Raw genomic sequence first — 55996 nt, forward strand, 5'->3', positions numbered from 1 at the left:
ACGCGCGCGCGGTCGCGCGCGGGGCGGACGCCGTCGTCGTCGGCTCGGCGCTTGTCGATGCGGTGAAGACCTCGCTCGATGGCGATGGCCGGGCGACCGGCCGCACGGTCGGGGCCGTTTCGGATCTCGTCGCCTCGCTCGCCGCGGGCGTGCGCGGCGCGCGGCAGGCCGCCGAATAGGCGCATCGCCGAACAAAGGCCGCCTTTCAGCGGCATCTGGCATTTTCAACGCATATCGATTTCTTCCGCCTTCGGAGACCGAGCCATGAACTGGATCACCGACGTTCTTCCTCCGAAGATCCGCTCGTTCCTGAAGCGGGACACACCGGAGAACCTGTGGATCAAATGCCCGGAGACCGGGCAGATGGTGTTCCACAAGGACCTGGAGACCAACCTCTTCGTCATCCCCGGCTCGGGCGTGCACATGCGCATGGGCTCGACGGCGCGGCTGAAATCGGTCTTCGACAACGGCACCTGGATCGACGTGTCGCTGCCCGAAGCGCCCATCGACCCGCTGAAATTCCGCGACGAGAAGCGCTATGTCGACCGCCTGAAGGATGCCAAGGCGAAAACCGGCCTGCCCGACGCCATCAAGGTCGGCTACGGCAAGCTCGACGGCCTCGGTGTGACGGTCGCCGTGCAGGACATGGACTTCATGGCGGGGTCGCTCGGCACGGCCGCGGGCGAGGCCATTGTGCGCGGCATGATGACAGCGGTCGAGAAGAAGACGCCCTTCATCATCTTCACGGCCTCGGGCGGCGCGCGCATGCAGGAAGGCATCCTGTCGCTGATGCAGATGCCGCGCACGACGGCGGGCGTGCAGGCGCTGCGCGACAACAAGCTGCCCTATATCGTCGTGCTGACCAATCCGACCACTGGCGGCGTCACGGCGAGCTACGCCATGCTCGGCGACGTGCACATTGCCGAGCCCGGCGCGCTGATCGGCTTCGCCGGCCCGCGCGTCATCGAGCAGACCATTCGCGAAAAGCTGCCCGAGGGTTTCCAGCGCGCCGAATATCTCAAGGACCACGGCATGGTCGACATGGTGGTTCACCGCCACGACATGCGCGACACGCTGGCGCGGCTCTGCCGGGTGCTGACCAAGGCGCCGCCGAAGGCCGTCGAGGCACCCGCGCCGTCCACGGAGGTCGCGGTCGCCGGTTGAGACCGGCGACGCCCGGCTCGCCGTCCCTCTTTCGTCCGTTCCGGCCTGACACATGACGGTTGACGCCCCCGCCATCGCCGAAATCCTCGAGCGGCTGACCAAGCTTCACCCGAAGCTGATCGACCTGTCGCTCGATCGCATGCATGCGGCGCTGGCGCGCCTCGGCGACCCGCACCTTGCCCTGCCGCCGGTGATCCATGTCGCCGGCACCAACGGCAAGGGCTCGACCTCCGCCTTCGCGCGCGCCTTCCTCGAAGCTTCGGGACGGACGGTTCACGTCTATTCCTCGCCGCATCTCGTGCGGTTCAACGAGCGCTTCCGCCTGGGTGCTGCCGGCGGCGGACGGCTGGTCGACGACGCGACACTCGCCGACGTGCTGCTGGAGGTCGAACGGCTGAACGAAGGCCGGCCGATCACCCAGTTCGAGATCACCACCATTGCCGGGCTGGTTCTTTTCGCGCGACACCCGGCTGATGCCGTCGTGCTGGAAGTCGGGATGGGCGGACGGTTCGACGCGACCAATGTCGTGCCGCGCCCGGCCGTTTCCGTGATCACGCCCGTTTCGATGGATCACGCCGAGTATCTCGGCGATACGGTCGCCAAGATCGCCGGCGAGAAGGCGGGAATCCTGAAGCGTGGCCGCCCTGCGGTGATCGCGCGGCAGACGCCGGAAGCCATGGCGGCCATCGAAGCGGCAGCCGACGCGACCCGCTCGCGCCTGCTCGTCTCCGGCCTCGACTGGTTCGCGCGCCCCGAGAACGGCCGCTTCGTGTTCCAGGACGAGGACGGACTGGTCGACGCGCCGCCGCCACGGCTGCCCGGCGACCATCAGTACGAGAATGCCGGCACGGCGCTGATGGCGGTCAAGACTGCCGGCTTCCCGATTTCGGAGGCCGAGGTCGCGCGCGGCCTAGGTACCGTCGAATGGCCGGCGCGGCTGCAGCGTCTCACCGGCAACGTTGCAGGCGCCCTGCCGGACGGCGCCGAGGTCTGGCTCGACGGCGGCCACAATCCCGGCGGCGGCGAGGTTCTGGCCGAGGCGATCCGCGTCATGGATGCGCGCAACCCCCGGCCGCTGGTCATGGTAGCGGGCATGCTCTCGACCAAGGACCCGCGCGGTTTCCTCGAGCATTTCACGGGGTTCCGGCCGAAGCTGCATGCGATCCCCTTCGCCTACCCGGCGGCGCTGGGCGCGTCGGCGCTGGCCGAGGCCGCGCGCTCGCTCGGCCTCGATGCGCGGGCCGAGACAAGCCTCAAAACCGCACTGGCGGCGATCAAGGCGCAGGATTGGCCGACGCCGCCGCGCGTGCTGATCACGGGCAGCCTCTATCTCGCGGGCGAGGTGCTGGCGGCGGATGGCTGGGAGCCGCGCTGAGCGTTTCGGAACTGCCCGCCGACCCGCCTCGTTGTCGCCAGAACGAAGATGCCCGCCATGCCGGTCGGGCGGGATTGCGGGTTTCGCGTGGAACGGGAATGGCGTCGCGCGAACTCAATCCGTCGTGCGCATCGACCAGGTTGCGTGGCGCACGCCCGTCAGCTTCTCCAGCGCCGCCACGACCTCGTCGAGGTCGGCGCCCTCCGCCGTTGAGGCAGCAAGCGTCACCGTCAGTTCGATCCGGTCTTCGGCCCGCTCCTCCGTCTCCGCCTCACGGACCGCGTAGTTCTTGGCGTCGAGGCGCTCCATCAACTGCTCGCGCGCCATGGGGAGCGCTTCCGGAGAGGTCGTGATCTGGATCTCGTAGGTGGCCTCCGTCGCCGTCTCGTCCAGCGGCTGGCGGTTGATGGCGTTGACCAGCGGCCGCAGCGCGGTATTGGCCGCAAGGACGAACACCGCGATCAGCAGTGCCTCGGCGATCCGGTCCGCGCCGGCCGCAGCGCCGACCGCCGCCGAACCCCAAAGCGTGGCGGCGGTGTTGAGGCCGCGGATATTCATCCCCTCCTTCATGATGACGCCCGCGCCGAGGAAACCGATACCGGAGACGACATAGGCGAGGACATGGGCGGCCGAGACATTGCCGTTGAGCCGCATGCCGATATCGACGAAAGCAGCCGCGCCCACCGCCACGAGGACGGTCGTGCGCAGGCCGGCCGAGCGCTGGCGATACTGCCGCTCCGCGCCGATGGCCGTGCCCAGCACGAAGGCCGCGCCGAGGCTGATCAGCGAATTGACGAACTGGACGGCGTCGAAATTGGCGATGGCGGCAATGGTCATGAGCCGGCGTCTTCTGGCGGAGATCTCGGGGTGGTGCGCCCCCACGCATGGGAGCGCGCCGTTTCATGACGTCCGTGTGACGCGTCAGAGCAACGTGCCGCGCAGCACGACCAGCGCCACGCTGAAATAGATCACGAGGCCCGTCACATCGACCAGCGTGGCGACAAAGGGCGCCGAGGCGGTCGCGGGATCGAAGCCGACGCGCTGGAGGATGAAGGGCAGCATGGATCCGCACATCGAGCCGAATGTGACGATGGCGACGAGGGCGAGCCCGACCGTCAGGCCAATGAGCAGCCAATGGGCACCGTGGTCGTAGAGCCCGAAATACTGCCAGGCCGCGATGCGACCGAAGGCGATGACCCCGAGGATCGAGCCGAGGATCAGGCCCGACGGCAATTCGCGGCGCGCGACACGCCACCAGTCGGCGATGCGCACCTGCTGGAGGGCGAGTTCGCGGATCAGCAGCGAGGCGGCCTGCGAACCGGAATTGCCACCCGAACTCATGATCAGCGGGATGAACAGCGACAGGACGATGGCCTTTTCCAGCTCGCCCTGGAAACCCTGCATGGCGGAAGCGGTGATCATCTCGCCGACCAGCAGGATGGACAGCCAGCCGGCGCGCTTGCGGATCATGTGCCAGAAGCCGGCTTCCAGGTAGGGCTCCTCGACGGCGGCCATGCCGCCCATGCGCTGGACCTGTTCGGTGTCGCGCTCGACCATGGCGTCGATCACGTCATCGACCGTGACGATGCCGATAAGGTGGTTGCGCGCATCAACCACCGGCACGGCAAGCAGGTCGTGTCGCGCGATCAGGCGGATCGCTTCCTCGCGCGGGGCCTGCGCGGAAATGGAGATGAGCCTGCGGGCGGGCACGGCGGTCAGCACGTTCGCGTGCGGGTCGCCGGAGATGAGACGGCGCAGCGGCACGGCGTGGACGAGCGTCTGCTTCACCGGGTCGGTGACGAAGACCGCGTAGACGGTCTCGCGGGTACGCTCGACGATGCGGATGTGGTGGAGCACCTGCGCGATCGTCCAGCTGGACGGCACCGAGACGAACTCCGTGGTCATGATCGAGCCGGCCGTGTTCTCCGGGTAAGCCAGCAGCCGATCCAGCGTCGCGCGGTTCTCCCGGTCCAGCCGGCCGAGTAGGTCGACGCGAACCTCCTCCTCCATCTCCTTGAGGACGTCGGCGGCACGGTCCGCCGACATGCCCGCGAGCAGCGGCGCCGCCTGCTCGCGCGGCAGCAGCGCCAGCATGTCGCCGCCATGGTCGAGCGAGGGCTGGTCGAGCACTTCGACCGCGCGCTCCGCCGGCAGCAGGGCGAGAACGGCGGAGCCTTCCTCCGGTTCCAGCCTGTCGAGCGCGTCGGCAATGTCGGGAGCGGGCTCCTCGGCCAGGCGGCGCGCCATGGCAGCGGCGTCGAACGTCGCGTCCTGCGCGCGCGAGAGAGTGGCTTCGGTATTGTCGTTCATGGCTCGTCTCCGGGTCGACGCCTGCCGTCGGCAGCGGACCCGGCGAGCCGATCACATGCGATCAGCCCGGCGGGCAGCGTCCGACGGCGAACACGATCGACTGTGACTGTCGCTGGGCATGGATGATGGATTCCGGTGAGGCGCCGGCACGGAACGGACATGGCCCGTGGCACGTGACGACACGAACTGCCCATGCACCCGCGCGGCGGCCGGGTCAAGCGCAAATGCGCGCCGCCGGGGAGCGTCGGAAGGAGCGGGGCAACGGGAAGCGATCGCTGCCGGGATCGCCCCTGCCCGCCATCGGTCCGCTCAGGATCTGCGCCGCCATCATCGAGAATGCGATGCCGTCGCCGGTATCACCGCGCACCGCGCGGCAGCCCGCAGGACCTGGCACGGAACCGATAGGCGGGGTGCCCGTGGCGGAGGCGCCGAAACCGCGCCGGGCGCGTTCAGCGGCCAGATCGATGCCGGGCAAGAGCCTGGCGAATTGCCGGCGGCTCCGGGCGTGTTCCCTGCCGCCGGCTCAACCCACCAGTGCGCCGGCAATGGCGCGCAGGCCAGTCCAGAGCGCGTGGCGCAGCCGCCGCCACCAGGGCTCGGGCGCCGTGACCGGATCTGGCGGCATGGTGGCGCCGGGAGACGGCGGAGATTCCAGCACGCCGACGAGCACTTCGCCATCCGTGAAGTAGCGGTCGCCGCCGCCATTCCGCCCGACCAGCGTCGGTCCCGAACCCGGTAGCCGGTAGCTGCCGGTGAGGAAGCGCGCATCGGCCAGCGCCGCGATCAGCGCCTCACGCTCCGCGTCGAGATCCGGCCCGATATGGTGGGTGATCTGGCCGGTATAACGGCTGATCCCGACGCCGCGGTCGAAGCTGGCGGCGCCGAGGAACAGCGGCTGGCCCTCGCTGCCGCGCTCCAGCGCGCGCCAGAAGCGGACATGGTGGCGCCGGTCGGCCGAACCGCCCACCTGCTTCTCGAAGGCGAGATCCTGCGGCCGCCCCTCGAACAGCAGCGTCGAGACCGGCGCATCGGGATAGGGACGGTCGAGGATCACCGACAATCCGATGCCGACCGCCGACCGCCAGGTGATCGGGTCGGCCGGCCGCCATCCCGACGCGAGCATGGCGCGAACGAGCAGATCCTGCCGCCCGACGAGCCCGACATTGATGGGATCGCCGGGGATTCCGGACGTCGTGGTGGTGATCATCGGCCGGCCGTTGAGCCCCGGCTGGCGCTCGTAGCTCGCCCATATGTCGGGAACGAGCAGATAGGCGAGGCCGAGATAGAAGGCGGCCAGAACGGCCACGAGCCTTGCCCAGCGCTTCAACCGTCCCGATCCCGCCGCCATCCGGATCCTCCAGAGCGCAGCAAACCAGCCGCTTGCGGCAAAGGCCAGCGGGTCGGCGAAAGTCCCGGAATCGCCGCCCTCGCGGATTTCTGGTCTCATGGCGACATGAGAATCCCTGTCCCCTGCCTGCCGGTGCTGGCGATCGCCGTGGCGGCCGCCGTCTGCCAGCCTGCCGTCGCGCAATCGTTCGCCCCGGCCGAAGCCGCCGGTCTCGACCGGCTGTGCCGGGAGACGGCGCGAGGCCCTCTCGCGCCCACCGCAATCGCCATCGCCGCGACGGCGGAAGCCGAGCACCAGGGTTTCGGCGGCCATGTCCTCGACCGCGATGGGCGCATGCTCCGCTTCGGCGCAGTCGAGGCCGATGCCTGGCGCGACGAGGCCTTGGGCCGGCGCGTGCCGTGGCGGCAGGTTATCCGGTACTGGGAAACGCTGGGCGGGCTCGGCGAGGGGCCGCTGGCGCTTCGACGCCATCCGGGCCTCGAGCGCGACGCTGGCGCCGCCGGCGGCGGCGACCTCATCCCGCTGGCGCAGGCGCTCGAACGGCTGCGATTCACCGATCTGCCGGAGCCGCAGCGCGAGGCGCTGGCGCAGGCGGCGTTTCGCGCCGCCGTCACGGACATTCCATGGTCCGCCGCTTTCGTCTCCCATGTCGTGCTGACCGCCGGCGTGCCGCGCCCCCGCTTCGCCGCGTCCATGGCCCATCTCGACTATGTCGGCGAGGCGGCCCGGCGCAGCCGCGCCGAGCTCTCGGGCGAGGCAGCCACGGCCTTCTACCGGGCCTGCGACCCCCGCCGCACGCCCATGCGACCCGGCGACCTCCTGTGCCTGCATCGCCACCAGCCGGCGGACCTGCCGGACATCGATGCCCGAACCGGTCTGTTCGGCGCGCTCACCGCGGCCATGGCGCGCGGCGAGCGGCCGGTCTGGAACCTGCACTGCGACATCGTCGTCAGCCGCGACGAGCGCCGCCGGACGGCAAGCCTGATCGGTGGCAACGTGCTGCAATCGGTGGTCCGGCGCGACATTGCGACCGACCGCCGCGGGGCGCTGGCGGCCGCGCGACGCGGCCCGGCCTGTTTCGAGGACCGCGCACCGGGCACGCTCTGCCGGCCGGAGGGCGCCCCGTGGTTCGTGCTGTTGCAGGCCGTGACCGCCGAATAGCGCGCGGAATTGCATGGTCGGCATGCCAGATTGCACAAAATCGGGGCGCGACCACCCCATGGGCATTCTGCTAATGCTGCAACGCAACATCGCGAGCCCGTGACCATGCCCCAGACTTCGATTCGCCATCGGCCCCACGAGGACGCGATCGCGCTGGTGCTGGGTTCGCTGTTCGTGGCGCTCGGCATCGCCTTCTACGCGAAGGCCCATCTCCTCACCGGCAGCACGGTGGGAGCCGCGCTGCTGCTGAGCTATCTGACCAAGACCGGGTTCGCGCCGCTGTTCCTGCTGGTCAACCTGCCGTTCTTCGCCCTCGCCATCGTCCGGCTGGGATGGCTGTTCACCCTCAAGACCCTCGCCGCCGTGGCTCTCGTTTCGCTGTTCTCGCGCCTGACGCCCCTCTGGATCGAGTTCGGGCATCTGAACGCGGTCTATGCGGCGGTGATCGGCGGCGGCCTGTTCGGCATCGGCCTCCTGATCCTGTTCCGGCACGGCATGAGCCTCGGCGGGGTCTCGATCCTCGCCTTCTATCTGCAGGAGCGGTACGGCTGGCGCGCGGGCTATCTACAGCTGGGCGCCGATATGGTGGTGATGGCGGTTTCCTGCCTCGTGCTCAGTGCCGAACAGGTGGCGCTATCGGTCGCCGGCGTCACGGTCCTGTGCCTGATCGTCGGGATGAACCACCGCCCCGGCCGCTATGCCGGCGCGAACTGACCCGCCGGCTCAGTCGCGCCGCAGCAGGGCGAGCGACGCCAGCGCGCTCCAGGCGCCAAACAGGATCAGAGCGGTCATCGGCACTGGGCTCATCCAGTAGCCCACGCCCATGCCGGCAACCTGCACCGCCACGGCGCCGAGGCCCATCTGGCTGAAGCCGACGAGGCCGGACGCCGAGCCCGCCGCCTCCGGGCGCACGCCGACCGCGCCCGCGACGGCGCCGGGAAGCTGGAGCCCGTTGGCGAAGGCGATCGCCGCCTGCGGAATGAACAGCATGGCCGGGTGGGTCATGTAGCCGAACCAGGCAATGGCGAACTGGATGCTCGCGGCGACGACCATCATCACCGTGCCCCAGCGGATCAGCCGGTCGGAACCGACTCGCGCGGCGAAACGACCGCAGACGGCATTGCCCAGCATGTAGCCGGAAGCGTTGACCATGAACCACAGGCCATAGGTGGTCGAACTCTCGCCCATGACTGAAATGACGACATGGGGCGCGCCGCCGATCAGCGCGAAGAAGGTGATGGAGGACAGCGCGCCGACCAGGAGGTAACCGACGAAAAGGCGGTCACGGACCAGGAGGGCCGCGTCGCGCAGAAGCTGGGCAAAGCTCGGCGCGGCCGCCACTGCGCGCGTCTCGGGCAGGCGCAGGATGCCGAGCAGCGTGGTTGCCCCCGCAAGCACGAAGGTCGCGACGAAAATCCAGCGCCAGCCGAAATTCTCGTTGATCAGGCCGCCAATGGTCGGCGCCAGCATCGGCGCCAGCACCATGGCCATGGTGACCCAGCCGATCATCGAGGCGGCATTGTCGCGGTCGAAGACATCCCGGATGACCGCGCGGCTGATCACCTGACCGGCCGAGGAGCCGAAGCTCTGGAGCACGCGCGCAACGATCAGCATGGCGACGCTGGTGACGAAGGCCGCTGCGAGGCTCATCACCGCGGCCACGGCGAACGAACCGATCAGCACCGGGCGGCGGCCGTAGCGATCCGACAGCGGCCCGAGGAAAAGCTGCGCGGCGGCCATGCCCGCGAGATAGAGCGTGATGGTGAGCTGGATGATCCCGGGATCGACGGCGAACTCGCGCGCAAGGCCCGGCACGGCCGGCAGAGGCAGGTTGAGCGCCACCGGGCCGATCGCGGTGAAGACCACGAGCAGCGGCAGGAGGGCGCGCGGCGAAAGGCGGGGATCGGACATCGTGTCTCGCGGTGCAGGGCCGCGGATGACGCCCGCGCCGGTCGCAAAGGTCAAGCCGGCACGTCGGATGGCGGTCCTGCGCGACTGCTATGGGGGGCGTGCCTATTGAACCGTTATGCCGCCCTCGCGGATGATGCGGCCCCATTTCTCGACCTCGCGGGCAAGCTGAGCGCGCGTCGCCTCCGGCCCACGCCCGCCGGCGGGATAGGGCACGGTTCCGAGTTCTTCGAAACGCGCCAGTATGACCGGATCGCGCAGTGCTGCCTCCAGTGCCGCCGAGAGCTTTTCGATTACCGCCGGCGGCGTCCCCTTCGGCGCGTAGAGCGCGTGCCAGACCGTGACATCGAAGCCTGCGAGCCCCGCTTCCTGAAGAGTCGGCACATCGGCGAGCTGGGTAACGCGATCGGCCACCGTGACCGCATGGGCGCGGATGCGGCCGCCGTGAATCTGCGGGATGGAGTTGGTCGTCTGGTCGCACATCAGGTCGATCTGCCCACCGACCAGATCGTTCATCGCCGGGCCCGCGCCCCGGTAGGGGATCATGTTGACCTTCACGCCCATCACCTGCTGGAGCAGCATGATACAGAGATGCGAGCCGGCGCCGGCCCCTGAATAACCGGCGGAAACCTTCTCGCCGTTCTCGCGGATATGGGCGAGCAGTGCGCCGATCGTGCGTGGCGCAAGGTCGTTGCGCGACACCAGCACGTAGGGACCGGAATTGACCAGACCGATGGGCTCGAAGGCGGTCAGGGTATCGTAGGCGAGGTTGGTGTAGAGGCTCGCGCCGGTAGCCAATGCCAGATGATGGATGAGCAGCGTGTAGCCGTCGGCAGGCGCGCGGGCGGCCCTGGCCGCGGCAACCGTGCCGCCTGCGCCGGCTGCATTCTCCACCACGATCTGCTGGCCGAGCGCCGCCGACATGGACTGGCCAACGAGGCGGGCAAAGACATCGGTCGAGCCACCGGCAGCGAAAGGCACGATGAGGGTGATGGGACGTGTTGGGTAGCTCTGCGCTGCCACGGGCCCAGCCGCGGCGAACAGCGTCGCGGCGACGGCGGCGAGAAGGCGGATCATGGGCGTCTCCCGATGCGGCGGCCCATTCGGGGCCGCCGCATGGTGCGTCAGGCCGACGTGCCTGTCACCTCGGTCGGTGATCAGCCATGGCGATCAGCATCGTCCCAGCGCCACCGCCCAACTCTCCCAGGTGACCGGCGTAGCGCCACAGCCGTGGGACCTCGGAACGAACCAAGGTCTGCCGGTCAGGTCCATGACACGCATTCCTCCGGTTTGCCGCGGCCCGTGCCGACCTTCGCCGAGCAGTAGCGCGCCAACGTCGGAACTGTGTCTGGCGACGCCGCCCGGGGTTCCAGGCAACGCGGCGGGGCATGGCGCCCCGCCAGCGGAACCCGCTGTTCAGTTCGATGGCGCCACGCCCGCCTCGGTGATGACGCGGCGCCACTTCTCGACCTCGCGCTCAAGCTGGGCGCGCGCCTCGGCCGGGCCGCGGCGGCCGGCAGGGTAGGCCGTGGTGCCGAGATCGGCGAACCGGGCCAGCACCGTCGGGTCCTTCAGCGCGACTTCCAGCGCTGCGTTGAGCCGCTGGATGATCGCGTCCGGCGTGCCGCGCGGAGCGTAGAGCGCGTGCCAGACGGTGACCTCGAAATTGGCGAGGCCCGCCTCGTGCAGCGTCGGCAGGGTCGGCAGCTGGGCGACCCGTTCGGTGGCCGTCACCGCATAGGGGCGGATGCGGTTGCCCTGGATCTGCGGGATCGAATTGGTGGTCTGGTCGCAGAGCGCGTCGAGCTGGCCGGAGACGAGGTCGTTCATCGCCGGGCCCGTGCCGCGATAAGGGATCTCGTTGAACTTCGTGCCCAGCGCCGATTGCAGCATCATGTTGCAAAGGTGCGAGCCGGAGCCGACGCCGGCCGTGCCGAACGAGATGTTGCGGCCGGCTTTCTTCACGTGATCGAGGAATTCCGCGATGGTCTTCGCCTCGATGCCGAGCTTCGAGACGATGACGAAGGGGCCCTGGTTGACGAGGCCGATCGGCGCGAAGTCCTTGATCGTGTCATAGGTGAGGTTGCGGTACAGCGTCGCCCCGGCCGCCAGCGCCAGATGGTGGATGAGCAGCGTGTAGCCGTCGGGCGCGGCCCGCGCCGCGCGTCCGGCGCCCGTGGTTCCGCCGGCGCCGCCGACATTCTCGATCATTACCGTCTGGCCGAGAGTCTGCGACATGGACTGGGCGAGCAGGCGGCCGAGCACGTCGGACGGCCCACCGGCCGCATAGGGCACGATCAGCGTGACCGGACGGTCGGGATAGGTCTGCGCAGCGGCCGGGGCCGCCACGAGCGCCGACAGGGTGGCGGCGAGAAGCGTGCGTCGAAGCATGAATTTCCTCCACAGGTCATGACGGTGATTGTCTTTGTTGAACGTCCGTCCCGTCGAGCGGCGTTCATGTCATTTCAGGTCGCTGAGGTAGTGGAAACGATCCGTTCTGCAGAGCGAAACGCGCCATTCCACCTCCTGCCCGTCCAGATCGGTCGCGAGGCGGTCGATGAGGAGAACTGGCGTTGCAGACGCGATTCCCATCAGCGCGGCGTCCGCGCCGGGACAGGGAACGGCCTTGAGGCTCTCGGTGGCGCGGGCCACCGTCACGCCGTAGCGCCCGCCATAGAGGCCGTAGAGATTGTTCGGGACCGGCTCGGCGCAATCGAGATCGGGGAACCGCGCGGCCGGCACCGCTATATGCTCGGAAATCGCGACCGCGCCGCCAAGCGAGCGTAGCCGGTGGATGCGCACGACATGGGCGCTGCGGGCAACGGAAAGCCGCGCGGCCTCGGCGGCATTGGCGCGGGCGCGTTCGACCGACAGCACCTGGCTGTCCGGAAACTCGCGGCCGCCGTCATCGCGCGTCAGCTTGAAGAACTGGAAGAGGATGCGGTCCTCGTCATGGCTGGCGACGAAAGTGCCGACCCCCTGACGGCGCACCAGCAGGTTCTCGGCGGTCATCTCGTCGAGCGCCTTGCGCACCGTTCCCTGACTGACCGAAAGTTCGGCGGCGATCTGGAATTCGGACGGAATGATGCGTCCGGCCTGCCACTCGCCGGCGGCGATGCGGCGAACGAGGCGTTCCTTGACCTGGCGATAGAGCGGCCGGAAGCCGACGACGGCGCCGCTCCCCTCACCCGCCTTGCGCTCCACAGCCATGGGCAGTTCCCATCCCGATCCTCGTTGACACTGTAGCGCGTCTTATGTCTTATACAAGACCAATAAGCCTACGGAGGAAACGCCCATGGGGGCCCCGCATCTGCTCGCCCACGAGAAGAAGGACACGGTCGGTGTCGTGGTCGTGGAGGGACTGAAGGCCGGCACCGACATGCTGGCCGTGGTCACCCATGACAATTCGGATTTCCGCATCACCGCGAAGCAGGACATCCCGATCGGCCACAAGGTGGCGCTGAAGGACATCAAGAAGGGCGACACGGTCTGGAAGTACGGCCAGGACATCGGCGTCGCGAAAGCGGACATCAAGAAGGGCGAACACGCCCACATCCACAACATCAAGACCAAGCGCTGGTGAGGCGGGGCTGGCGGCCGATGGCCGCGCTGCCCGACACGATGCCCCAAGCCGAAATCACCTGAGGAAACTGCCATGTCGCTGATGGTCGCGAATTTCGATCTCGTCCAGCGCAAGCTGAAGAACGTCAAGGGCCGCAAGATCGAGGCCGAGGCCTTCAAGGCGCCCGCCGTGAAGCGCCCGACCGGCCGCGCATTGGACAGCATCCTGGGCTGGCGGCGCGAGAACGGTCGCGTCGGCGTCCGCAACCACGTTCTGATCCTCCCCCTCGACGATCTGTCCAATGCCGCCTGCGAAGCGGTGGCTAACAACATCAAGGGTACGCTGGCGATCCCGCACGCCTATGGCCGCCTGCAGTTCGGCGAGGATCTCGACGTTCATTTTCGCACCCTGATCGGCACGGGCTCCAATCCGAATGTCGCGGCCGTTGTGGTGATCGGCATCGAGGACCAGTGGACGAAGATCGTCGTCGACGGCATCGCCAAGACCGGCAAGCCCGTCGTCGGCTTCGGCATCGAGGGCCACGGCGACATCGCGACCATCGCCAAGGCGAGCTATGTCGCCAAGGAATTCGTGCAGTGGTCGAGCGAGCTGGCGCGCGAGAAGTGCCCGATCACCGATCTGTGGATCTCGACCAAGTGCGGCGAGAGCGACACGACGACGGGCCTCTCCTCCTGCCCGACCGTCGGCAACATGTATGACAAGCTGATCCCGAAGGGCATTTACGGCGTGTTCGGCGAGACGTCCGAGATCACCGGCGCGGAGCATCTGTGCAAGGAGCGCGCGGCGACGAAGGAGGTCGGCGAGCGCTGGTACAAGATGTGGAAGGCCTATCAGGACGACGTGATCGAGGCCCACAAGACCAACGATCTCTCGGACTCGCAGCCGACCAAGGGCAACATTGCCGGCGGCCTGACGACGATCGAGGAAAAGGCGCTCGGCAACCTCGAGAAGATCGGCCGCGAGTGCAAATATATCGACATTCTCGAACCGGCTGAGGCGCCGGCCAAGGGTCCCGGCCTCTACTACATGGACACGTCCTCCGCGGCCGCCGAATGCGTGACGCTGATGGCGGCGGGCGGCTATGTGATCCACACCTTCCCGACCGGTCAGGGCAATGTCATCGGCAACCCGATCGTGCCGGTCATCAAGATCACCGGAAATCCGAAGACCATGCGGACCATGCCGGAGCATATCGACGTGGACGTGTCGGGCGTGCTGAAGCGTACCATGACCGTTCCGCAGGCGGGCGACGCGCTGATCGAGAACATCGTGCGGACGGCGCACGGCCGCCTGACCGCCTCGGAAGCGCTCGGCCATCGCGAGTTCTCGCTGACCAAGCTCTACCGCTCGGCATAAGCCGACGTAGGAGCGAGACGGCTGGTGGGGAGTGGGGTCGATGAGCCTTCAGTTCGCCACCCCCCGCCTGTTCCTGACGCCCATCGACGAGGCGGACTTCGCCGATCTCGCCGCGCTCAACGCCGATCCCGAGGTCGGTGGCCGGCTGAAACATGGCGTGTTGACGGAGGCACAGACCCGGGCACAGTTAGACGGCTACCGCGCCATCTGGGTCGAGCGTGGCTTCGGCCTGTTCGCACTGAGGCTGCGCGAGACCCGCGCCTTCGTCGGCATTGCCGGACTGTGGGACCATGACGGCGGCCTCGGAACCGCCTTGCGCTATGCCGTCGTGCCGGAGCATCGCGGAACCGGATTGGCCCGCGAGGCGGCGATGGGCGCTCTGGACTTCGCCAAACGACAGAACATTCATCCCATCATAGCCGCCACGCGCGAAAGCAATATTGCCTCCCAGCGCATTCTCACCGATCTCGGTTTCGCGCTGCGCGATATCAGCGGCGAGCCGGGCCATCGGGTGATGGTCTTCGAACTGCCAGAGAGATCATCATGACCATGCCCATGGCGGCAACCGCCCGCCCGTTGCTTCCTGGCGTGGCGCTCGCCTCCGCGGTTGCCATCGCGGCCGTCTCGGCCGAACCGCTGGTGCGGCAGGCGAGCGGCGGCCGGCTGGCCCTGCCCGGCATGGTGATCGCGCTGATCATCGGCATCGCGCTGCATTCGCTCGCCGCGCGGCCACTTTTCGAACCGGGCCTCACCTTCGCGGTCAAGAAGATGCTGCGCTGGGCCATCGGCCTCCTCGGCCTGCGCATCGCCTTCGGCGATATTCTCGGACTGGGGGTCGGCACGCTCATGCTGGTGGTCGGCTCCATGGGGGCGACGATCGCGGCGGGCATCTGGCTCGCCCGCCGGTTCTCGGTCCACGACGGCTATGGCGCGCTGGCGGGAGCCGCCACCGCCGTCTGCGGCGCCTCGGCTGCGCTCGCGACAACCACTGTCCTGCCCAACTATCCGTCCAAGGCCGCCGACACGGCCTTCACGGTGGTCGCGGCCAATGCGCTCTCCACCATCGTCATGCTGGCTTACCCGCCGCTGGCGATCCTGTTCGGTTTCGACGCGACCAAGACCGGCATCCTGCTCGGCGCCACCATTCACGACATGGCGCAGGTGGTTGGCGCGGGCTATGCGGTGTCAGACCCGGTCGGCAATGCCGCCGTCGTGGTGAAGCTGTTCCGTGTGTTCCTGCTGCTGCCGGTGGTGCTGATCATCGGCTGGTGGTTCGTCCGGCAGGGCCAGCACGCCAATGCCGCCAAGGTGCCCGTGCCGGTCTTCGCGCTGGTGTTCCTCGCGCTGGTGGCGGTCAACTCCATCCTGCCCGCCGTGCCGGCGCTGGCCGCGCCCTATACGGTCGTCAAGGGCTGGCTGGTCAACCTCTCCAATGCCGGCCTTCTGATCGCGATCGCGGCGCTGGGGCTCGGAACGTCCATCACTGCCATCCTGTCCATCGGCTGGCGGCATGTCGCGGTGTTCCTCGGCACGACCTTCGTGATCCTCGCCATCGTCGTGGCAGGACTGTTCATCCTCTAGGAAACCCGCTCCAGGAAGCCCCCGCATGACCGAGATCGTCATTTCCGAGTTCATGGACGAGGCGGCGGTCGAGGACCTCAGACGCGACTTCGCGGTCACCTACGACAAGGGCCTGGTCGACCGCCCGGACGAACTGGCGCGCCTTGCCGCCGGCGCGCGGGCGCTGATCGTCCGCAACCGCACGCAGGTCCGCGGCAGCCTGCTGGAAGCTGGTGCGAAGCTGGAGGCCATCGGCCGGCTCGGCGTCGGGCTCGACAATATCGACCTCGACGCCTGCGGGGCGCGCGGCATCGCCGTGCTGCCGGCAACCGGCGCCAACGATATCGCGGTGGCCGAATGGGCCGTGACCACAGTGATGGTGCTGCTGCGCGGGGCCTATTTCGCCACGGCCGAGGTCGCGGCGGGGACCTGGCCGCGCGAACGCCTGATGGGCCGCGAAATCTACGGCAAGACACTGGGCCTCGTCGGTTTCGGCGCCATTGCGCGCGAGACGGCGACCCGCGCCAGGGCCCTCGGCATGACCATCATCGCCGCCGATCCCTTCGTCAGGGATGACGACCCGGTCTGGTCGCGGATCGGCGCGCGGCCGGTCGGCCTCGACGCGCTCGTGGCGGAGGCGGATGCCATCAGCCTGCACGTGCCGCTGACAGCCGAGACGCGCAATCTCATCGATGGCCGGAGGCTTGCGGCCATGAGGCGCGATGCCGTCGTCGTCAACGCCGCCCGTGGCGGCGTCATCGACGAGGCGGCGCTGGCGGAAGCGCTGAGGGCCGGCACCATCGCGGGCGCGGCGCTGGACGTGTTCGACGCCGAGCCGCTCAAGGCGGGTTCGCCGCTCGCCGGTTGCCCCAACCTGATCCTGACCCCGCACATTGCCGGCGTCACGGTCGAGAGCAATGTGCGCGTGTCCTCCGTCACTGCCGCCAATGTCCGTCGCGTCCTGATGGAAAACGCGAAAAAGGAGAAGCGCTGATGACCCGGGTCCCGCTCGATGTCGCCCGCTCATGGGTGGCGCGCATCTTCACGGAGAACGGCGCGAATGCCGAGGCCGCCGCTTCCGTCGCGGCGGCGCTGGTCAGGGCCGAAAGCGAGGGGCTGAAGGGCCACGGCCTTTCCCGCATCCCGACCTATCTGGTGATGCTGAGAAGCGGCAAGATCGACGGCCGCGCCGTACCGACCGCGAAGCGCGTTCGCGCCGCGACGCTGATGGTCGATGCGGCCAACGGCTTTGCCTATCCGGCGGTGGACCTCGCGCTGAAGGAGCTGCCGGCCATCGTCGCGGAGACCGGGATCGCGGCGGCGGCCATCGCCCGCTCCAACCATGCCGGCGCGCTTGGCGCCCATGTCGAGGCGCTGGCGGACAAGGGGCTGATCGCGCTGTTCTTCGCCAATACGCCGGAGGCCATCGCGCCGGCGGGCGGCACAAAGGCCGTCTACGGCACCAATCCCATCGCCTTCGCCTGCCCCCTGCCCGGCCGTCCCGCCGTGGTCGTGGACCTCGCGCTATCCACGGTGGCGCGCGGCAATATCGTCGCAGCGAACCAGAAGGGCGAACCGATCCCCGAGGGCTGGGCGCTCGACACGGAAGGCAACCCGACAACCGACGCCGCCAAGGCGCTGAAGGGCACCATGGTTGCTCTCGGAGGCCCCAAGGGCACGGCGCTCGCCCTGATGGTCGAGGTGCTCGCGGCCGCGCTCACCGGTGCACATCTCGCGTTCGAGGCCTCCTCGTTCCTTGACGACAAGGGCCCGCCGCCCGGCACCGGCCAGACGATCCTCGCCATCGACCCCGCCGGCTTCGGCCACGGCGCTTTCGGCGAGCGGATCGCGGCGCTGGCAGGCGCGATCGAGGCGCAGGCGGGAGCCCGGCTGCCCGGCCAACGGCGCCTCGCCCTGCGCCAGAAGGCGGCCGCGGACGGCATCGTCCTGCCTGCCGATCTCATCGAGAAGCACGGCGCGCCCTGAGCGGAGCCTGGCAGGATGACAACACCGCGAGGCGTGGCAGCAGCGCTCGCGGCCGTATTGCTCCGCGATGATCCAGCGGCTACGCGAGATTTGAGATTTCCGCCCAAGGGCTGAGGGACCATTCATGACTGTCGCCAACGGCCGCTTACTGCTCGCCATTCCCGGGCCGACCAACATTCCCGACCGCGTGCTGCAGGCGATGATCCGCCCGGCCGAGGAAATCTATTCGGGCCCGATGGTGTCTCTGACCGACAGCCTGCTGGGCGATCTCCAGCGGATTTTCCGCACGCGCGGACGCACCTACATCTACGCCGCCAACGGCCATGGCGGCTGGGAGGCCGCGATCTCGAACGTGCTGTCGCGCGGCGACAAGGTGCTGGTGCTGGCAAGCGGCCGCTTCGCCATCGGCTGGGGCCAGATGGCGGCCTTCATGGGTGCCGATGTCGAGGTGATGGACGGTTCCTGGCGCGCCAGCATCGATCCGACGGCGGTCGAGGAGCGGCTGAAGCGCGACACGGCCCATTCCATCAAGGCCATCCTGATGGTGCAGATCGACACGGCCTCGGGCGTCGTCAACGACGTGCAGGCGGTGCGCCGGGCCATCGACGCGGCCGGCCACCCCGCCCTGTTCATGGTGGACGGCGTCGCCTCGCTCGGCTGCATGCCGTTCGAGATGGATGCCTGGGGCATCGACGTGGCCATGTCGGCTTCGCAGAAGGGCATGATGACGCCGCCCGGCCTCGCCTTCGTCGCCGCCAACGACAAGGCGCACAAGGCGCACGAGACCGCCGACATGAAGACGCTCTACTGGGACTGGACCGCGCGCCAGGGCAAGGAGCACTACATGAAATATTGCGGCACGCCGCCCGAGCACCTGCTCTTCGCGCTGCGCGCCGCGCTGGACATGATCCTCGAGGAGGGTCTGGAAGCCGTCTGGAAGCGCCATGCCCTGCTCGCCGCCGCGACGCACGCCGCCATCGGCAAGTGGGCGGAAGGCCAGGTGATCTCCTGCAACGTCACCGATCCCGCGCAGCGCGCCTGCTCCGTGACGCCCGTGCTGGTCAACGGCGCCGATTCCGAGGCGATCGCGGCCTATACCCAGAAGATCTGCGGCGTGACACTCGGTTCGGCCATCGGCGAACTGTCGGGCCGCGCGTTCCGCATCGCTCATATGGGCCACGTCAACGCGCCGATGGTGCTTGGCTCGCTCTCGGCCATCGAAATGGCCCTGAAGGCGCTCGGCATCCCGCATGGCGAGGGTGGCGTGTCCGCCGCCGTCGCCACGCTGGCGGAGGGCGCTGGGCTGCCCTTCGGCCCCGCCGTGCACGAAGTGCCCGAGAACGACCTAGCGGCGCCCACCGCGCCGGTGTGAGGCGCGGGCCTGCCTCGCCGCGCGTTCAGGCCGGCGATCCCGCCCGTGGAACCAGCAGACCATCCGGCGCATTGTTGCGTGACGATCACCGGAGGTCCGCCATGAGCAAATCCACTACCCGCAAGACCGCAGCCCCGAAAGCCAAGGCCGGAGGCAGGCCGTCCGGCCATCAGGCCTTCGTCAGCGACCTGACGAGCAACACGCGCGCCGCCATGATCGACCTGCTCAACGCACGGCTGGCCGACACGATCGATCTGAAACTGGCGGTCAAGCAGGCCCACTGGAACATCAAGGGACCGAGCTTCATCGCCATCCACGAGCTGCTCGATCAGGTCTCCGCGCGGGTGGAGGAGCACTACGATACGATCGCCGAGCGTTGCGTGCAGCTCGGCGGCACCGCCTTCGGCACCGTTCAGGCGGTGGCCAAGGCGACCTCGCTGTCGCCCTACCCGACCACGGCGACCAGCCAGACCACGCATGTCCGCCAGATCGCGGACCATCTCGGAGCGGTGGCTGCCGCCTGCCGCGCGGCGGTGGATCAGTCTGACGAGGCCGGCGATGCGGTCACCGCCGACATCTTCACCGGCATCGCCCGGGCGCTCGACAAGGACCACTGGTTCATCGGCGCGCATCTGGAGTGACAGGCGAAACCGCCTGCCACATCCGACCGGCTTTGTCGGGACGATTGACGCCGCGCCCGGCTCGACCGGGGCGCGGCGAGACGGCTAGCCGACCTTCACCACCAGCTTGCCGAAGTTCCGGCCCTTCAGCAGACCGATGAAGGCCTCGGGCGCCTTGTCGAGGCCATCGACCACGTCCTCGCGGTACTTGACCTTGCCCTCGCGAATCCACTGGCTCATGTCGGTGAAAAAGGCCTTCGACTGGTCGGCGAAGTCGCGGACGATGAAGCCACGCAGGTTGAGCCGCTTGGTCAGGACATCGCGCATCAACAGCGGCAGGCGGTCCGGTCCGTCCGGCAGCGAGGTGGCGTTATACTGGGCGATGACGCCGCAGACCGGGACGCGGGCGAAGAAATTGAGCAGCGGGAGCACCGCGTCGAAGACGTGGCCGCCGACATTCTCGAAATAGACGTCGATACCGTCCGGGCAGGCCTTCTTGAGGTCGGCGGCGAACGTCGGCGAGCGGTGGTCGAGGCCGACATCGAAGCCGAACTCCTCGGTCAGCGCCTTGACCTTGTCCGCGCCGCCGGCAATGCCGACCGCGCGAGCGCCCTTGATCTTCGCGATCTGGCCGACCGCCGAGCCGACCGGTCCGGTGGCGGCCGCGACGACGACGGTCTCGCCAGGCTTCGGCTGGCCGATCGTGAGCAGGCCGGTATAGGCGGTCATGCCGGGCATGCCGAGAACACCAACGGCGGTGGAGATCGGCGCGGCGGTCGGGTCGACCTTGCGCAGGTCCTTGGCGTCGGCCACGGCATGGCTCTGCCAGCCGGAATGGGACAGCACGATGTCGCCCGGCCGGAACCGCTCGCTGTTGGAGGCGACGACCTCGGCGACCGTGCCGCCCTCCATGACGCCGCCAATCGGCACCGGCGCGGCATAGGACTTCGCATCGCTCATGCGCCCGCGCATATAGGGGTCCAGCGAAAGGTAGCGGATCTTGAGAAGCACCTGATCAGGACCGGGCGCGGGCAATTGCGTATCGACGATGGAGAAATTCGCGGCGGTGGGCTCGCCGTGGGGACGGCTGGCGAGAAGAACCTGTCGGCTGGTCGTGGTCATTGGACACCTCCCGAAGCGCCGCGAAACCATGGCCGCAGCTTCGACGCTTCAAGTAACGGCCGGCGGCGCATGTCGCAATCGGTCCGAGCGGCCGCACAACGCCGCCATGCTCACCGGTTGGCCCTTCCCCATGGAAACACAAGCGGTAGCGGGCGGCCGCACCTTGGCTAGACTTGGAAGAATTTCACCCGGTTCAGTGGTTTTTGGAGAAATTCTCGACAAGACTAGTAATTATTCGCCGGCTGCGGAGAGCTAAATTTCATGTGCGGGCTTGACGCGCCCATGGGCTTACCGCATGTATGATGCAATCATCGTCGTGACTGCGCTGCGCCGCCTCAAGTTTTGTACCGGGCGTCGACAACCGGAGATCCGGTGCGACAACTCCGTCTGATCCGCCCGGCGCGCGGTTCGTGACTTCGAGCTGGAGGACGCCAAGGGGGCGTATCCGGTAGGACCGAAAGACCAACTTTCTTGAACAATCAGACTTTTGCAGAGCTCGGGTTGGCCGAGCCGCTTCTGCGTTCTCTCTCCGACGCGAACTTCGTACGCCCGACGCCGATCCAGGCCAAGGCCATCCCCCATCTTCTCGACGACTACGATCTCATCGGCATCGCCCAGACCGGCACCGGCAAGACCGCGGCCTTCGCCCTGCCGATTCTGCACCACATGCTGGACGAGGCCGTCAGGATGCCGGCCAAGGGCGTGCGCGCCCTCGTGCTCGCCCCGACGCGCGAACTGGCGCTGCAGATCTTCGACAATGTCGAGCGGCTGTCGAAGCACACCAAGCTGCGACATGCCGTGATCTTCGGCGGTGTCGGCCAGAACCCGCAGGTTCAGGCGCTGGCGCGCGGCATCGACATGCTGGTGGCCACCCCCGGCCGGCTGCTGGACCTGATGAACCAGGGCCTCGTGCGCCTCGACACGGTCACCCACCTCGTCCTCGACGAGGCCGACCGCATGCTCGATATGGGCTTCATCCACGACGTCAAGAAGATCATCGCGAAGCTGCCCGAGCAGCGCCAGTCGATGCTGTTCTCGGCGACCATGCCCAAGGAAGTCGCCAAGCTCGCCCGCGACATGCTGTGGGAGCCGATGCGCGTCGAGGTAACGCCGGAAGTCGTCACCGTCGAGGCCATCGAGCAGCACGTCTTCCACGTGCAGCAGCCCGACAAGAAGGCGCTCCTTGAAAAGCTGCTGGACGATCCGGCGCTGGCCCGCGTGGTGGTCTTCACCCGCACCAAGCACGGCGCCAACAAACTGGCCGGCCAGCTCGCCAAGAGCGGCCATTCGGCCGATGCGATCCACGGCAACAAGAGCCAGAACGCCCGCCAGCGGGCGCTCGCGGCCTTCAAGACCGGCGATTGCCGCGTGCTGGTGGCGACGGACCTGTTCGCCCGCGGCATCGACGTGGCCGAGGTGACGCACGTCATCAACTACGAGCTGCCGAACGAGCCCGAAAGCTATGTCCACCGCATCGGCCGCACCGGCCGGGCCGGACGGACCGGCATCGCCTATGCCTTCTGCGACCCGAGCGAGCGCTCCTACCTCACCGCCATCGAGCGGCTGACGCGGGTGCCGCTCTCCGTGGTCGGCTCCCCCCTGCCCGCCGGGGCCCGCGGCGATGCACGCCCGCCCCAGCGTCAACAGCGTCCTCAGCCCCGGCGACGGGCTGCCTGACACCTCCCTCCACCGCCAAACATCGAGGAGCATTCCATGGCGACCGGGACCGTTAAGTGGTTCAACCCCCAGAAGGGCTACGGCTTCATCCAGCCGTCCGACGGCGGCAAGGACGTGTTCGTCCACATCTCCGCCGTTCAGCGCGCCGGTCTCAACGACCTGCGTGAGGGCGAGCAGGTGTCGTACGAGCTCGCGACTGACCGCCGCACCGGCAAGCAGTCGGCCGACGAGCTCAAGCTGGCCTGATCAAACCCGATCGTGGCGCCGTTCGCGGCGCCGCTTCGATCCCAAGAGCGCTTCCGCCCTTCCACGAATGGCGGAAACACTCTGATCTATTGATATGACGCACCTTCTCAACGCGAACCGATATCCATTTCGCGCGAAGGTGCTCTAGTGCACCGTTGCGGTGGCGCTCGCCAATCCGGCGCCGATCTGTTCGAGGACGACGATCTCAGGATCCTCGTCCTCGAGCGAAGGCGATACCGAGAGAAGCAGGACGCCCGGCCGCCGCGCCGCGATGAATTTTGCCACGACGCGGCCCTGTTCGACCGTATCGAGGTAGTGGACGTCCTCGGCGATCATGCGCGAGCCGCGCTGGACGAAGGACACGACCGCAAAGCGCGTGCCCCCGTGCGGACCGTCCTCGCCGGCCTCTCCCGCCGGTCGATATTGCAGCCATCCTTTGCCCCGAGGCATGGGCGCTCCCGATTCTGACGCCGCATTGTCGCATGAACCGGACAGGCTGGGATCGGTCTTTGCCCCGACGTGTTGTCGCTTAAGGGAAAGACCGGGTAGGCAGCTGATCAACGCCGCCCACCTGGACCCGAAGGCGGTCACATCACGTGACGCTGCTTCCACTCGCGCATGGCTGCCGCATCGCGCGGCGTGACGTCGGGATAGTCGGCGTCGGCAGTGGCGGGATCGAAATACTTCCAGGAACGGGCGCATTTGATGCCGGACGCCTTCACCGGAACCACCGCGACGCCTTTGGTGTCCTCCGCGCGGAAGGCTTCCGCCGGTCCCTCGCCCGCGATGACCGTCGCGCCCGATGTGATCGCCACCTCGGCGAGGTCGATACCGTCGAGCGCCGTCTTGAGGTCGGCATCCCCGACATAAACCACCGGCGCGGCCTCCAGCGACGAACCCATGCGCTTCGCCGCGCGTTCCACTTCCAGCGCGCCGGTGACGACGCGCCGGACCTTGCGGACCTTTTCCCATTTCGCGTCGAGAGCCGGGTCGAGCCAGGCGGCGTCAGCAGTGTAGAAGCCGGCGAGATGCACCGACCCGTCGCGGCCGTAGCGGTCCCACCAGGCCTCTTCCGTCGTGAACGAGAGAATCGGAGCGAGCCAGGTCGTCACCGCCCTGAAGACCTCCTCGATCACCGCCAGCGTCGCCTTGCGCTCGGTCGAGGAGACGGGATCGCAGTAGAGACGGTCCTTGCGGATGTCGAAGTAGAAGGCGGAGAGATCGACGTTCATGAACTGCGTCAGCAGCGCGAAGACCTTCTTGTAGTCATAGGTCCGATAGGCCTCCTGGACATCCGGCGACAGCTCCGCCAGCCGGTGCAGCATCAGCCGCTCCAGTTCGGGCAGATCCGCGACCGCCGGCAGGGCCGAACCGTCGTGATGGGCGAGCGCGCCCAGCATCCAGCGGATCGTGTTGCGCAGCTTGCGATAGGCGTCGGAGGTGGTCTGAAGGATTTCCTTGCCGATCCGGAGATCGTCGGAATAGTCGGAAGCCGCCACCCACAGGCGCAGGATGTCCGCACCCGACTGCTTGATCACATCCTGCGGGGCAACGGTGTTGCCGAGCGACTTCGACATCTTGCGGCCGTCGCCGTCGAGCACGAAACCATGGGTCAGCACGACGTCGTAGGGCGCGCGGCCGCGCGTGCCGCAGCTCTCCAGCAGCGAGGAATGGAACCAGCCGCGATGCTGGTCGGAGCCTTCCAGATACATGACCGTATCCGCACCGCCGTCGATCTTGCGCTTCAGGCCCGCGAAGTTCGGGAAATCCTGCGGCCTCTCCAGCGTGAAGGCATGGGTGGAGCCGGAATCGAACCAGACGTCGAGGACGTCATCGACCTTGTCCCAATCCGAGGACTGGTACTGCGGACCCAAAAACCGTTCCTTGGCTCCGGTCTTGAACCAGGCGTCGGCACCCTCCTGCCGGAAGGCCTCGTTGATGCGCAGATTGACTGCCTCGTCCTTGAGGATTTCACCGGTATCGCGATTGACGAAGACAGCAATAGGCACGCCCCAGGCGCGCTGGCGCGACACCACCCAGTCCGGGCGGTTCTCGATCATGCCGCGGATGCGGTTCTCGCCGGATTCCGGCACCCACTGCGTGTCGGAGATGGCCTTCAGCGCGCGCTGGCGCAGCGTCTTGCCGTCCTCCGCATAGGGCTTGTCCATGGCGATGAACCACTGGGGCGTATTGCGGAAGATCACCGGCTTCTTCGAGCGCCAGGAATGCGGGTACTGGTGCTTCAGGCGGCCGCGCGCGACCAGCGCGCCGGCAGCGACCAGCGCGTCGATGACGGCCTGATTGGCGTCGCCCTTGTCGCCCTTGTCGGTGATGACCTGACGGCCCTCGAAGCCCGGCGCTTCCTTGGTGAAGCGGCCGTCGCCGTCAACGGTATAGGGGATACGGGTCTCGATGCCCCGCTCGGCCAGCACGCGGCCATTCGCCATCCAGATGTCGAAGTCCTCGCGGCCGTGGCCCGGCGCGGTGTGGACGAAGCCGGTGCCGGCATCGTCGGTGACGTGGTCGCCGTCGAGAAGCGGCACGTCGAAATCGTAGCCCTGCCCACGCAGGGGATGAGCGGCGGTGAGGCCGGCCAGTTCCGAGGCAGGCACGTCGCGGACGCGCTCGAACGCCTCGACCTTGGCCGATTTGAACACGTCGGCGGCCAGCTTGTCGGCGAGGACATAGGTCGCACCGGCCTTGGCCCAGTTGTTCTCGGCGGCCTGCGTGACACGATAGAGGCCGTAGGGGATACGGCTGGAGAACGAGATCGCGCGGTTGCCGGGCATCGTCCACGGCGTGGTGGTCCAGATGACGACGGCCGCATCGAGGCCCGCCACCGGAAACGCCACCCAGACCATGTCGCTCTGGTAATCGTGATACTCGACCTCGGCTTCAGCCAGCGCCGTCTTCTCGACCACCGACCACATGACCGGCTTCGAGCCGCGATAGAGCTGGTCGCTCGCCGCGAACTTCATCAGCTCCTCGGCGATCTGCGCCTCGGCGTGGAAGGTCATGGTCTGGTAGGGGTTGGCCCAGTCGCCGACGACGCCGAGACGCTTGAACTCCTCCCGCTGCACGTTCAGCCAGCGGGTGGCGAAGGCGCGGCATTCCTGCCGGAACTCGACGACATCAACGTCGTCCTTGTTCTTGCCCTTGGCCCGGTATTCCTCCTCGATCTTCCACTCGATCGGCAGGCCGTGGCAGTCCCAGCCGGGCACGTAGTCACTGTCGAAGCCGAGCATCTGCTGCGACTTCGTCACCATGTCCTTGAGGATCTTGTTGAGCGCGTGGCCGATATGGAGGTGGCCATTGGCGTAAGGAGGGCCATCATGCAGCACGAAACGGTCGCGGCCCTTGGCCTCGCGGCGCAGGCGCCCGTAGAGGCTCATGTCCTCCCATGCCTTCAGGATTTGCGGCTCCTTCTCGGGCAGGCCGGCGCGCATCGGGAACGGCGTCTCGGGCAGGAGCAGGGTCTTGGAATAGTCGAATGCCTCGGCGGTTTCGGGCGAGGCGGTGCTGGTCTTGTCGGACATGGGATGATCGGCCGGAACTGGCGGCATTCACGGCCGCAGGCTTCAAGGGCGGGTTGTCGGGACCCCGGACCTCCGGGCGCGCGCGATCAGGCGCGGCCTTCAGGAGGCCGGGCCGGTAATTCGCGAACAGGAGCGGATGGCGCGCATGGCGTCTCTTTAGGGGGAAGATCGCCCGAAAGGCAAGGGCGCAAAGGCGTCAGCGGCTCGCAACCACGTCCGCGAAGGTCTCAAGGTCGGCTCGCGCAAGCGGCCCGGCCTTCGCCGCCGCCGCCCGGACCAATTCCAGAAGCGCGTCTCGCTCGGGGGTCGGCAGCGAGCCCGCCACCCGCGGCCCCGTCTCGCGGAGGGCGACCGTAATCCGATCGACCGCCTCGCCCGCGAGCGCGCCTGCCGCAATGGCCCGCAGCGGACCGTTGAACTGCTCGACAAGCTGGCCGCGCAGCTGTTCGGCGCCGACGCGGGACTCGGCGAAAGCGAGGCCCGGCAGCTGCCCCTGCAGGGCCTCGGCATTGGCCTGAAGCAGCGCCGCCGAGCAGCGGATCATGAAATCGATGCCTTCCAGGATTTCAGGCCAGAATCCGTCACCGGATGCTCCCGCCGCTGCGGAATCGGCTGCGAAATAGCGGGCAAGCACCGCCTGCCCGGACGAACAGGTGCGAAAGAGCGACGGCACGTCGCGCGCGCCGAAGCGCCTCGCCGGCGTGATGCCGATCCCATCCCAGATGGCGCGGAGCATCGGAGCGGTCGCGGGGTCGGCAAGCCGTGGCAGCTCACCTCTCGGCGCACCCGCCATGTAGCGATCGAACTCCAGCCGGGCCCGGCGAGCAGGATCGTCCGCGTCGTGCATATGGCCGGCATGTCCGCCGGCAACGGGTGCGGCATCGTCGGCGGCGCAAACGGCCGAGCTGCCGGCGAGCCCCGCAAGAAGCGCCAGCAACGGCAGGGGCGTGCGCCATGTCGAAAATCCGGGCATCGGCTCCGCTCCGCGATGCGCCGGCCGAACTTGCCGGTTGCGTGTTTCCGCGCTGTTGTGCCTGTCGCCAAGGACTGGCGCAAGATGCCGGCGTTTCGCTGCCGGTCTGCCCGGTTGGCGGCATGGCGACAACCCGTCCGCGGCACAGGCTCGAAACAGGCAGCGGCGACAAGATGGGCCAGTTCCCCGTCCGGTGCTCCGATGTTTCGCCTGAGCCTTCTCGCCCTTGCATTGATGACCGCTGCCGCCGGCGCAACGCCCACGGTCCCCGCTGCCGCCATGCCGGATGAGCTGCATGGCACCTGGGGCCGGGATGCCGAAGCCTGCACCGACCCGGCGAGCCGGGGGCGGCTCAGGGTGGAAAGGCGGGCGGCGCAAATGTTCCACGCGACATGCACGTTCGACCGCATCCGCATCGTCGCCGACGGCATATTCGAGGGTCGCGGCCCCTGCGTCGAAGTGCAGGGCGGGCGGCGCTATCGCGGCGGAGTGTCGCTGATGGGGCTGGGCGACCGGATGATGGTCACCTTCCCCGGCAGCCAGATCGCCCACACCTACCAGCGCTGCACGCAGCCCATCCCCGTGCGCCAAAGCATGATCCCGAAAAGCGGGAACCGGTTTTCGGGATCATGCGCAAACAGGACGATGAACCGCGAATCCGATCCGGTCTGATCGGAGCGCATGTTAGGGCGGCGGATTACTCCGCCGCCTCCGCGTAGGGCGCAGGCTTCGTCCAGCGCAGGATGGGCGTGCGGGCCGCCCGCGTCTCGTCGAGGCGGCGGCGCGGGGCGTGGTAGGGCGCGCCCTTGAACCGGTCGACCTCGCCACGCTTCGCCGACATGGCAAGGTCGCGCAGCGTCGCGATGAACAGGTCGAGGGAAGCCCGCGATTCCGACTCGGTCGGCTCGATGAGCATGGCCCCGTGGACGACCAGCGGGAAATACATGGTCATCGGGTGGTAGCCCTCGTCGATCATGGCCTTTGCGAAATCGAGGGTCGCGACGCCCGTGTTCTTGAGCCACTCGTCGTCGAACAGCGCCTCGTGCATGCAGGGCTGGTCGCCGAAGGACAGGCTCATCAGGTCCGAGAGCGAGGCGCGGATGTAGTTGGCGTTGAGCACGGCATCCTCGGACGCCTGCTTCATGCCGTCGGCGCCGTGGCTGAGCATGTAGGCAAGGGCCCGGGTGAACATGCCCATCTGGCCGTGGAAGGCCGACATGCGGCCGAAAGGCTGCTCGCCGTCCTGAAGTTTTCCACCTTCCTCGACGAGAGAATAGCCCTTGCCGACGCGCACGAAGGGATAGGGCACGAAGGCCGCCAGCCGCTCCGACAACACGACAGGCCCCGCACCCGGTCCGCCGCCGCCATGGGGCGTCGAGAAGGTCTTGTGCAGGTTGATGTGCATGGCATCGACGCCGAGATCGCCCGGCCGCGCCTTGCCGACGATGGCGTTGAAGTTGGCGCCGTCGCAGTAGAAGTAGGAGCCGTTGTCGTGGATCGCCTTGGCGATCTCGACGATCTCCTTCTCGAAGATGCCGCAGGTGTTCGGGTTGGTCAGCATGATCGCCGCGACATCCGGCGCCAGCGCCGCCTTCACGTCGGCGACATGCACGGTGCCATCGGCCTGCGCCGGCACGGCCTTCACCTCGAAACCGATGAGGGCGGCCGTCGCCGGGTTGGTGCCATGGGCGGATTCCGGCACCAGCACCACCTTGCGATGGCCCTGGCCCTTCGCCTCCAGCGCGGCCTTGATCGCCATCATGCCGGCAAGCTCGCCATGGGCGCCGGCTTTCGGGCTCATCGCGACGGCGGGCATGCCGGTCAGCTCTTTGAGATAATGCGCCAGCGTGTCGATCAGTTGCAGCGCGCCCTGCACGGTCGAGACCGGCTGGAGCGGGTGGATGTCGCCGAAGCCCGGCAGCCGCGCCATCTTCTCGTTGAGGCGGGCATTGTGCTTCATCGTGCAGGAGCCGAGCGGGAACAGCCCGGTGTCGATGCCGAAGTTCTTCGACGACAGACGCACGTAGTGGCGCATGGCCTCTGGCTCGGCGAGGCCCGGCAGCCCGATGGGCTCCTTGCGGTCGAGCTTGCCGAGGCGGGACTTCGCCTTTTTCGGTTCCGGAATATCGACGCCGGTGACCTCGGGACGGCCGAACTCGAAGATCAGCGCCTCCTCGATCTGCAGCGCCTTGTTGCCGGTAAAGGTGCGGTGCGCGGAGGCGGAACCGGCTTCGCCGGCGGCGGTGGGACGACCCTGGTTGTTCATCGACATCGGTCCGCTCCTCAGATGCTCGCGCCCAGCGCCGCCACGAAGGCCGCGCGGTCGTCGTCGGTGTTCACTTCCGTATTGGCGACGAGGATCACGCCGGCCAGCGCCTTGTCCCTCGGCCAGAGGCGCGAGGCCGGCACGCCGGCCAGCACGCCCTTCTTCGCCATCTTCTCCACGACCCTGGCGGCATCGCCCGGCACGCGGATCGCGAATTCGTTGAAGAAGGTCTTGTTGAGGACATCGACGTCGTCGAGATCCGCCAGCCGGTCGGCGAGATCGCAGGCATTGGCGTGGTTGACGGCCGCCAGCTTGCGCAAGCCCGCCTCGCCCAGCAGCGACATGTGGATGGTGAAGGCGAGGCACATCAGTCCGGAATTGGTGCAGATGTTCGAGGTCGCCTTCTCGCGGCGGATATGCTGCTCGCGGGTCGAGAGCGTCAGCACGAAGCCGCGCTTGCCCTCGGCGTCCACCGTCTCGCCGCAGAGGCGGCCGGGCATCTGACGGACATATTTCTGCTTGGTCGCGAACAGGCCGACATAGGGACCGCCGAAATTCAGGCCAACGCCGATGGACTGGCCCTCGGCCACGACGATGTCCGCGCCCATCTCGCCTGGCGAGGTGACGGCGCCAAGCGAGACGGCTTCGGTGACGACCGCGATCAGCAGCGCGCCGGCATCCTGCGCCTTTTTCGCGATTGTCGTGAGGTCGTGCAGGTTGCCGAAGACATCCGGCGTCTGGATGACCACGCATGAGGTCTCGGCGTCGATGGCGGCAGCGACCGCCTTGAGGTCGGCCCCGGCATCGTCAGGGTTCGGTGCCAGCGACACGATCACGTCGGAGGCCATGCGCGACACGGTGTCGATGGTCTCGCGGTAGTGCGGGTGCAGGTTGCCGGCGAGGATGGCCTTGCGCCGCTTCGTCACGCGGTGCGCCATCAGCACTGCCTCGGCAGCCCCGGTCGAACCGTCATACATGGAGGCATTGGCCACCTCCATGCCGGTGAGCATGGCGACCTGCGTCTGGAACTCGAACAGGTATTGCAGCGTGCCCTGAGCGATTTCCGGCTGGTAGGGCGTATAGCTGGTCAGGAATTCGGAACGCTGGATCAGGTGATCCACCGTCGCCGGCACATGGTGCTTGTAGGCACCCGCCCCGACGAAGAACGGCACCTCGGAGGCCGAGATGTTCTCCGCCGCGATGGCGCCCATGAGGCGCTCGACCTCGAGCTCGCCCTTCGCCTTCGGCAGATCGACGAGCCCCTTCAGCAGCTTGCCCTTCGGGACATTGGCGAAAAGATCGTCGACGGCGGCGACGCCGATCTTCGCGAGCATGTCGGTGCGGTCGTCGGAGGTCAGCGGCAGGTAGCGCATGGCGTCTCGGTTCCAAACCCTCTCCCCTTGCGGGAGAGGGGGCCCGCGTCAGCGGGCGGGTGAGGGGTTTGGTGCGGCGGGGGACACTCCCCTCACCCGGCGCCTCACGGCGCCACCTCTCCCGCAAGGGGAGAGGGTTGTGTGTGGCTCACAGCGTGTCGAGGAAGGCCTTGTAGGCGGCCTCGTCCATCAGCCCGTCGAGTTCGGACGGATTGGCGAGCTTGATCTTGAAGAACCAGCCCTTGCCGGCGGGGTCGTCGTTGACCGTGGCGGGCGCTCCCTCGAGGTCGGGATTGGCGGCTGTCACCTCGCCGGAGACCGGCGAATAGATGTCGGAAGCGGCCTTGACGCTCTCGACCACTGCGGCGCTGTCGCCCTTCTTGAAGCTCTTGCCCGCGGCCGGAAGCTCGACGAACACGACGTCGCCAAGCTGCTCCTGCGCATAGTGGGAAATGCCCACGGTGCCGACATCGCCGTCGATGCGGATATATTCGTGGTCCTTGGTGTATTTGACGGTGGCCATGGCGCTGGTCCTCTGGAGTTGTTCTGGCGTCAGCCGCGGAAATAGCGGTGCGGTGCGAAGGGCATGGTGACGATCTTCGCCGGCAGGTCCTTGCCGCGCACTTCAAGCAGAACAGGCGTGCCGGGCTCGGCGAAGCGGCGGTTCACATAGCCCATAGCGAGCGGGCCGTTGATGGTCGGCCCGAAGCCGCCCGACGTGACATCGCCGATGGGCGAGCCGTCGGCTGCCTTGATCACGGTGCCCTCGCGCGCCGGGGCCCGGCCGTCGGGCAGGATACCGACGCGGGCGCGCGGGGCACCCTCAGCCAATTCCTTCTGAACGCGGGCCGCGCCGGGAAAGCCGCCTTCCGTGCGACGGCGCTTCTGGATCGACCAGGTGAGGCCCGCCTCAATGGGTGATGTAAAGGTATTGATGTCGTGGCCGTAGAGGCAGAGGCCGGCTTCGAGGCGCAGGCTGTCGCGCGCGCCAAGGCCGATCGGCTTCACGCGCTCGTCGGCGAGCAGCTTCCGGGTCAATGCGACCACGTCGCCGGCTTTCACCGAGATCTCGACACCGTCCTCGCCCGTGTAGCCAGTGCGCGAGACATGCGCCCAGATGCCGGCAATCGGCAGATCCATCGAGGTCATGAACTTGAGGCCGGCAAGCTCCGGCGCGAGCGTCGCGACAGCCACTGCCGCTTCCGGCCCCTGAACGGCAATCAAGGCAAGCTCATACGCGATCTTCAGCGTCACGCCGGCCGGCATATTCGCCTTCAGATGCGCGTAGTCGGCGTCCTTGCAGCCGGCGTTGACCACCAGATAGAGCCAGTGCTCGTGGCCGGGATGGCCGAGCCGGGTGATCATCAGGTCGTCGAGGATGCCGCCCTGCGGGGTGGTGAACTGCGAATAGCGCTGCTGGCCGGGTTTGAGGGCCAGGATATCGGCCGGCACCAGCTTTTCGAGCGCCGCCGCCGCCGTCTCGAACTGGCCGTCCTCGGGGATCAGGAAGCACTGGCCCATATGGCTGACGTCGAACAGGCCGGCGTGCTCGCGCGTCCAGTTATGCTCGGTCAGCACGCCAGTCGGGTATTGAACCGGCATGTCGTAGCCGGCGAAGGGCACCATCTTGGCGCCCAGCTCCACATGCAGCGCATGAAGCGGCGTTTTCAGCAAAGGTCCGTCGTGGGTCTCGCCCATTGGTCCTGCACTCCGGCGCGCGGTCGCGTCCGGGCCAGCCGAACACGTCCGAAACGCGGGCTTGTCGCCCGCTCGCGCCCCTCTGTCGCAGGACCTGAGAGATTCACGGGGTTCGGCTAGCAGCCGGCCCGCTTACTCCGTCGGTGGGCCGCGTTTGGACGCGCGGCCGCTTTCCAGAATGCCATTCCCCCGGCGGTCCTTTTTGCCTGAGAGGTTCCGGGGCCGTTGCTCCTTCGGCGCCGGGAGATCTCGACTTTGAAGACCACCCGGACTCTCCCGCCGGGCTTGCATGACACGCCAATCGCAATGACGGGATCATCAGGCGAAGTCAAGGCGGGCTTGCAGGCAGGCGTGGCGCGCTTGTGAGCAGCGGTGCCGGGCTCAGCGCCGTTCCTGCAAGGCGAGTTGCAGGCCGAGGCCGATATAGATGCCGCCGACCACCTTGTTCTGCCAGCGCGCGATGGCCGCGTTGCGCTTGAGAAAACCCGCGAAGGAGCCGGCCGCCCAGGCGAGCATGGACGTATAGGCCATGCTCATGACCACGAAGATCGCGCCGAGGACGAGAAGCTGGAGCGACACCGCGCCGCGCGCGGGATCGACGAATTGCGGCAGGAAGGACAGGAAGAACAACGCGGTCTTCGGGTTGAGGATCTCGGTGAGAAAGGCCTGTCGGAAGACCACCACGCCGGACAGCGGCTTGACGTTCGGCAGATCGAACCCGCCGCCGGAGCGCTCCAGCACGGCGCGGATGCCGAGATAGATCAGATAGGCCGCGCCGAGATATTTGACGATGTCGAAGGCGAGCGCCGAGGTCATCAGCACCGCCGAGAGGCCGATCACTGCCATCAGCGTGTGGGCGGCATCACCGGCGGCGATGCCGAAGCCCGTCGCGATACCGGCACGCGGGCCGCCGGAAATGGCCCGAGCGAGGGTGAGAAGCACTGCCGGCCCCGGAATCAGGAACAGCAGCGCGACGACGGCGACATAGGTCGCAAGATCGGTCCAGGCGAACATGGCGGGCTCCGGGGCAGAACGGCCGGCGAGCCAGCCATGGCTCGCAGAGGCCTGTCAACGGGCCCCGGACAGGGAGCGCCGCTCCTACCGCTGCGCCGTGCGCGCCCGCCCGCGGCGGCCCCGCTCGGGCTGCTGGGCCTGATTGTCGAAACCGACGAAGACGATGTACTGCGCCAGGGCGTTCGCCTCGGGCAGCGGGAACTGCACCTGGTCCTCGACCTGCGTGAACGTCACGCTCGGGGAGCCGGCCGGCACGTCGATCGGCACCTGATAGAGTTTCGTCCAGACGGGGGTCGACAGACCCTGCGTCACCGCGATGCGGATCGGCAGCGTCACGCGGCCGCCCTCGCCCTTCGGCCCGGTCAGCACGCGCCCCTCGACACCGACACGGATGGTCATGGTCTGCCCGTCGACCCGGCACTCGCGGGCAAGCTCCAGGATCGTCGCCTGATAGCGCAGTTCCGTCGGGCCTTCGCCGCCCTGCCGCCAGACGTTCGAGCCGTCGCGCACCTCGATCCGGGGGCAATGGGCGAGATCGGACAGCTGCCCGCCCGCCTGCGGCGCGCCGAACAGCGCAGTGTGGGCCCGCGAGCCGACGCCCTGCTGCTGGGCGGCGGCCGTCTGCGGATCGCTCTGGCCGCCGAACAGGCTGCCGGACGTATTGCAGCCGCCGAGCGCCAGCGCCGCAGCCATGACCGGTACAATCGCGATGAAACGCCGCACGCCGCCACCCTCAAGGTCTTTTTCGTCGCGCGCTTATAGCAAGAGGTTCCGGGCCAAACCAAGGCTGTCCTTTTCCGTAGGCGGGCCAACCCTGCCCCTGTGGGCAATCGGCTTCGCTGATGGGAAAAGCCTGCGATATTCATGAGAACCCGCCGCGCGGCGCGGCTATGGTGTCGCCGACACCATTCCCAGACGGGGCTTCATGACCACTTCCCTCATCGAGACGCTGCGCCCGGAAGCCTCGGGCGCGCCCGCGAGCGGCATCGTCGAACTGTCGAAATATGCACGGAATGCCGGCGAGGTGATTCAGCTCTGGGTCGGCGAGGGCGATGCCCCGACCCCGTCCTTCATCTACGAGGCGGCGACGCGCTCGCTCGCGGCCGGCGAGACGACCTATACGTGGCAGCGCGGCATTCCCGAGCTCCGTCAGGCGCTGTCGGCCTATGCCTCCGATCTCTACGACCGGCCGCTGTCGCCCGAGCGATTCTTCGTCTGCGGCTCGGGCATGCAGGCGATCCAGATCGCCATGACCATGGTGGCCGGCCCCGGCGACGAGGTGATCATCCCCTCCCCGACCTGGCCGAACGCGCCGGCCGCCGCGGGCCTGCGCGGCGCCACGCCGGTCTTCGTCGAGCTCGACCACGGCAATCGCGGCTGGACGCTCGACCTCGACAAGCTCGAGGCGACCATCACGCCGAAGACGAAAGCCTTCTTCATCAACACGCCGTCCAACCCGACCGGCTGGACCGCCACGAAGGAAGAACTCGCGGCGATCCTCGCCATCGCCCGCCGACGCGGCATCTGGATCATCGCCGACGAGATCTACACCCGCTTCGTCTGGACGGGCGCGGAGAAACGCGCGCCCTCGTTCCACGACGTACGGGAGGACGGCGACCGCATCCTGTGGGTCAACACCTTCTCCAAGAACTGGGCGATGACCGGCTGGCGCACCGGCTGGGTGGAAGCCGATCCCTCGCTCGGCGATGTGGTCGAGAACCTGATCCAGTATTCGACCTCCGGCTCGCCGGTGTTCATCCAGCGCGCCTGCATCGTGGCGCTGGAGCGCGGCGGCGGCTTTCTCGATCATCAGATCGCCAAGGCCCGCAAGGCGCGCGACATCATCTCGGCCGCCGTCGAGGAGACCGGCCGCTGCCGGTTCTCGCGGCCTGACGGGGCCTTCTATCTGTTCTTCGGCATCGACGGCGTCACCGATTCGAACGCCGCCGCGAAGAAGATCGTCGATCTCGCCAAGGTCGGCCTCGCGCCCGGCAGCGCCTTCGGACCCGGCGGCGAGGGCCATCTACGGCTCTGCTACCTGCGCTCGCAGGACCAGATCGAAATCGCCGCCGAACGGCTGAAACAGGCCATTCCGCAGCTCTGAGGTTCGTCCGCCCCGGTTCACAAATCCGTGCTGCGCTGCGGCGGCCCCCTGTCGCGCGCCGGGCTTTGCGCCTAGCTTGTCGTCATTCCAGACAAGCGCGAGGCGACGATGCTGACGCTCGACATCAACGGCCGGTCCCATCAGATCGACGCCGATCCCGACATGCCGCTGCTGTGGGCGATCCGCGACCACGCCAACCTGACGGGCACCAAGTTCGGCTGCGGCAAGGCGCTGTGCGGCGCCTGCACCGTGCATGTCGATGGGCAGGCGGTGCGCTCCTGCTCGCTGCCGGCGGGCGACGCGCAGGGCCGCAAGATCGTCACCATCGAGGGCCTCGACGGACGGGTCGCGGAGGCGGTGCAGGCCTCGTGGCGCAAGCTCGACGTCGTCCAGTGCGGCTACTGCCAGTCCGGCCAGATCATGAGCGCCATCGCGCTGCTCAGCGAAAACCGGACGCCAAGCGAGGACGACATCAACAACGCCATGGACGGCAATATCTGCCGCTGCGGGACCTACGTGCGGATCAAGGCGGCGATCCAGGACGCCGCCCGGTCGCTGGCCTGAGGGAGGACGCATCGATGACCATCGCCCCCGAAGGCAAAACCATCACCGCTGCCGTCGCCGGCATGCAGCCGCAGCATCTGACGGTCGCAGCCGATGCGATCCGGTCCTACGAGGCGACCCGTCGCGCCTTCCTGAAGGGCGGCGCGGCCCTCGGCGGCGCGCTGGTCGTCGCCGGCATTGTCGGCCCGAACGGCGAGGCTCTCGCGCAGGCGCCGGGCGCCAACCTGCCGGCCAACCCGGGCGCCTTCGTGCGGATCGCGCCGGACAACACCGTGACCGTCATCATCAAGGCCCTCGACAAGGGGCAGGGCGTGACCACCGGCCTCACCACCATCGTCGCCGACGAACTCGATGCCGACTGGAGCCAGATGCGCGCGGTTTTCGCGCCCGCCGACCACCGGCTTTACAACAACCTGCTGTTCGGCCCGGTCCAGGGCGTCGGCGGCTCGACCACCATCGCGGGATCGTGGCTGCAGATGCGCAAGGCGGGCGCGGCGGCGAAGCAGATGCTGATCGCCGCCGCGGCCGCCGAATGGGGCGTGCCGGCCGCCGACATTCGCGTCGCCCGCGGCGTCGTCAGCCATGGCGGGCGGCAGGCGACCTTCGGCCAGCTCTCCGCCAAGGCGGCAACCATGCCGGTTGTCGCCGATCCGGTCCTGAAAGGCCCCGGCGACTGGACGCTGATCGGCAAGGATGGCGCGACGCCGCGCGTCGATTCGGTCGCCAAGACATCGGGACAGGCAACCTTCTCCATCGACGTTCGCCGCCCCGGCATGCTGACCGCGCTGGTAGCCCATTCGCCGAAATTCGGCGGCAGGGTCAGGAGCTTCGACGCGGCCGAGACACGCAAGGTGAAGGGTGTCGTCGATGTGGTCGAGATTCCGAGCGGCGTCGCGGTCGTCGCGCGCGACACCTGGTCCGCGATGAAGGGTCGCGATGCGCTGAAAGTGACCTGGAACTTCACCGCCGCGGAAACGCGGTCGAGCGACGCCATCATGGCCGAGTACAAGCGTCAGGCCGCCTCGCGTGGCCTCTCCGCCGGCCGGCGCGGCGATGCGGCGCAGGGCCTGACACGCGCCGCCAAGGTCATCGAGGCCGAGTTCGAGTTCCCCTATCTCGCCCATGCGCCGATGGAGCCGCTGAACGGCGTCATCGAGCGGCGGGCGGATGGCGGCATCGAGGCCTGGGCTGGGTTCCAGTTCCAGACGGTGGAACAGGCCACTGTCGCGGCCATCTGCGGCGTCCCCGCCAATCAGGTGCAGCTCAACACGCTGTTTGCCGGTGGCTCGTTCGGCCGGCGCGCCACGCCGACCTGCGACTACGTGTCGGAGATGGCGCATATCCTGAAGGCCACCGGCTATCGCGCGCCGATCCACCTTGTCTGGACGCGCGAGGACGACATGCAGGCCGGCTATTACCGGCCGATGGTCTATCACAAGGTGCGCGCAGGGGTGGACGCGCAGGGCCGCATCGCCGGCTGGGAGCATCGCATCGTCGGCAAGTCGATCCTGATCGGCTCGCCCTTCGAGGCGACGATGGTGGCCAACGGCGTCGATGCGACGACGGTCGAGGGCGCCAACGACACGCGCTACGACATCGCCAACCTCAATGTGGAGGTCCATAACGGCCGCGAAGGCGTGCCGGTCCTGTGGTGGCGGTCGGTCGGCCATACCCATACGGGCCAGGTCACCGAGGTCGTCATGGACGAACTGGCGCAGGCCGCCGGCAAGGACCCCCTCGCCTTCCGCCTCGACTATCTCGGCAAGGCGCCACGCGATGCGGCGGTGCTGAAGCTCGCGGCCGAGAAGGCCGGCTGGGGCCAGCCGCTGCCGCCCGGCAAGGGGCGCGGCATCGCGGTCCACGAGAGCTTCCGCACCCATGTCGCCATGGCGGCCGAGGTGACGGTGGACGGCGGCAAGGTCAAGGTCGACCGCATCGTCGCGGCGGTCGATTGCGGCATCGTGGTCAATCCCGACATCGTCCGTGCCCAGATCGAGGGTGCGGTCGGCTTCGCGCTGTCCTCCGTGCTGCGCAACCGCCTGACCCTGAAGGAAGGCGAGGTGCAGGAGACCAATTTCGACACGTTCGAGCCGACCCGCATGTCGGAAATGCCGAAGGTGGAGGTCCATCTCGTCGCCTCGACCGAACCGCCGACCGGCATTGGCGAGCCGGGCGTACCGCTGGTCGGGCCGGCCATCTCCAATGCGGTTTTCGCGGCGACCGGCAAGCGACCGCGCTCGCTGCCGATCGATCTCAACCAGCTCGGCGGCGCCTGACGGGCGTCGCTCAGGCTGATTCCTGCCGTTGCTCGCACGTTCACCACGTTGCCGGGATGTCGTGGACGGGATCGGGGCGGCGGAGCGATAGTTGACGCCCCGTCAACAGCGTGATCCACGAACGGACGCCATGTCGGACATCGCTTCGGACCGGGCCCAGCGCCCGGCCGCGACCCATGCGGCCGAGCCCGCCCAGCGCCTCGCCAACGTCGATGTCGCCAAGGGCATCGGCATCCTGCTGGTCGTCGTCGGCCATGTCGTCTCCCAGCAGGTGCCGGCGGGCCACGAATGGTACCGGACGCTGAAAGACGCGATCTACTTCTTCCACATGCCGTTCTTCCTGGCGCTGAGCGGCTATGTTCTCGGCCTTTCCGCGCGCGCATGGACCGCCGACCGGCGCGCCTTCATCCTGGAGCGGCTGGATCGCCTGATCGTGCCGTTCTTCACGTTCGGGCTGCTGATCATCGCGGGCAAGTCGCTGTTCTCGCTGTTCCTGCATGTCGACAACACGCAGAACAGCCTCCTCGCCTATCTCGACGGCCTGTTCGTCCATACGAGCCGCAGCCCGGCCACCTCGGTCTGGTATCTCTATGCGGCATTCATCTACGCGGTGATCTTCCGGCTGGTGATCGCCCCGCGGCCGGTCATCCTGCCCGTTCTGCTCGTGGCAAGCCTCGTCCTGCCGTTCCTCGACATCCCGAACCTCTTCTACGCCGACCGCGTGCTGAAATTCCTGCCCTTCTTCCTCATCGGCCTGTGGGCCGGGCGGCATCGCGACGCGGTCGAGGAACAGGTTCGGCGGGGCGGCTGGCTCGCCATGATCGCGCTCGGCCTGTCCATCGTGCTGGCGCTGCGGGCCGAATCCACACTGTCGGTGTTCGTCACGGCGCTGTTGTCGCTGCCCGCGCTCTACTGGCTGGCGCAGATTCTGTCGGAGCGTGGCGACCGCCTGTTCATGACGCTCGGCGCCTTCTCGATGGCGATCTACCTGCTCAACACCATCACCATCGGACTGACCAAGGGGGTCGGCTTCCTGTTCCTCAAATGGGACGGCAACGCCTTCTATCTCTACTTCGTCGCGCTGACGCTGGCGGGCATCGTCCTGCCGATCATCGCCAAGCTCATCCTCGACAGGATCGCGCCGCGCCTCGCCCGCTATATGCGTTGAGGCCTCAGCCCTTCCGGCTGACGGAAGCCTGCTCGAAGGTCGCCATGCCGTTGTGGACGGCGAGCGCGTTCCGGACGATGCCGCAGGCGAGCGCCGCGCCGGAGGCCTCGCCGAGGCGCATCCCGAGGTCGAGAAGCGGCCGCTTGCCGATCCGGTCGAGGACGCGGCCATGGGCCGGCTCAGCCGACCGATGGGCAGCGAGGCAATGGTCGAGGGCCGAGGGGTCCAACGCATGAAGGACGGCAGCGGCGGCCGTCACCACATAGCCATCGAGCAGAACGGGGACGCGCTGGAGACGGGCGGCAAGGATCGCGCCGGTAATGGCGGCGATCTCGCGCCCGCCGACCCTGCGCAGGATTTCCAGCGGGTCGCCGCCGGGGCCGCCGGCGCGCGCGACGGCGCGCTCCACGACCTCCGCCTTGCGTCGGACGCCATCGGCATCGACGCCGGTGCCGGGACCGACCCAGTCGGTCGCCGCGCCGCCGTAGAGCCCGTAATGGACGGCGGCGGCTATGGTGGTGTTGCCGATACCCATCTCGCCGAGGCACAGCAGGTCGGCGCCGACGATGGCCTCCATGCCGAAGGCGATGGTGGCGGCGCAGCCCGGCTCGTCCATCGCATCCTCGACCGTGATGTCGGGCGTCGGCACGTCGATGGCGAGGTCGAAGACCTTCAGGCCGATATCGTTGGCGACGCAGAGCTGATTGACCGCCGCTCCGCCGGCCGCGAAATTCTCCAGCATCTGCCGGTTGACGCTGTCCGGGAAGGCCGAGACGCCCTGTTTGGTCACGCCGTGAGCGGTCGCGAAGATGGCGACCAGCGGCCGGTCAACGCGCGGCTTCGGGCTGGCCGACCAGGCCGCGACCCACTCGGCGATCTGCTCCAGACGGCCGAGCGCGCCTGCCGGCTTGGTGAGTTCGGCATCGCGCCTCCTGACGGCGGCGACCGCAGCCTCATCCGGGCCGGGCATGCGCGACAGCAGGTCCCGAATGTCGTCAAAGGGAAGTCCCGAAGGGCTCGGAGGCGGATGGGCCATGGCGGACTTTCGGAATCGCGAGGCAAAGCAGGGGCGCGACCGGTAGCAGGCCCGTCCCCGCTTCGACAAGCTGGCGCAACGTCGCCGCCGCCGCTATGCGTCAGATCATGGACAATCCGGCCCTCTGGCGAGACACGATCCGGGCGCTGCGCTTCTTTTCGCGCCTGCCGCTGCCGGCCCTGCCCGGCGAAAGTGATCCGCATGCCGCGCCTGACCTCGCGCGTCTGATGCCGGCCGTGCCGCTCGCCGGCCTCGTCCTCGGCGGACTTGCGGGAATCGTGCTGATCGTCGCTGCCGGCCTCTGGCCGCCGACCGTCGCCGCCATCCTGTGCGTGGCCGCCGCCGTGGCGATGACCGGCGCCTTCCATGAGGACGGACTTGCCGACACCGCCGACAGTTTCGGCGGCTGGAGCGTCGAGCAGCGCCTGACCATCATGAAGGACAGCCGCATCGGCACATTCGGCGCCTCGGCGTTGATCCTCGGTCTCAGCCTCCGGGTCGCGGCCATAGCCGGCCTGCTGGCCGCAGCGGGCGCCGGCCGCGCCGCGCTGGCGCTGGCGGCAGCGGGCGCGGTCTCGCGAACCGCAGCACTGATCCTCGCGGCCCACCTGCCGCCGGCCCGCCCGGACGGCGCGGCCCACGCGGCGGGCGTGCCGACGCCCGAGGGTTTCGGCCGCGCCTGCCTGACGGCGGCCGGCATCGCCTTGCTCGCCTGGCCGGCCGCCGGGTTCGGCGGGGTGATCATCGCCCTGCTCGCGGCGGCGGGCCTCGCCGTCGCTGCTGAGCGCTTCGCGGTCCGGCATGTTGGCGGCCAGACCGGCGATATCGCCGGCGCGACGCAGCAGGCCGTCGAGATTGCCGTTCTACTGACATTGCTTATGTTCGCCTGAAGCAACCGGAGCGGGCATGCGCGGCGAAGCGATCGAGACCCCCTGCATCAGAATCTGCCAGGTCAACGCGGAACGGCGCATCTGCGAGGGCTGCGGGCGCACGCTCGCCGAGATCGGCGGCTGGCTGTCGATGAGCGCGGCGGAACGCCGCCGGGTCATGGTCGAACTGCCGGCACGCCTCGCAAATCTCTCGGGCGCGGCAAGCCTCTCGGGCGCGGCATGAATCTCCGCCCCGCCGTCTGGATTCTCATCGTTCTCCTGGTCCTGCTGGTGGTCGTGCTGGCGATCCGCTCCGGCGACATGGCCACCGGCACGCTCGATGCCGGCGACTGGGCCCGGCTCGTCGGGCTGTCGGCGCTCGCCACGCTCTATGGCGCGACCGTCATGGGCATGTTCCGAGGCCGAGGCGGCGAGGCGCTGCAAGCGGCCCTTGCCTGGCTCGCCATCGTGGCGGTTCTGGCGGTCGGCTATACCTATCGCTACGAGTTCGAGGCGGTCGGCCGCCGCGTCTTCGGCAATATCGTCCCGGGCCTCGGGCAGGAGGGCGTCACCGGTTCGCGCGAGGTGACGATCTCGCGCGGCCCCGGTGGCACATACGCGGCACGCGTCGCGGTCAACGGCGCGCGCGCCGTGCCGATGCTGGTCGATACCGGCGCCTCGGCGCTGGTGCTGACCGACACCGATGCACGGCGCGCCGGCATCAAGGTGGACGAACTCGACTTCAGCGTGCCGGTGCAGACCGCCAACGGTCAGGCCATGACTGCCGCGACCACCGTCGAGAGCGTCTCCGTCGGCCCCATCAGCGAACGCAACATCCGCGCGCTCGTCGCCCGTCCCGGCGCCCTGTCGTCGAGCCTGCTCGGTCACACCTTCCTCGATCGGCTGGAAAGCTACGAGGTGCGTGGCGGGCGGATGGTTCTGCGCGGACGCAACTGAACGACCCTTGCCACTGCTTGCCGGCCGGGAGCATTCTCCGCCGCCGGAGAAAGAACGTCATGACTTCCATCAGCCGCCGCGAAACGCTGACCGCCGGTCTCGGCGCTGGCCTCGCGACACTCGCGGGCGGGTCGGCGCAGGCCCAGCCGGCAATGCCGGGCAACGGGCTCCTCACGCTGCTGCTGGTCAACGACATCTACAAGATGGGCGACGAGAACGGCCGCGGCGGCTTTGCCCGGCTGAACGCCATCGTGAAGGCCGAACGCGCCCGCGGCGTGCCCATGCTCTATGTCCATGCCGGCGACATGTTCTCGCCCTCGCTGATGTCCGGCTTCGACCAGGGCGTCCATACCGTCGAACTGTGCAATCTCGCGCCGCCCGACATCTTCATCCCCGGCAACCACGAATTCGATTTCGGCCCGGAGGCCTATCTGAAGCGCCGCCAGGAATCGCGATTCCCGTGGTTCGCCGCCAATATGCGCGCCGCCGACGGCTCGCTGCTGCCCGGCCACGAGGACGGCCGCATGTACGAATTCGCGGTCGGCGGCAGCGTCGGCACGCTGAAGCTCGGCATGTTCGGCGTGGCGCTGCCGAACACGCCGCAGGTTTCCTCGTCCGGCGATATCCGTTTCACGCCGACCATGGAGACCGTGCGCCGCGAGAGCGCGCGCCTGCGCCGCGAGGGGGCGGATCTCGTCCTGTGCTGCGCCCATACCGACCGCGCCGACGACAATGAGATCGTCCGCTCGCGCCTCGTCGACGTGCTGCTGACCGGCCATGACCACGACCTCGCCATCGCCTATGACGGCCGCACGGTGATGGTCGAGAGTTCCGAGGAAGGTTACTACGTCACCGCCATCGACCTGACGCTGCGCCGCGTGTCGGTGGACGGCGTCAGCCGGGTAACCTTCACGCCCTCCTTCCGGGTCAACGACAGTCGCGCCGTCGAGCCGGATCCGGCCACGGCGGCGCGGGTGAAGGATTACGAGAAGATCCTCTCCGACGAACTCGACGTGGAGATCGCCTCGATCACCGGCGAACTCGACACGCGCACGACATCGGTGCGCTCGGGCGAGCAGCCGATCGGCAACCTGATCGCCGACGCCATGCGGCAATCCGCCGACGCCGAGGTTGCGATCATCAATGCCGGCGGCATACGCGGCAACAAGGTCTATGCCTCCGGCCACCGCTTCACCCGTCGCGACGCGCTGACCGAACTGCCCTTCGGCAACCGCACGGTGACCGCTCCGGTCTCGGGCGCGGATATCCGGCGGGCGCTGGAAAACGGTGTCAGCCAGGTGGAGCAGCGCGCCGGCCGCTTCCCGCATGTTTCCGGCATCGTCGCGGAAGTCGACCGCGACCGTCCGGCGGGCAGCCGCGTCGTCTCCGTGCAGGTCAACGGCCAGCCGCTCGACGACGACCGCGTCTACAGGCTGGCGACCAACGACTTCATGCTGCGCGGCGGCGACGGCTACGACATGCTCGGCCTGCGGGTGAAGGAGAAGGACGTGCAGGGCAAGCTGGTCGCCTCCGACCTGATGGCCCATCTGCGCCGGCTCGGCACGGTGACGCCGCGCATCGAGGGTCGCATCCTGTTCCGATAGACGCCACGAAGCCTGCCCGATCGCGCCAAGGGCATGCCTCAATCGGCCGCGAAGGTCCGGCCGCGCATCGCCAGCGCGCAATCCCGGAGCTTCCATGTCGCCTCGATCTCCCGCCCTCTCCCGCCGCAGCGCCCTTGCCATGGGCGCAGCGCTCCTGGCACCCGGCAAGGCCTCGGCCGACACGGTCGAGCGGCCCGAATTCGCCGCGGCGCTGAAGGAGGCCGGGCTGGCGGGCACATTCGCGCTGATCGGTGGGCGCACGGGGTCCGTTCAGGCCGCGGACGCGGCGCGTGCCGGCCGCCGCTATGTGCCGGCCTCCACGTTCAAGATCCCCAACAGCCTGATCGCGCTGGAGGCCGGCGCCGTGCGCGACGAGAACGAGGTTGTGCCCTATGGCGGCAGGCCGCAATTCATCAAGGCCTGGGAGCGCGACATGCCGCTGAAGGAGGCCCTGCCCGCCTCCAGCGTACCGGTCTATCAGGAGATCGCGCGCCGCGTCGGGCTCGAGCGCTACCGCGAATGGCTGGCGAAGTTCGACTACGGCAACCGCGAGACCGGCGCGGTCGTGGACCGCTTCTGGCTCGATGGGCCGCTGACGATCAGCGCGATCGAGGAAGCCCGGTTCAACCTGCGCCTCGTGCGCGGCGAACTGCCGGTTGCCCCGCGCACCCGCTCGATCGTGCGCGACCTCCTGAAGCTCGAAAGCGCCGGCGAGGCGACGCTCTACGGCAAGACCGGCTGGTTCGCGAAGCCCGGCGAGCCGTCCATCGGATGGTGGAGCGGCTGGGTCGAACGCGCCGGGGAGATCCACGCCTTCGCGCTCAACATCGACATGCCGCAGGTCGAGATGGCGCCGAAGCGGGTCGCCGCCGGCAAGGCGATCCTCAAGCTCGCCGGCGTCTACGGCTAGTTCATGGTTCCGAAAAGCGGGAACCGGCTTCCGGGAAAGATCATGCTCCGCCAACGAAGTGGAGCACGAGCCGGCTTCAGCTTCCCGCCCGCGCGACGAGGTCCCACAGGAAGCGGGCCGAGACGATCAGCAGGAAGATGCCGAAGGACAGTTCCAGCTTGCGCTTCGGCATGGCGTGGGCGAGGCGCGCGCCGAGCGGGGCGGTCCACATCGATGTCGGGATGAACAGCAGGAAGCCGATCAGCGAGACATAGCCCAGCGCGAAGGGGAACTGCATGGCGGCGACCGCCGGATATTCGGCCGCCTTCGGCCAGCCGGCATAGATATAGCCCAGCGCGCCGGGAATGGAGATCAGCACGCCGAGGCCCGACGAGGTCGCGACCGCATTATGGATCGTTCGGCCATAGGCCATCATCACGAGATTGCCGAGCTGGCCGCCGCCGATGCCCATCAGGCTCGACAGCACGCCGATGACGCCGCCGGAGGCGGCCATGCCGGCAGGACCGGGCATGCCGGTGCCGAAATTCAGCTCCTTGCCGGTCAGCAGCCGCCAGGCCGAGAGCCCCGCGACAAAGACGAACACAGCCTTGAACACGGAAGGCGGCGCATAGCGCGCGATGAACGAGCCGACGATGACGCCAAGCACCACCGGCACGGCCCAGGCCCGCAATATCTCCATGTCCACCGCGCCCTTGGCCCGATGCGCCTGGAACGAGCGGATCGAGGTCGGGATGATGATGGCGAGCGAGGTGCCGACCGCGAGCGGCATCCTCAATTCCACAGGCACGCCGACGACGCCGAACAGTTCGTAGAGAACCGGCACGATGACCGCGCCGCCGCCGACGCCGAAGACACCGGCGAGGATGCCGGTGACGGCTCCCGCGGCGAGAAGGCCGACGCCGAGAATGGCAAGCTGATCGTAGGGAACGCCAAAGAGCATGATCGGGGGTCCGGAACGAAGATGGCGCGACTTAATCGCTGCCCGCACCTCGCGGCAAGGTGCCCCGACGCGCGGCCCCCGTGCGCAGGACACTGAAACACCGCTGATACAGGCGAAACGGCGGCGGCATTGAGCATCGTCAGACGGCAAGGCTGCCGGGCGATGGTCCGCCTCGAAGCAGACGGGCCACCACAAGCGCACCGCCCCTCTGCCGCCACACAATTCCTCAGGAGCTTCCCATGACCCGCATCGCCTCGCTCAAGCTCGCCGCCGCCTTCGTGGCCGTCCTGTCCGTCCCCTCGCTCGCCATGGCGCAGTCCGCCGGCGGCGGTGGCAGCGCCGGCGGTGACGGCGGCCTGATGTCGGCCCCCGAGATCTCGCACATCAATCTTCCGCCGACCGTTTCGCCGTCCCGCGGCGAGACGGCGGCCGTCGCCCAGCGCTGCTCGTTCGAGCTCATTCGCGGCCATTTCTGCGAGCCGGCGCGCACCCGCTGATCCGACACCTCATCCGGCATCGCGCTCGGGGCGGCACCACCAGATCAGGTGGCTGCCGCCTCAGCCATGTCCGGGGCCCGGCCGTGTTGCCGATCGGCACGGGCGCGGTCGATCAGTTCCGCCGCCTCGCGCAGCACAGCCATGCCGGCCCCCGGCTTCACGGCCTCGACCGAGAGGTGCCGGCGGAACAGCCGCGCACCCGGCACGCCGTGATAGAGGCCGAGAATGTGGCGGGTCATCGACGACAGGCGCACGCCGGCCGCGAGCTGGCGCTCCACATAGGGCAGGAAGGCCTCGATAGCCTCGGCAAGGTCCGAGACCGGCGCGGTCTCGCCGAAAAACACCGGATCGACATCCCGAAGGATGTACGGGTCCTGGTAGGCGGCGCGGCCCAGCATCACGCCGTCGAGCGCCACGCCGTCCAGCGGCTCCAGCAGCGCCCTGGCTTCGGTGATCGAACCGATCCCGCCATTGATGGCGACGGGGAGCGCCGGCAGGCGGGCCTTCAGCCGGAACACGCGGCCATAGTCGAGCGGCGGAATCTCGCGGTTCTCGCGGGGTGAAAGGCCCTTGAGCCAGGCCTTGCGGGCATGGACGATCAGCGCATCGACATTCGCCGCGACCACGGCATCGGCCAGCGCATCGAGCGCGACTTCCGGGTCCTGGTCGTCGATACCGATCCGGCATTTGACCGTCACCGGGACGCGGACGGCCGCCTTCATCGCCGCCACGCAGTCGCCGACGAGGACCGGTTCGGCCATCAGGCAGGCGCCGAAACTGCCGCCCTGCACCCGGTCCGACGGGCAGCCGCAATTGAGATTGATCTCGTCATAGCCGAGGTCCTCGGCGATGCGCGCCGCTTCCGCCAGCATCCTGGGCTCGGAGCCGCCCAGCTGCAGCGCGACCGGATGCTCCTCGGGTGAGAACCCGATCAGGCGCGCGCGATCGCCGTGGATCACGGCATTGGCGGTGACCATCTCGGTATAGAGCAGGGCGCGGTGCGTGAGGATGCGATGGAAGAACCGGCAATGGCGGTCCGTCCAGTCCATCATGGGGGCGACGGAGAACCGCCAGAAGCCGGGTTTCACCGCAGCCTGACCGCCAGATCCGCCGACTGCCGCCGTCGCGCTCAATGCACCATCCTCGCCTGTTCCGCCCAAGCGGCTCCGCCATCGCCGCCGCGAAACCGGTTCGCAGCGAGGCCGGACCATATCCTTCGGGCCGCCACCCGTCACGCCCGGGGAAAACACGCCTTCCCCCCGCGGCGCCGGCTCAACCCTGGCACTCGGCAGGCAGGTCGACCTCCGACTGGAGTGCCTCCAGGTGCATCTCGGCAGCCTGCGCGGCCGCTCGCTCCACCGCCCGGAAACGGGCCACCAGCGCAAGCCCCAGCGGCGTCAGCGTCGCGCCGCCGCCATGCCGGCCGCCTGTCTGGCGCGCCACGACCGCCTTGCCGAAGACCCCGTTCAATTCCTCCACCAGCTCCCATGCCCGGCGATAGGACATGCCCATGGAGCGGCCCGCGGCCGCGATGGAGCCTCGCGCGGCGATCTGCTCCAGAAGCTCGACCTTGCCGGGGCCGATCCGGCCTCCGGGGTCGAGATTGATGCGCAGGCTCAAGGAGGGCATGGGGGAAACGGCCGGCAGGTGACGGGCAGCGACCTTAGACGATCGCCGCGATTCAGAGAATTGCGCGAGCGACAAGCCGTTGCCGGGCGGCGGTGCTCCATTGCGCACAGCAGGAGTTGCGGCGCGCCGCCCTTCGTTATATCCAAATGAAAATAACGAACGAAGACCCCGCATTCAAGGCATCAGGCAGGATGGCCTCTTCCTCGACCGCCGGACGACCGAACCGATCCCCGTGCCACGCCGACGATGCGGCTCCCGCCGCCGAGCTCTCGGACGTGCTGAAGGCCCTCGCCCACCCGGTCCGGCTCGCCGCAGTGCGCGCACTTTCGTCGGGCGAGCGCTGCGTGAGCGAGCTCGGCGCCGAACTCGGCGTGCGCCAGCCTCTGCTCTCCCAGCAGCTGACGGTGCTCAGGGGCGCTCACGTCGTGACCACGCGGCGCGCGGCCAAGCAGGTCTTCTACCGCCTGACGCCCGGCAAGCTCGACCCGCTACGCGGCCTGTTCAGCGCGATTCACGAGGGCGGCCGCCGGGGGGCTTGATCCGCGACCAACCAGGAGAGACCGAAAGTCCGCAACCCTGAACGGTCGTTCGGCGGGGAAGGCCGCGCCGCCGCCGGCTGCCCGGGCCCGCCAGGTCAGCCTACCCCTGCGCCATGCGCGGGCTCCCGCCTCACGCATCAGGCGAGGCGGTGAATAATTCCCGTCGCCCCGGCCGGCGTCCATCGGTTCCCGAAACCATCGCAACGCGGCGCGCAGGCCGCGCCGATCCCGCATGCGCGGTGATTCGGTGAATACTTGCGGTGCGAAACCGCCATCGACCGCCATGCTTGTCCGCGACAACGGCGCGCAACATTTCGAATTCCCCACGAATGGTAGCAATTTTGCGGCACCGATTACCAATGCAACCCGTTCAAATGCAGTCATACACGCGCAAATTGCTCAAATATGGAGTCAATTAACATTTATTAACCACATTCTCGCCACCATGGACCGCGAGACCATTGGCGGGCTGAATTAACACTGCGGGAGCATATTATGACACTTCATTATGTCGCCGGCGGCGGTATCGAAAATAACGGAAAATATACTGCGGGTACGGCGGGCTTCAATTTGGCTGACGTACAGTCATTGGAGCAACTTAATGCTCTACCTGATGGCGTGAAGGGCCTTGTATGGCTCGACAAAGCTGAAGGTGTCACGAGCGAATTTATCGCCAAAGTCTCCCAATACATCGGGAACGACAAACTCTGGGGCTTCTACCTGGCTGATGAGCCGGACCCGACTGGCCAATGGGGGACCAAGGTCTCGGCCGCCGACCTGAAGGCCGAATCCGACTGGATTCACGCGAATGTTCCGGGGGCCAAGACGTTCATCGTGATGATGAACATGGGCATGACCTCCGACCCCACTTACATGAATACGTATAACCCGGCGAATACCGGTATCGACTACTACGGCCTCGATCCCTATCCGATCCGGACGGGCGGCAATATCGATCTGTCGTCGATCAACAAGAACGTCGAGGCCGCGATCAAGGCCGGCATTCCCCTCGAGGCCATCGTGCCGGTCTATCAGGCGTTCGGAGGTGGCGGCTGGTCGACCGATACCGGCGGCAAGTATGTCATGCCGACCAGCGCCCAGATGAAGGCGATGATCGACCATTGGGCGACCGTCGTGCCCGATCCGATCTTCGACTATGCCTATCACTGGGAGTCGCAGAACGGCGATCAGGCGCTGTCGACCAATTCCGCCTTGCTCGATGTCTTCCGGCAGCACAACACCACGAGCGATCCAGCACCGGTGATCGAGACGCTTCCCCCGGTGACCGAGCCTGTCCACCCGCCGACGGACGGCTCCGGCTCGACTGCCGGTTCGGGGACGGGCACTACGCCCCCGGTCACGGAACCGACCGACCCTGGCACTGGTTCGGGCTCGACTGCCGGTTCGGGGACGGGAACCACGCCCCCGGTCACGGAACCGACCATGCCCAGCACCGGGACCGGCTCGGGTTCGACTGCGGGTTCGGGCACCGGCACCACGCCTCCCGTATCCGAACCGACGCCTCCCGTTGTCGATACGGGCAGCACCGGCGGCGGGCGCGGCCACGGCAAGGGTGGCCACGGCGACAACCACCGCGGCGACTGGGCGGATGCCGGCCACAAGTTCGGACAGAAGTTCGCGTCCAGCGATTCCTTCCGATTCTCCGAGGCCACATCCAAGTTCGCGGACGGAGCCGCAAGCGCCGGCACCGCGGACTTCATTACCAAGTTCGGTGCCAATGCCCGCTCCCAGTTCGTCGATAAGCTGGCTGCCCTCGGCCTGACCGCCGATGGCGTGGGCTCCAACGCCGACGCTTCGGCGCAGAGCACCGCAAGCGTCGACGCCAGCCCGCCGGCCAACAAGATGGCCCACCACCAGCATTTCGCCTGGGACCATCTGTGGGGCTGAAGCCCTAGGCTCGTCCCGATGACAGGGCGCGCAAGAATCGCGTGACTGTGCTAGGAGCGGATGCTCAGACGCCGCCGGGGCCTGCTCCGGCGGCGTTCCGCAAGCGTGGAACGACATCGGCCACGCGGCGTCAGAACAGGTTTGCGGGCGCCCATCCAGGGCCCCGGACAATGGCATTCATCGCGGCCTCAGGCCGCTTTGCATCCGGGGCTGGCGGGCCCCGCAGCATCGGTTTTCGTTGCAGGACACCCTCGCATGCGGGGCGATGCTCCATGCCGATGCGACAGCCAGTGCATTCCGGCGGCTGTCCGGGGGCTTGCGCGCCCCGAGGGCGTCCCGGCCGGATCGACACCCGCCCGACCGACACCTGAAAGGCTGAAAGTGAACGGCAATTCTAACGGCGCCCAGCCGCAGGCAGCACATGCCGTGGCAGGGAAGGAAGACCCGATCGCGGCGGCGCTGAAGGCGTGTCGCGGCCCGCTCCGGGCGGCAGCCATCTTTTCCGGCGTCCTCAACGTCCTGATGCTGTCCGGCGCCATCTACATGCTGCAGGTCTATGATCGCGTCCTGGTCAGCCGCTCCGTCCAGACCCTCATCGGCCTGACGGCGCTTCTCGCCGCCGTATTCGTGGTCCAGGCGCTGCTCGACATCATCCGCCAGCGGCTGCTGACCCGCATCGGGCTGTCCGTGGACCGCCGCCTCGCCGGCCGCATCTACCGCCTCGTGCTCAACATCCCGCTGAAGGCCGGGCGCACGGTCGACCCGCTCCAGCCGAGCCGCGATCTCGACACTGTTCGAGCCTTCGTCTCCGGCCTCGGGCCGACCGCCTTCTTCGACCTGCCCTGGACGCCGCTCTTCGTCCTTCTCTGCTTCTTCCTGCATCCGCTGATCGGCTGGTCCGTGCTCATCGGCGGCGTCATGCTCTTCACCATCACGTGGTTCACCGAACATGCCGTGAAGGACCCCAGCAAGGCGGTTGCACGGGAGTTCGGCACGCGCATCGCCATGACTGAAACGTCGCGCCGCAATACCGAGGCGATCGCCGCCATGGGCATGCAGCAAGCGCTGGTCGACCGGTATCTGGCCGTCAACGAGCGCTACCTGGCCGCCCACGAGGCGACGACGGACGCCTCCACCACGTTCGGCACGATCTCGCGCGTCTTCCGCATGGCGATGCAGTCGGCGATCCTCGGCCTCGGCGCCTATCTCGTACTGATCGACCAGGCATCGCCCGGCGTGATGATCGCTGCCTCGATCCTCATGGGCCGCGCGCTCGCGCCCATCGAGATGGCCGTCGCGCACTGGAAGGGCTTCATGGCCGCTCGCCAGGCATGGAACCGGCTGCGCCTCATCACGCAGGCGATCCCCGAGCCGGCGCCGCGCCCGCCCCTGCCCGTGCCGAAACGCATGCTGACCCTCGAACAGGCCGTGGTCGCCGCGCCCGGCAGTCAGGTGCCGATCCTCCACGGCGTGTCGCTGTCGCTGCTCGCCGGTCAGGCGCTCGGCGTCATCGGGCCGTCGGCGTCGGGCAAATCGACGCTCGCGCGCACGCTCGCGGGCGTGTGGGCTCCGGCGCGCGGCTCCGTCCGCCTCGACGGCTCCGAACTGTCGCAGTGGGCGCCCGAGGCCCGGGGCGAGTTCATCGGCTACCTGCCACAGGATATCGGCCTGTTCGACGGCACGATCGCCGAGAACATCGCGCGGTTCCGTCCCGATGCCCGGCTCGACCAGGTCGTCGCGGCAGCGCGCATCGCCGGCTGCGACGTGATGATCCGCTCGCTGCCCGAGGGCTACGAAACACGCATCGGCGAGGGCGGGCTTGCCCTCTCGGGCGGCCAGCGCCAGCGCGTCGCGCTCGCGCGCGCCGTGTTCGGCGATCCCTTCCTGGTCCTGCTCGACGAGCCCAACGCCAATCTCGACGCCGACGGCGAGGCGGCCGTCACGCAGGCCATCCGCCACATCCGCGACCGCAACGGCATCGCCATCGTCATCGCGCACCGCCCGAGCGCGCTCGCTGCCGTCGACATGGTGGCGGTCATGCGCGACGGCCGGCTCGCGGCCTTCGGCCCGCGCGATGCGACCCTTGAACGCGTGCTGGCGCCCGATGCCGGAGGAACCCGATGATGATCGACGCGCGCGACAAGCTCGCGCTTCTTGCGGCAGCGATCCCGGCTGCGCGCAGCCTCGCCGGCGCATCGGAGAAGCTTGCCCGAAAGGCCCGGTCAAAACTCCCCCCGACGGGCGATCTTCTGCGCCTGTCCGGCACTGTTGCGAAGCGAGCGGGCTCCGTGCTGTTCGCCTCCGGGCCGTCCGATCCGAACATGGGCCGGCTGATCCGGTCGGGCATGACGATCGTCGCCGTCTTCGTCTGCGGCTTCGGCCTCTGGGCGGCGACCGTGCCGCTGTCCGGCGCTGTGGTCGCAAGCGGGACGGTCGTCGCCGACACCTATGTCAAGACGGTGCAGCACCCGACCGGCGGCGTCATCGGCGAGATCCGCGTCCGCGAGGCGGCGCATGTGAGGGAGGGCGACGTCCTCATCCGCCTCGACGACACGGTCATCCGCGCCAATCTCCAGGTGGTGGTCAAGCAGATCAACGAGGCGCAGGCGCGCATGGCGCGGCTGGAGGCCGAGCGTGACGGATTGCGGGAGATCGCCATTCCTTCCGATCTCGAACCATGGATGAGCTTCCCCGACGTGGTCCGGGCCGTCGACAGCGAGAAAAGCCTGTTCCAGGCAAGGCTGGAGGCCCGCGAGGGCCAGACCAAACAGTTCCGCGAGCGGATCGGCCAGATTCGTGAGGAAATCACCGGCATCGCCGCGCAGGAGCAGGCGCGACGCCGCCAGGCCGAGCTGATCGACCGCGAGGTCGCCGATATCGGCGACCTGTTCCGCCGCAACCTCGTGCCGCGCACGCGCATCGTCGAGCTTGAACGCGAACAGGCCCGCCTCAAGGGCGATGTCGGCCAGTTCGTGGCCGAGCGCGCCCGCGCGCAGGCGCGCATCACCGAGAACGAACTGCTCATCCTGCAGGTCGGGCAGGACCTGCGCCGCGAGGTCGCCAGCGAATTGCGCGACGTGCAGGCCAAGCTCGGCGAACTGGTCGAGCGGCGGGTGCAGGCCGAAGACGCGCTGAAGCGCATCGAGATCCGCGCGCCGCAGGGCGGCATCGTTCACCAGCTCGCCTATCACACCGTCGGCGGCGTCATTCCGGCGGGGCAGCAGATCATGCAGATCGTGCCGGGCGACGACGATCTCGTCCTCGAAATCCGGGTTCAGCCGCAGGATATCGAGAAGGTCGTGGTCGGGCAGGCCGCGCATGTGCGCCTGACCGCCTTTCCCCATGGCACGACGCCGGAAGTCGAGGCGAAGGTGCTGAGGGTCTCGGCCGACGTCGTCCGCGACCAGAACCTCGGCACCACCTACTACACGGCCCGCGTGGCGCTGAGGGACGGGGAACTCGCCCGGCTCGGCAATCACAAGCTCGTGCAGGGCATGCCGGCCGAGGTCTATGTCCGCACCGGCGACCGCACCGCCCTCGCCTATCTGATGAAGCCGATCATGGACCAGCTCAAGCGGGCCTTCCGCGAGAAATAGGCTCGCCTGTCCCCGGCCGGTCGGCGGCAGAGCCCGGGACAGCCTCACGTCAGGACGCCATCGCGGCGCGCGCGCCAGAATAGTCGAGATACCAGTCGACGAAGGCGCGCACGCCCTCGGCGAGCGGCGTCGAGGGCCGATAACCCGTCAGCGCCGCCAGCAGCCGATGGTCGGCATGGGTCTCGCGCATGTCGCCGGGCTGCATGGGCAGCAGGACGCGCTCGGCCCGCCGGCCGGTCGCGGCCTCGATGCAGGCAACGAATTCCTGCAGGTCCACCGGCGCGCCGCCGGCAATGTTCACGACCCGCCACGGAGCGACGGCCGACAGGCTGTCGCCGCCGCCCTCGACGGCGACCGGACTGTCCGCCTGTGGAGCCCGCTCCACCAGCCGCGCGATCGCCTCGACCAGATCGTCGATATAGGTGAAGTCGCGCCGCATCGCGCCGTGGCCGTAGAGCTCGATCGGCCGCCCGGCCAGCATGGCATCGACGAATTTGAAGAGAGCCATGTCGGGGCGGCCCCACGGACCGTAGACCGTGAAGAAGCGGAAACAGGTGGTCGGTATCCGCCACAGATGGGCATGGCTGTGCGCCATGGCCTCCATCGCCTTCTTGGTGGCGGCATAGAGCGTGATCGGCCAGTCCGTCCGATCGGTCTCGCAGAATGGCGTCGGGCTGCCGCCATAGACGGAACTGGTCGAGGCCAGCAGGAGATGGCGCGGCCGCACCCGCTTGGCGACCTCCAGAAGATTGAACGAGCCGACGACGTTGTGGCCGACATAGGCATGCGGCGCCTCGATGGAGTAGCGCACGCCCGCCTGCGCGGCGAGGTGGATGATAATCTCCGGCGCGGCGAGATCGGCGGCCCGTTGCAGGGCCTCTTCGTCCTCCAGCCAGGCTATGACCGGCCTGAATCCGGAAAACTGCTCCAGAAGCGCGTGGCGCGCCCGTTTCAGACGCGGGTCGTAATAGTCGGTGATGGCGTCGAAACCGACGACGGAATGGCCCTCGCCCAGCAACCGCCGGGCGAGGTGGAAGCCGATGAATCCGGCCGTGCCCGTGATCAGGAAGCGGGTCATGCCCGCCTCCGGTCGAGGCCGTGATCCCGCCCGGCTCCATCCAGCGCAACCGGCGCGGGCATTTCCGGGCGCCGGACGCGGCGGAGCCTTGCCGCCGGCAGATCGTCGTCGTCGCCCCGGCCCACTCCGACATAGCGGAAGCCGTGCCGGATCACGTCGCGCGCGGAATAGATGTTCCTGAGATCGACCAGCACGGGCTGGGCCATCAGCCCCTTCAGCCGCGGCAGGCCGAGAGCGCGGAACTGGTCCCATTCAGTGACGATGGCGAGGGCGGACGCCCCGCGCGCCGCCTCATAGGGGCTCTTGCAGAACACGACCTCAGGCAGCAGGGCGCGGGCCTGATCCATGCCTTCGGGATCATGGACCCGGACCTCCGCGCCCGCGTCGAGAAGACCCCGGATGATGGCGAGCGAAGGCGCCTCGCGGACATCGTCGGTATTCGGCTTGAAGGTCAGGCCGAGCACCGCGACGGCCTTGCCGCGCACCGAACCGCCCGCCGCCGCGATGATCCGGCGCGCCATCGCCCGCTTGCGCTGGTCGTTGACCGCCACCGTCGCCTCGATCAGCCGCAGCGGCGCGTCATGGTCCTGGGCTGTCTTGACGAGGGCCAGCGTATCCTTGGGAAAGCACGAGCCGCCGAAGCCGGGACCGGCATGGAGGAATTTCGACCCGA

Annotated in this window: 54 protein-coding genes and 1 riboswitch (2 of these 55 running past the window's edge); of the genes, 31 read left to right on the forward strand and 23 right to left on the reverse strand. The window is 68.2% G+C overall.

Translation table 11 applies throughout. The features are described from left to right. The 3 genes from trpA to JNK84_RS05955 form a co-directional block, all read left to right on the forward strand. A protein-coding gene (gene trpA, locus JNK84_RS05945) for a tryptophan synthase subunit alpha (RefSeq protein WP_293421535.1) crosses the window boundary here: on the forward strand, nucleotides 1–179 show its end. 658 nt of this gene lie to the left of the window's left edge; only the last 179 of its 837 coding nucleotides appear in the window; its start codon lies off the left edge, out of view; its stop codon occupies nucleotides 177–179. An 85-nt stretch (nucleotides 180–264) separates the two neighbouring features. Continuing rightward, nucleotides 265–1164: an acetyl-CoA carboxylase, carboxyltransferase subunit beta gene (gene accD / locus JNK84_RS05950; RefSeq protein ID WP_293421537.1), complete on the forward strand. Its 900-nt coding sequence runs from the start codon at nucleotides 265–267 to the stop codon at nucleotides 1162–1164. Between the two features lie 52 nt (nucleotides 1165–1216). Continuing rightward, nucleotides 1217–2539, forward strand: coding sequence for a bifunctional folylpolyglutamate synthase/dihydrofolate synthase (locus JNK84_RS05955; protein ID WP_293421539.1), 1323 nt, complete (start codon nucleotides 1217–1219; stop codon nucleotides 2537–2539). A 114-nt stretch (nucleotides 2540–2653) separates the two neighbouring features. On the opposite strand, the gene JNK84_RS05960 is transcribed toward JNK84_RS05955, so the two are convergent. From JNK84_RS05960 to JNK84_RS05970, 3 genes are all read right to left on the reverse strand, one after another. Then, nucleotides 2654–3370 (reverse strand): MgtC/SapB family protein, encoded by a 717-nt coding sequence (locus tag JNK84_RS05960; protein ID WP_441343219.1) that lies wholly within the window; start codon nucleotides 3368–3370, stop codon nucleotides 2654–2656. Between the two features lie 90 nt (nucleotides 3371–3460). Next, nucleotides 3461–4849, reverse strand: a complete 1389-nt coding sequence (gene mgtE / locus JNK84_RS05965) for a magnesium transporter (RefSeq protein WP_293421543.1) — start codon at nucleotides 4847–4849, stop codon at nucleotides 3461–3463. 523 nt (nucleotides 4850–5372) lie between these two features. Beyond that, nucleotides 5373–6296 (reverse strand): LssY C-terminal domain-containing protein, encoded by a 924-nt coding sequence (locus JNK84_RS05970; RefSeq protein ID WP_293421545.1) that lies wholly within the window; start codon nucleotides 6294–6296, stop codon nucleotides 5373–5375. Nucleotides 6297–6302: 6 nt separating this feature from the next. On the opposite strand from JNK84_RS05970, the gene JNK84_RS05975 reads away from it, so the two are divergent. Beyond that, on the forward strand, nucleotides 6303–7358 hold the full coding sequence (locus JNK84_RS05975) for a DUF2272 domain-containing protein (protein ID WP_293421547.1): 1056 nt from the start codon (nucleotides 6303–6305) through the stop codon (nucleotides 7356–7358). Nucleotides 7359–7463: 105 nt separating this feature from the next. Beyond that, nucleotides 7464–8072, forward strand: a complete 609-nt coding sequence (locus tag JNK84_RS05980) for a YitT family protein (protein ID WP_293421549.1) — start codon at nucleotides 7464–7466, stop codon at nucleotides 8070–8072. Nucleotides 8073–8081: 9 nt separating this feature from the next. Here the strand turns inward: JNK84_RS05980 and JNK84_RS05985 are convergent, their stop codons facing one another. The 4 genes from JNK84_RS05985 to JNK84_RS06000 all read right to left on the reverse strand — a co-directional run bounded on the left by JNK84_RS05985 (nucleotide 8082) and on the right by JNK84_RS06000 (nucleotide 12476). Next, on the reverse strand, nucleotides 8082–9269 hold the full coding sequence (locus tag JNK84_RS05985; protein WP_293421551.1) for a multidrug effflux MFS transporter: 1188 nt from the start codon (nucleotides 9267–9269) through the stop codon (nucleotides 8082–8084). Between the two features lie 102 nt (nucleotides 9270–9371). Continuing rightward, the gene (locus tag JNK84_RS05990) at nucleotides 9372–10343 is read right to left on the reverse strand and encodes a tripartite tricarboxylate transporter substrate-binding protein (protein WP_293421553.1); all 972 of its coding nucleotides are present in this window, start codon (nucleotides 10341–10343) and stop codon (nucleotides 9372–9374) included. Nucleotides 10344–10682: 339 nt separating this feature from the next. Then, nucleotides 10683–11657, reverse strand: a complete 975-nt coding sequence (locus JNK84_RS05995) for a tripartite tricarboxylate transporter substrate-binding protein (protein ID WP_293421555.1) — start codon at nucleotides 11655–11657, stop codon at nucleotides 10683–10685. Nucleotides 11658–11726: 69 nt separating this feature from the next. Then, the gene (locus JNK84_RS06000; protein WP_293421557.1) at nucleotides 11727–12476 is read right to left on the reverse strand and encodes a GntR family transcriptional regulator; all 750 of its coding nucleotides are present in this window, start codon (nucleotides 12474–12476) and stop codon (nucleotides 11727–11729) included. 85 nt (nucleotides 12477–12561) lie between these two features. Here JNK84_RS06000 and JNK84_RS06005 point away from each other — a divergent pair, with 85 nt between their 5' ends. The 8 genes from JNK84_RS06005 (at nucleotide 12562) to dps (ending at nucleotide 19764) form a co-directional block, all read left to right on the forward strand. After that, the gene (locus JNK84_RS06005; protein ID WP_293421559.1) at nucleotides 12562–12849 is read left to right on the forward strand and encodes a UxaA family hydrolase; all 288 of its coding nucleotides are present in this window, start codon (nucleotides 12562–12564) and stop codon (nucleotides 12847–12849) included. Between the two features lie 72 nt (nucleotides 12850–12921). Next, nucleotides 12922–14205, forward strand: coding sequence for a UxaA family hydrolase (locus JNK84_RS06010; protein ID WP_293421561.1), 1284 nt, complete (start codon nucleotides 12922–12924; stop codon nucleotides 14203–14205). Between the two features lie 40 nt (nucleotides 14206–14245). Then, the gene (locus JNK84_RS06015; RefSeq protein WP_293421563.1) at nucleotides 14246–14752 is read left to right on the forward strand and encodes a GNAT family N-acetyltransferase; all 507 of its coding nucleotides are present in this window, start codon (nucleotides 14246–14248) and stop codon (nucleotides 14750–14752) included. Next, nucleotides 14749–15786 (forward strand): YeiH family protein, encoded by a 1038-nt coding sequence (locus JNK84_RS06020; RefSeq protein ID WP_293421565.1) that lies wholly within the window; start codon nucleotides 14749–14751, stop codon nucleotides 15784–15786. The genes JNK84_RS06015 and JNK84_RS06020 overlap by 4 nt, the downstream gene beginning before the upstream one ends. Nucleotides 15787–15811: 25 nt before the next feature. Further along, the gene (locus JNK84_RS06025) at nucleotides 15812–16759 is read left to right on the forward strand and encodes a hydroxyacid dehydrogenase (protein WP_293421567.1); all 948 of its coding nucleotides are present in this window, start codon (nucleotides 15812–15814) and stop codon (nucleotides 16757–16759) included. Next, nucleotides 16759–17751 (forward strand): Ldh family oxidoreductase, encoded by a 993-nt coding sequence (locus JNK84_RS06030; protein WP_293421569.1) that lies wholly within the window; start codon nucleotides 16759–16761, stop codon nucleotides 17749–17751. Before JNK84_RS06025 ends, JNK84_RS06030 begins: the two co-directional genes overlap by 1 nt. Nucleotides 17752–17875: 124 nt before the next feature. Then, on the forward strand, nucleotides 17876–19123 hold the full coding sequence (locus JNK84_RS06035) for a pyridoxal-phosphate-dependent aminotransferase family protein (protein WP_293421571.1): 1248 nt from the start codon (nucleotides 17876–17878) through the stop codon (nucleotides 19121–19123). A gap of 212 nt (nucleotides 19124–19335) precedes the next feature. After that, on the forward strand, nucleotides 19336–19764 hold the full coding sequence (gene dps / locus JNK84_RS06040) for a DNA starvation/stationary phase protection protein Dps (protein ID WP_441343220.1): 429 nt from the start codon (nucleotides 19336–19338) through the stop codon (nucleotides 19762–19764). Between the two features lie 84 nt (nucleotides 19765–19848). On the opposite strand, the gene JNK84_RS06045 is transcribed toward dps, so the two are convergent. Further along, a complete protein-coding gene (locus JNK84_RS06045; RefSeq protein WP_293421575.1) occupies nucleotides 19849–20865 on the reverse strand; it encodes an NADP-dependent oxidoreductase in 1017 nt (338 codons plus the stop codon). A gap of 501 nt (nucleotides 20866–21366) precedes the next feature. Here JNK84_RS06045 and JNK84_RS06050 point away from each other — a divergent pair. Together JNK84_RS06050 and JNK84_RS06055 are read left to right on the forward strand one after the other, a co-directional pair. Further along, the gene (locus JNK84_RS06050) at nucleotides 21367–22542 is read left to right on the forward strand and encodes a DEAD/DEAH box helicase (RefSeq protein ID WP_293421577.1); all 1176 of its coding nucleotides are present in this window, start codon (nucleotides 21367–21369) and stop codon (nucleotides 22540–22542) included. A 36-nt stretch (nucleotides 22543–22578) separates the two neighbouring features. Beyond that, nucleotides 22579–22788 carry a cold-shock protein gene (locus JNK84_RS06055; RefSeq protein ID WP_293421579.1) on the forward strand — a complete coding sequence of 70 codons (210 nt, stop codon included), beginning with the start codon at nucleotides 22579–22581 and terminating at the stop codon, nucleotides 22786–22788. Nucleotides 22789–22932: 144 nt separating this feature from the next. Here the strand turns inward: JNK84_RS06055 and JNK84_RS06060 are convergent, their stop codons facing one another. From JNK84_RS06060 to JNK84_RS06070, 3 genes are all read right to left on the reverse strand, one after another. Beyond that, nucleotides 22933–23238 (reverse strand): hypothetical protein, encoded by a 306-nt coding sequence (locus tag JNK84_RS06060; RefSeq protein WP_293421581.1) that lies wholly within the window; start codon nucleotides 23236–23238, stop codon nucleotides 22933–22935. A gap of 137 nt (nucleotides 23239–23375) precedes the next feature. Beyond that, nucleotides 23376–26324, reverse strand: coding sequence for an isoleucine--tRNA ligase (gene ileS / locus JNK84_RS06065; RefSeq protein ID WP_293421583.1), 2949 nt, complete (start codon nucleotides 26322–26324; stop codon nucleotides 23376–23378). 196 nt (nucleotides 26325–26520) lie between these two features. Further along, nucleotides 26521–27297: a hypothetical protein gene (locus JNK84_RS06070; RefSeq protein WP_293421585.1), complete on the reverse strand. Its 777-nt coding sequence runs from the start codon at nucleotides 27295–27297 to the stop codon at nucleotides 26521–26523. A 234-nt stretch (nucleotides 27298–27531) separates the two neighbouring features. On the opposite strand from JNK84_RS06070, the gene JNK84_RS06075 reads away from it, so the two are divergent. After that, the gene (locus JNK84_RS06075; protein WP_293421587.1) at nucleotides 27532–27969 is read left to right on the forward strand and encodes a hypothetical protein; all 438 of its coding nucleotides are present in this window, start codon (nucleotides 27532–27534) and stop codon (nucleotides 27967–27969) included. Nucleotides 27970–27994: 25 nt separating this feature from the next. Here JNK84_RS06075 and gcvPB read toward each other — a convergent pair whose 3' ends face one another. The 6 genes from gcvPB to JNK84_RS06105 all read right to left on the reverse strand — a co-directional run bounded on the left by gcvPB (nucleotide 27995) and on the right by JNK84_RS06105 (nucleotide 34371). Further along, the gene (gene gcvPB, locus JNK84_RS06080) at nucleotides 27995–29569 is read right to left on the reverse strand and encodes an aminomethyl-transferring glycine dehydrogenase subunit GcvPB (protein WP_293421589.1); all 1575 of its coding nucleotides are present in this window, start codon (nucleotides 29567–29569) and stop codon (nucleotides 27995–27997) included. Between the two features lie 11 nt (nucleotides 29570–29580). Continuing rightward, a complete protein-coding gene (gcvPA, locus tag JNK84_RS06085; protein ID WP_293421591.1) occupies nucleotides 29581–30936 on the reverse strand; it encodes an aminomethyl-transferring glycine dehydrogenase subunit GcvPA in 1356 nt (451 codons plus the stop codon). A gap of 148 nt (nucleotides 30937–31084) precedes the next feature. Beyond that, nucleotides 31085–31459 carry a glycine cleavage system protein GcvH gene (gene gcvH, locus JNK84_RS06090; protein ID WP_293421593.1) on the reverse strand — a complete coding sequence of 125 codons (375 nt, stop codon included), beginning with the start codon at nucleotides 31457–31459 and terminating at the stop codon, nucleotides 31085–31087. Nucleotides 31460–31488: 29 nt separating this feature from the next. Next, nucleotides 31489–32634, reverse strand: a complete 1146-nt coding sequence (gene gcvT, locus JNK84_RS06095; protein ID WP_293421595.1) for a glycine cleavage system aminomethyltransferase GcvT — start codon at nucleotides 32632–32634, stop codon at nucleotides 31489–31491. Nucleotides 32635–32817: 183 nt separating this feature from the next. Then, nucleotides 32818–32923: riboswitch (glycine riboswitch) on the reverse strand. 92 nt (nucleotides 32924–33015) lie between these two features. Further along, nucleotides 33016–33648: a LysE family translocator gene (locus JNK84_RS06100; RefSeq protein WP_293421597.1), complete on the reverse strand. Its 633-nt coding sequence runs from the start codon at nucleotides 33646–33648 to the stop codon at nucleotides 33016–33018. An 84-nt stretch (nucleotides 33649–33732) separates the two neighbouring features. After that, nucleotides 33733–34371 (reverse strand): hypothetical protein, encoded by a 639-nt coding sequence (locus JNK84_RS06105; RefSeq protein ID WP_293421599.1) that lies wholly within the window; start codon nucleotides 34369–34371, stop codon nucleotides 33733–33735. Between the two features lie 202 nt (nucleotides 34372–34573). On the opposite strand from JNK84_RS06105, the gene JNK84_RS06110 reads away from it, so the two are divergent. From JNK84_RS06110 to JNK84_RS06125, 4 genes are all read left to right on the forward strand, one after another. Next, the gene (locus tag JNK84_RS06110; protein ID WP_293421601.1) at nucleotides 34574–35752 is read left to right on the forward strand and encodes a pyridoxal phosphate-dependent aminotransferase; all 1179 of its coding nucleotides are present in this window, start codon (nucleotides 34574–34576) and stop codon (nucleotides 35750–35752) included. A gap of 108 nt (nucleotides 35753–35860) precedes the next feature. Then, complete coding sequence (locus tag JNK84_RS06115; RefSeq protein ID WP_293421603.1) at nucleotides 35861–36316, forward strand: (2Fe-2S)-binding protein; 456 nt, start codon at nucleotides 35861–35863, stop codon at nucleotides 36314–36316. 62 nt (nucleotides 36317–36378) lie between these two features. After that, a complete protein-coding gene (locus JNK84_RS06120) occupies nucleotides 36379–38592 on the forward strand; it encodes a xanthine dehydrogenase family protein molybdopterin-binding subunit (RefSeq protein ID WP_293423498.1) in 2214 nt (737 codons plus the stop codon). Nucleotides 38593–38722: 130 nt separating this feature from the next. Continuing rightward, nucleotides 38723–39760 carry an acyltransferase family protein gene (locus JNK84_RS06125; RefSeq protein WP_293421605.1) on the forward strand — a complete coding sequence of 346 codons (1038 nt, stop codon included), beginning with the start codon at nucleotides 38723–38725 and terminating at the stop codon, nucleotides 39758–39760. A 4-nt stretch (nucleotides 39761–39764) separates the two neighbouring features. Here JNK84_RS06125 and cobT read toward each other — a convergent pair whose 3' ends face one another. Beyond that, a complete protein-coding gene (cobT, locus tag JNK84_RS06130) occupies nucleotides 39765–40796 on the reverse strand; it encodes a nicotinate-nucleotide--dimethylbenzimidazole phosphoribosyltransferase (protein WP_293421607.1) in 1032 nt (343 codons plus the stop codon). A gap of 107 nt (nucleotides 40797–40903) precedes the next feature. On the opposite strand from cobT, the gene JNK84_RS06135 reads away from it, so the two are divergent. The 5 genes from JNK84_RS06135 to blaOXA all read left to right on the forward strand — a co-directional run bounded on the left by JNK84_RS06135 (nucleotide 40904) and on the right by blaOXA (nucleotide 45136). Further along, the gene (locus JNK84_RS06135) at nucleotides 40904–41686 is read left to right on the forward strand and encodes an adenosylcobinamide-GDP ribazoletransferase (protein WP_293421609.1); all 783 of its coding nucleotides are present in this window, start codon (nucleotides 40904–40906) and stop codon (nucleotides 41684–41686) included. 31 nt (nucleotides 41687–41717) lie between these two features. Further along, a complete protein-coding gene (locus tag JNK84_RS06140; RefSeq protein ID WP_441343221.1) occupies nucleotides 41718–41909 on the forward strand; it encodes a DUF1289 domain-containing protein in 192 nt (63 codons plus the stop codon). Continuing rightward, nucleotides 41906–42622 carry a retropepsin-like aspartic protease family protein gene (locus tag JNK84_RS06145; RefSeq protein WP_293421613.1) on the forward strand — a complete coding sequence of 239 codons (717 nt, stop codon included), beginning with the start codon at nucleotides 41906–41908 and terminating at the stop codon, nucleotides 42620–42622. The genes JNK84_RS06140 and JNK84_RS06145 overlap by 4 nt, the downstream gene beginning before the upstream one ends. Nucleotides 42623–42681: 59 nt before the next feature. Further along, nucleotides 42682–44226 carry a bifunctional metallophosphatase/5'-nucleotidase gene (locus tag JNK84_RS06150; RefSeq protein ID WP_293421615.1) on the forward strand — a complete coding sequence of 515 codons (1545 nt, stop codon included), beginning with the start codon at nucleotides 42682–42684 and terminating at the stop codon, nucleotides 44224–44226. 94 nt (nucleotides 44227–44320) lie between these two features. Further along, complete coding sequence (blaOXA, locus tag JNK84_RS06155) at nucleotides 44321–45136, forward strand: class D beta-lactamase (RefSeq protein WP_293421617.1); 816 nt, start codon at nucleotides 44321–44323, stop codon at nucleotides 45134–45136. A gap of 76 nt (nucleotides 45137–45212) precedes the next feature. Here the strand turns inward: blaOXA and JNK84_RS06160 are convergent, their stop codons facing one another. Next, nucleotides 45213–46076 (reverse strand): sulfite exporter TauE/SafE family protein, encoded by an 864-nt coding sequence (locus JNK84_RS06160; protein ID WP_293421619.1) that lies wholly within the window; start codon nucleotides 46074–46076, stop codon nucleotides 45213–45215. Nucleotides 46077–46315: 239 nt separating this feature from the next. On the opposite strand from JNK84_RS06160, the gene JNK84_RS06165 reads away from it, so the two are divergent. After that, nucleotides 46316–46573, forward strand: coding sequence for a hypothetical protein (locus tag JNK84_RS06165; protein ID WP_293421621.1), 258 nt, complete (start codon nucleotides 46316–46318; stop codon nucleotides 46571–46573). 44 nt (nucleotides 46574–46617) lie between these two features. Here the strand turns inward: JNK84_RS06165 and dusA are convergent, their stop codons facing one another. Together dusA and JNK84_RS06175 are read right to left on the reverse strand one after the other, a co-directional pair. Continuing rightward, a complete protein-coding gene (dusA, locus tag JNK84_RS06170) occupies nucleotides 46618–47661 on the reverse strand; it encodes a tRNA dihydrouridine(20/20a) synthase DusA (protein WP_293423500.1) in 1044 nt (347 codons plus the stop codon). A 184-nt stretch (nucleotides 47662–47845) separates the two neighbouring features. Then, the gene (locus JNK84_RS06175; RefSeq protein WP_293421623.1) at nucleotides 47846–48202 is read right to left on the reverse strand and encodes a winged helix-turn-helix domain-containing protein; all 357 of its coding nucleotides are present in this window, start codon (nucleotides 48200–48202) and stop codon (nucleotides 47846–47848) included. A gap of 191 nt (nucleotides 48203–48393) precedes the next feature. Here JNK84_RS06175 and JNK84_RS06180 point away from each other — a divergent pair, with 191 nt between their 5' ends. The 5 genes from JNK84_RS06180 to JNK84_RS06200 all read left to right on the forward strand — a co-directional run bounded on the left by JNK84_RS06180 (nucleotide 48394) and on the right by JNK84_RS06200 (nucleotide 54245). Continuing rightward, complete coding sequence (locus JNK84_RS06180) at nucleotides 48394–48741, forward strand: ArsR/SmtB family transcription factor (protein ID WP_293421625.1); 348 nt, start codon at nucleotides 48394–48396, stop codon at nucleotides 48739–48741. A 232-nt stretch (nucleotides 48742–48973) separates the two neighbouring features. Further along, nucleotides 48974–49219, forward strand: a complete 246-nt coding sequence (locus JNK84_RS06185) for a hypothetical protein (protein ID WP_293421627.1) — start codon at nucleotides 48974–48976, stop codon at nucleotides 49217–49219. Between the two features lie 17 nt (nucleotides 49220–49236). Then, on the forward strand, nucleotides 49237–50649 hold the full coding sequence (locus tag JNK84_RS06190) for a calcium-binding protein (RefSeq protein WP_293421629.1): 1413 nt from the start codon (nucleotides 49237–49239) through the stop codon (nucleotides 50647–50649). Between the two features lie 381 nt (nucleotides 50650–51030). Then, complete coding sequence (locus JNK84_RS06195) at nucleotides 51031–52773, forward strand: type I secretion system permease/ATPase (RefSeq protein ID WP_293421631.1); 1743 nt, start codon at nucleotides 51031–51033, stop codon at nucleotides 52771–52773. After that, nucleotides 52770–54245: an HlyD family type I secretion periplasmic adaptor subunit gene (locus tag JNK84_RS06200; protein WP_293421633.1), complete on the forward strand. Its 1476-nt coding sequence runs from the start codon at nucleotides 52770–52772 to the stop codon at nucleotides 54243–54245. Before JNK84_RS06195 ends, JNK84_RS06200 begins: the two co-directional genes overlap by 4 nt. Before the next feature lie 49 nt (nucleotides 54246–54294). On the opposite strand, the gene JNK84_RS06205 is transcribed toward JNK84_RS06200, so the two are convergent. Further along, a complete protein-coding gene (locus tag JNK84_RS06205; protein WP_293421635.1) occupies nucleotides 54295–55323 on the reverse strand; it encodes an NAD-dependent epimerase/dehydratase family protein in 1029 nt (342 codons plus the stop codon). Then, nucleotides 55320–55996, reverse strand: partial view of a UDP-glucose dehydrogenase family protein gene (locus JNK84_RS06210; protein ID WP_293421637.1) — the final stretch only. 742 nt of this gene lie beyond the right edge of the window; the window shows 677 of its 1419 coding nt (coding positions 743–1419); the start codon falls outside the window, past its right edge; its stop codon occupies nucleotides 55320–55322. Before JNK84_RS06210 ends, JNK84_RS06205 begins: the two co-directional genes overlap by 4 nt.

The organism is Phreatobacter sp. (assembly GCF_016793595.1).
Classification (GTDB): Bacteria; Pseudomonadota; Alphaproteobacteria; order Rhizobiales; family Phreatobacteraceae; genus Phreatobacter.

Coding starts and splice junctions, on each gene's coding strand:
- accD (WP_293421537.1), top strand. CDS start 265: ATGAACTGGATCACCGACGTTCTTCCTCCGAAGATCCGCTCGTTCCTG.
- JNK84_RS05985 (WP_293421551.1), bottom strand. CDS start 9,269: ATGTCCGATCCCCGCCTTTCGCCGCGCGCCCTCCTGCCGCTGCTCGTG.
- JNK84_RS06150 (WP_293421615.1), top strand. CDS start 42,682: ATGACTTCCATCAGCCGCCGCGAAACGCTGACCGCCGGTCTCGGCGCT.
- JNK84_RS06205 (WP_293421635.1), bottom strand. CDS start 55,323: ATGACCCGCTTCCTGATCACGGGCACGGCCGGATTCATCGGCTTCCAC.
- JNK84_RS06200 (WP_293421633.1), top strand. CDS start 52,770: ATGATGATCGACGCGCGCGACAAGCTCGCGCTTCTTGCGGCAGCGATC.
- blaOXA (WP_293421617.1), top strand. CDS start 44,321: ATGTCGCCTCGATCTCCCGCCCTCTCCCGCCGCAGCGCCCTTGCCATG.
- JNK84_RS06025 (WP_293421567.1), top strand. CDS start 15,812: ATGACCGAGATCGTCATTTCCGAGTTCATGGACGAGGCGGCGGTCGAG.
- cobT (WP_293421607.1), bottom strand. CDS start 40,796: ATGGCCCATCCGCCTCCGAGCCCTTCGGGACTTCCCTTTGACGACATT.
- JNK84_RS06030 (WP_293421569.1), top strand. CDS start 16,759: ATGACCCGGGTCCCGCTCGATGTCGCCCGCTCATGGGTGGCGCGCATC.
- JNK84_RS05955 (WP_293421539.1), top strand. CDS start 1,217: ATGACGGTTGACGCCCCCGCCATCGCCGAAATCCTCGAGCGGCTGACC.
- JNK84_RS06135 (WP_293421609.1), top strand. CDS start 40,904: ATGGACAATCCGGCCCTCTGGCGAGACACGATCCGGGCGCTGCGCTTC.
- JNK84_RS06160 (WP_293421619.1), bottom strand. CDS start 46,076: ATGCTCTTTGGCGTTCCCTACGATCAGCTTGCCATTCTCGGCGTCGGC.
- JNK84_RS06010 (WP_293421561.1), top strand. CDS start 12,922: ATGTCGCTGATGGTCGCGAATTTCGATCTCGTCCAGCGCAAGCTGAAG.
- JNK84_RS06185 (WP_293421627.1), top strand. CDS start 48,974: ATGCGCGGTGATTCGGTGAATACTTGCGGTGCGAAACCGCCATCGACC.
- gcvPB (WP_293421589.1), bottom strand. CDS start 29,569: ATGTCGATGAACAACCAGGGTCGTCCCACCGCCGCCGGCGAAGCCGGT.
- ileS (WP_293421583.1), bottom strand. CDS start 26,324: ATGTCCGACAAGACCAGCACCGCCTCGCCCGAAACCGCCGAGGCATTC.
- JNK84_RS06110 (WP_293421601.1), top strand. CDS start 34,574: ATGACCACTTCCCTCATCGAGACGCTGCGCCCGGAAGCCTCGGGCGCG.
- JNK84_RS06075 (WP_293421587.1), top strand. CDS start 27,532: ATGACCGCTGCCGCCGGCGCAACGCCCACGGTCCCCGCTGCCGCCATG.
- mgtE (WP_293421543.1), bottom strand. CDS start 4,849: ATGAACGACAATACCGAAGCCACTCTCTCGCGCGCGCAGGACGCGACG.
- JNK84_RS05970 (WP_293421545.1), bottom strand. CDS start 6,296: ATGAGACCAGAAATCCGCGAGGGCGGCGATTCCGGGACTTTCGCCGAC.
- JNK84_RS06070 (WP_293421585.1), bottom strand. CDS start 27,297: ATGCCCGGATTTTCGACATGGCGCACGCCCCTGCCGTTGCTGGCGCTT.
- JNK84_RS06000 (WP_293421557.1), bottom strand. CDS start 12,476: ATGGCTGTGGAGCGCAAGGCGGGTGAGGGGAGCGGCGCCGTCGTCGGC.
- JNK84_RS05995 (WP_293421555.1), bottom strand. CDS start 11,657: ATGCTTCGACGCACGCTTCTCGCCGCCACCCTGTCGGCGCTCGTGGCG.
- JNK84_RS06020 (WP_293421565.1), top strand. CDS start 14,749: ATGACCATGCCCATGGCGGCAACCGCCCGCCCGTTGCTTCCTGGCGTG.
- JNK84_RS06125 (WP_293421605.1), top strand. CDS start 38,723: ATGTCGGACATCGCTTCGGACCGGGCCCAGCGCCCGGCCGCGACCCAT.
- gcvPA (WP_293421591.1), bottom strand. CDS start 30,936: ATGCGCTACCTGCCGCTGACCTCCGACGACCGCACCGACATGCTCGCG.
- JNK84_RS06145 (WP_293421613.1), top strand. CDS start 41,906: ATGAATCTCCGCCCCGCCGTCTGGATTCTCATCGTTCTCCTGGTCCTG.
- JNK84_RS06180 (WP_293421625.1), top strand. CDS start 48,394: ATGGCCTCTTCCTCGACCGCCGGACGACCGAACCGATCCCCGTGCCAC.
- gcvH (WP_293421593.1), bottom strand. CDS start 31,459: ATGGCCACCGTCAAATACACCAAGGACCACGAATATATCCGCATCGAC.
- JNK84_RS06005 (WP_293421559.1), top strand. CDS start 12,562: ATGGGGGCCCCGCATCTGCTCGCCCACGAGAAGAAGGACACGGTCGGT.
- JNK84_RS05990 (WP_293421553.1), bottom strand. CDS start 10,343: ATGATCCGCCTTCTCGCCGCCGTCGCCGCGACGCTGTTCGCCGCGGCT.
- JNK84_RS05975 (WP_293421547.1), top strand. CDS start 6,303: ATGAGAATCCCTGTCCCCTGCCTGCCGGTGCTGGCGATCGCCGTGGCG.
- JNK84_RS06045 (WP_293421575.1), bottom strand. CDS start 20,865: ATGACCACGACCAGCCGACAGGTTCTTCTCGCCAGCCGTCCCCACGGC.
- JNK84_RS06060 (WP_293421581.1), bottom strand. CDS start 23,238: ATGCCTCGGGGCAAAGGATGGCTGCAATATCGACCGGCGGGAGAGGCC.
- JNK84_RS06100 (WP_293421597.1), bottom strand. CDS start 33,648: ATGTTCGCCTGGACCGATCTTGCGACCTATGTCGCCGTCGTCGCGCTG.
- JNK84_RS06115 (WP_293421603.1), top strand. CDS start 35,861: ATGCTGACGCTCGACATCAACGGCCGGTCCCATCAGATCGACGCCGAT.
- JNK84_RS06055 (WP_293421579.1), top strand. CDS start 22,579: ATGGCGACCGGGACCGTTAAGTGGTTCAACCCCCAGAAGGGCTACGGC.
- JNK84_RS05980 (WP_293421549.1), top strand. CDS start 7,464: ATGCCCCAGACTTCGATTCGCCATCGGCCCCACGAGGACGCGATCGCG.
- JNK84_RS06190 (WP_293421629.1), top strand. CDS start 49,237: ATGACACTTCATTATGTCGCCGGCGGCGGTATCGAAAATAACGGAAAA.
- JNK84_RS06015 (WP_293421563.1), top strand. CDS start 14,246: ATGAGCCTTCAGTTCGCCACCCCCCGCCTGTTCCTGACGCCCATCGAC.
- JNK84_RS06175 (WP_293421623.1), bottom strand. CDS start 48,202: ATGCCCTCCTTGAGCCTGCGCATCAATCTCGACCCCGGAGGCCGGATC.
- JNK84_RS06120 (WP_293423498.1), top strand. CDS start 36,379: ATGCAGCCGCAGCATCTGACGGTCGCAGCCGATGCGATCCGGTCCTAC.
- JNK84_RS06035 (WP_293421571.1), top strand. CDS start 17,876: ATGACTGTCGCCAACGGCCGCTTACTGCTCGCCATTCCCGGGCCGACC.
- dps (WP_441343220.1), top strand. CDS start 19,336: ATGATCGACCTGCTCAACGCACGGCTGGCCGACACGATCGATCTGAAA.
- JNK84_RS06165 (WP_293421621.1), top strand. CDS start 46,316: ATGACCCGCATCGCCTCGCTCAAGCTCGCCGCCGCCTTCGTGGCCGTC.
- gcvT (WP_293421595.1), bottom strand. CDS start 32,634: ATGGGCGAGACCCACGACGGACCTTTGCTGAAAACGCCGCTTCATGCG.